Below are 55372 nucleotides of genomic sequence, written 5' to 3' on the forward strand. Positions count from 1 at the left end.
AAGATCTGCCTCGAGCTCGGCCGCGGCATCCGCGGCACCATCGGACACACCCAGCCGCGCAGGCTGGCCGCGCGCACCGTCGCCGAACGCATCGCCGAGGAACTCGGCACCGAACTCGGCGATGTCGTCGGCTACACGGTGCGGTTCACCGACCAGGCCTCCGAGCACACGCTGATCAAGCTGATGACCGACGGCATCCTGCTCGCCGAGATCCAGCGCGACCGGCTGCTGCGCCGCTACGACACGATCATCATCGACGAGGCGCACGAACGCAGCCTCAATATCGATTTCCTGCTCGGCTACCTCGAGCAGCTGCTCCCGCGTCGGCCCGACCTCAAGGTGATCATCACCTCGGCGACGATCGATCCGGAGCTGTTCGCCAGGCATTTCGCGGACGAGAAAGGCACTCCCGCCCCCATTGTCGAGGTTTCCGGCCGTTCGTACCCGGTGGAGATTCGCTACCGGCCGCTCGAGCTTCCGGCTGCCGTCGACGACGAAGACGACGAGGACACCGGGACCGTCGACCGGGACCCGGTGGACGCGATCGGCGACGCGGTCACCGAACTGTTCGCCGCGGGCGATGGCGACGTGCTGGTGTTCCTGTCCGGCGAACGCGAGATCCGCGACACCGCCGACGCGCTGCGCGATCTGAAACTGCCACGCACCGAGATCCTCCCGCTGTACGCCCGGCTGTCCACCGCCGAGCAGCATCGGGTGTTCACTCCGCACACCGGGCGGCGGGTGGTGCTGGCGACCAACGTCGCGGAGACCTCGCTGACGGTGCCCGGCATCCGGTACGTCGTCGACCCGGGGACCGCACGGATCTCGCGGTATTCGATGCGGACCAAGGTGCAGCGTTTGCCGATCGAACCGGTGTCGCAGGCATCGGCGCGGCAGCGGTCCGGGCGGTGCGGCCGGGTGGCCGACGGTATCTGCATCCGGCTGTACTCCGAGGACGATTTCGAGTCCCGGCCCGCCTTCACCGAACCCGAGATCCTGCGCACCAACCTGGCCGCCGTCATCCTGCAGATGACCGCGCTCGGACTCGGTGACATCGAGAACTTCCCGTTCGTAGAGGCTCCGGACCGTCGCGCGATACGCGACGGCATCGCCCTGCTCGAAGAGCTGGGGGCACTCGCGCGACGCGACGGCAAACCCGCATCGCGGGCGAATACCGCTGCGGCACAAGAGGCGAACGGTGACCGCCCGGACAAGGAAAGCCGCCGTGAGGACGATACGGCTTTGTCGCTGACGCCGATCGGGCGCGAGATGGCCCAGCTGCCGGTGGACCCCAGGATGGCGCGGATGCTGGTGGAGGCGCACCGCAACGGCTGCCTGGCCGACGTGCTGGTCATCGTCGCGGCGCTGTCGATCCAGGACGTGCGGGAGCGACCCGCCGAGCAGCAGCAGGCCGCCGACACCAAACACGCGCGGTTCACCGTCGAGGGTTCGGACTTCCTGGCCTACCTGCGGCTGTGGGAGTACCTCGGCGGGCAGCGCAAGACGTTGTCGTCCAACCAGTTCCGGCGCATGTGCCGGGAGGAGTTCCTGCACTACCTGCGGATCCGGGAGTGGCAGGACCTGCACGGGCAACTGCGCACGATCACCAAGGGACTCGGCTGGTCGGCCCACGCGGACCCGTCAGCCGACACCGCGCCGCGCGGTGAGCGCGAAGCGGCGGCGCCGGATCGCAAGTCCGGCAACCGAACCCGCCGCGGCGGGTCGGCACGCACGCGAACCGACGGACGACCCGGCGCCGACCGCGCCCGGTCCGCCATCGCGCAGGCAGGCGACGACGACGGTGTCCCTTGGGATTCCACCGCCATCCATCAGGCGCTGCTGGCGGGCATGCTCTCGCACATCGGTGTCAGGGAGGCGGAGTCCAGGGAGTTCCTCGGCGCGCGCAACGCCAAGTTCATGATCTTCCCCGGTTCGTCGCTGGCGAAGAAGCCGCCCCGCTGGGTGATGGCCGCCGAGCTGGTCGAAACGTCGCGTCTGTGGGGCCGGATGACCGCGAAGATCGAGCCCGAATGGGCCGAACGACTCGCGGGCGACCTGGTCAAACGAACCTACTCCGAGCCGCACTGGTCGGCCAAGCGGGGCGCTGCGCGCGCCTACGAGCGCGTCACCTTGTATGGCATCCCGCTGGTCACCGGCAGACCCGTCGACTACGGCCGGATCGATCCCGAGTTGTCGCGTGAGCTGTTCATCAGACACGCCTTGGTCCAAGGTGAGTGGCAGACCCGGCACGAGTTCTTCCACCGTAATCGTGCGCTGCTCGACGACGTCGCCGACTTGGAGCACCGCGTGCGCCGCCGCGACATCCTCGTCGACGACGAGGTCTTGTACGAGTTCTACGACAAACGCCTGCCCGCCGATATCGTCTCGGTGCGGCACTTCGACAGCTGGTGGCGGACCGCCCGGCGCACGGAGCCCACGCTGCTGGACTTCTCCACCACCACGGTGATCAACGAGGGCGCCGCCGCGCTCGACCCGGCGGACTTCCCCGACTCCTGGCGTCAAGGCGAGCTCAGCTTCCCACTCACCTACCAGTTCGAGCCGGGCAATGACGACGACGGCGTCACGGTGCGCATCCCGGTGGAACAGCTCGCCCACGTCCGCGCCGTCGGTTTCGACTGGCTGGTGCCCGGGATGCGCGAAGAGCTGGCCGCGGCGCTGATCAAGACGCTGCCGAAGACCTTGCGCCGCAGCGTCGTTCCGGCGCCGGACTTCGCCGCCGCCGCCCTGGCCGCGCTGACTCCACGCGCCGAACCACTGCGTACCGGCCTGGCGCGGGAGCTGTCCCGATTGGGTTCGGTCTCGATCGCTCCGTCCGACTTCGATCCCTCCGCGCTGCCCGACCACCTGCGGATGACCTTCGCGGCCATCGGTGGCGACGGTACGGCGGTCGCTCGTGGCAAGAGCCTCTCCGCACTGAAAACGCAGCTCGCCGAACAGGTTTCCGCCTCAGTGGCCCGCGCGACGGCGGGCGCGGAACGCCCGCCCGCCACGGTGTGGACCTCCGAGTCGCTCGGCACCGTCGAGCCGACGGTGCGCCGGGAGGTGGCCGGTCAGACCGTCACGGGGTATCCCGCGCTGGTCGCGGAAGGCGACGGCGTAGCGGTCCGGGTGCTGAGCTCCCCCGCCGAGCAAGCCGCCGCGATGCGCCTGGGTACCAGGGCGCTGCTGCTGCATGCGCTGCCCACCTCGGTCCGCACCGCTACCGCCGGTCTATCGCCTACCGACCGGCTCGCGCTGAGCCAGAACCCGTACGGCTCGCTGGAGGCGTTGATCGAGGACTGCCGCGCGGCCGCCGCCGACGAGCTGGTCGCGGCCGCAGGCGGTCCGGTCCGCGACCCGGCGGCGTTCGACGCTCTCGTGGCCCGGATTCGTCCGGACTTCGCCTCCGCCGTCGCGCGCTTCGTTCGCTCGGTGGTGCCGATTCTGGCTGAGGCCCATCAGGTTTCGGTGGCGCTCGCGCGGACGAGCGAGCGCGACATCGCCGAGGACGTGCGCGAGCAGCTCGACAACCTGGTATTCCGTGGCTTCGTCGCCGAGTCGGGCAGCGCCAGGCTGCGCGAACTCCCCCGCTATCTGCGGGCGGCGGTGCTGCGTCTGGAAGCGCTGCCCGGCTCTGCGGTTCGCGATCGCCAGGGCATGGCCGAACTCGATCGGGCGCTGGCCGCCTACGACCGCCTGGTCGGCTCGCTGCCCGAGCACCGCAGGAACACGCCCGCTGTCACGGACATCTGGTGGATGATCGAGGAATTCCGCGTCAGCCTCTTCGCACAGAAGCTCGGCACCCCATTCCCGGTCTCCGCCAAGCGAATCGAGAAGGCCATCGCCGCGATACGGCGCTGAGTCAGTCGGCGCCCGACAGTGCCTCGGCGCGCGCCTGGCGCATCTGGAGGATCTCGCGTTCGAAATCCTCGGCCGAGGTGAACGACCGGTAGACCGAGGCGAACCGGAGGTAGGCCACCTCGTCCAAGTCGCGCAGCGGCCCCAGAATGGCCAAGCCCACCTCGTGGCTGGGCACCTCCGGAGAACCCTTGGCGCGCACCGTGTCTTCCACCTGCTGCGCGAGCAGGTTCAGCGCGTCGTCGTCGACTTCGCGGCCCTGGCACGCGCGGCGCACACCGCGGATGACCTTCTCGCGACTGAACGGCTCGGTGACCCCACTGCGCTTGACGACGGACAGGATCGCGGTTTCCACCGTGGTGAACCGCCGCCCACACTGCGGACAGGCACGGCGACGGCGAATGGCCGCGCCTTCGTCGGCCTCGCGCGAGTCCACAACCCGGGAGTCTGGGTGTCGGCAGTACGGGCAATGCATCCGAGAAATCCTTCGTCGATGCGCGTGCTCGCGTCCGGACCGGCTACCGATCGCGGTGATCGTTCCGGCGAGCACGTGTACAGAGGTCTATACCCCGGCACCAAGTATTCCCCGTTCGACACGCGGAATACCTGCATAACACTTCGAGAATACCCGCCCGGGTGCCCGGATCGCCCGGCTCACCCCGGCCGACGGCGGATCGGCGCGCTCATCCGGTGAGCTGCCAGTGCCCGGTCAGGTCCGTCAGGAGGTCCGGCAATCGTGCCGCCAGGCGGCCGCGGGCGAGCTTGCTCCAGAAGGACTCGCCGAGGACGGCGCCGGCCAGTACGCGGTCGGTTTCCATATCGATGTGGCGCGGCACCAGGTCACCGGTGATGTAGTCCCAGCGGGTCTCCCGGTCGGCCCAGTTGAAGTCGGGCAGCGGAGCGCGCAGCGCCAGGATGCGGCCCGAAACATCGGCGCGGACCGTGGTCGGGGCGAATACACCGGGCGCGCGGACGCCAGGGACGCCGGGTTTGCCCGCGACGGTGCTGACATAGGTCAGGACACGACCCATGGGTGCACGGCCCGCCGCCGTCTCGTCCCACTGGTCGGCGACGATGCGGTTCTGCTCCCGGTCGGTCATCCGGATCAGCGCGTCGATGTAGCCGTTCTCGGTGCCAGCGGCGATCGACTGCCAGGCGGTGCGGATGTCGTCGTCGAGCACGCCCGCCGCGTACATCTCATCGATGCCGCGCATACCGAGTGCGACGTACGCTTCGTGCATCGGCACCAGATCCGTGAAGATGTGCTTCTGCATGATCATCAAGCGGGTCTGGTACCAGGCGACGTCCTCGGCGCTGAGCCGGGAGCCCTCAGTGGCCAGCAGCCGGATGTCCTCCGGGAGCGCCCGCACCAATTCCGGCGGGGTGGCGCGCAGCAGATCGGCCACCGCGTTGCCGAGCTGATGGATGCCGGGGACGTCCAGCACCACACCCACGTCGCTCATGTCGAAGAATCCGGAGGCGAAGGATCCACCCGCGATCCCGGCCAGGCCCGCCCAGTAGAACTCCGGCCGCTGGGTGGCCAGTCGCAGGTAGTTGACGTACACCTGGTTGAACGTGCGCTCGTTCGCCCGTGCGCCACGAGCGGGATCCCAAGCCGCCAAGTCGATCGCGGCGTTGCGGGTGGCGACCACCAACCAATACTGGTGCAGCAACGTCGCATACCGGCGTGGGGCCACGTCGTCGGCCCGCGCCTGCCGCACCGCCTCCGCCAAAATTGATTCTTCGAGCGGCAGAAGGGGGTTCAGACCACCCGCGCCCACACCGTCCCCGTTGACGGAGGGCAGATCGAGGTAGGCCGCGTACACGGGCTCCGCGTGCGCGGTCGGCTGCGTGCCGAGTCCGAAGAGAAGGCACAGGGACAATCCGGCGGCCCGGGCGAAGACGCGGACCGAGCGGCCTGCGGCGAGAAGTGTCATGTGCTGAAAGGTCCCGATATCGTTCGGGCAGTGTTGCCCAGATCACGTTTTCAGCACGGTAGCAACACGTTCTAGTTTTACGATCAACAATTCCGGCCGCCTCCGGTGGCCGATTTCCCCGTCAGTGCGGGTGCGCAGCACCGCGCCCCTCCGTGCCGTCCACCACCGCGGGGACCGATCCACCGGACCCGCCGCCCCATTCACCTGCCCGCGCGTGCGCCAGCGCGATCAGCCCCGCCACCACCAACGCGGTGAGCAGTGCCGCGACGGCGAGCGCGGCGAACCCGATCTGCGCCTGCTCGACGCGACGCATCGGATGCGCTCCAGTGGCTTGCCGCCGCCCGAAAGCCTGTGTGCCGTCGCCATATCCGACCACACCGCCGCCAGGGCGTGAATCGCGCGGGCGCCGATCGACCGCGGACCGATGCGCTGGCGCGAGTGCCCGCGATCGCGCGCCGCCACGCAGCACTCGCCGGGCGGTGTCATAGCCGAGCTCGTCGTCCGCCGTACCCAGGTCGGCGATGCGGCGCTCGAGCGCCGCGTCCGTCCTGCCGATCGATGGGGTGATCTCGCTGATCGCAGTGCTCATCGGACAAACCTCCGTAGTGGGTGCTCCGCCGCCGTTCGAGCCGATACTCGCGGTTCGAACACTTGTTCCCTCTGCATTCGATCAAGTGTTCGAAGAACTGATGTTCGATTTCTACCACGCCCGGTCGACAAAGTCACCAGAAACGCCCGACATGCGTCGAACAGATGTTTGATACATCGGCGTTACCGGACTAGATTCGAAGGACCGAAGACTTGACAAGCCAGGAACACACGCGCCGGGCGGACCGGCCGGGCACAGCAGGAAAGGGCGGTTGCGGTGAGGCACACAGACGACACGGGTGACGAGACCGAAAGCGGCACCGACTCGACGGGGACCGGGGCGGATCTCACCGTGCGTCAGCGCAAAGTGCTGGAGGTGATCCGGACCTCGGTGAGCGAGCGCGGCTACCCGCCGAGTATCCGGGAGATCGGCGACGCCGTGGGACTCACGTCCACCTCGTCGGTGGCCCATCAGCTGCGGGCCTTGGAACGCAAGGGCTACCTGCGCCGCGATCCGAACCGTCCACGCGCGGTGGACGTCCGAGGCTTCGACGAAGTGGTGCGGTCGGTGACCAGCCTGCCGGTCACCGCGGTGGACGACACCGAGGTCGTCGCGGAGGCCGATCGGCCGGTGCCCACGTTCGTCCCGGTGCTCGGCCGCATCGCCGCCGGTGGTCCGATCCTGGCCGAGCAGGCCGTCGAGGACGTCTTCCCGCTGCCGCGCGAACTGGTCGGCGACGGTTCGCTGTTCCTGTTGAAGGTGGTCGGTCAGTCCATGATCGACGCCGCGATCTGCGATGGCGACTGGGTGGTGGTGCGGCAGCAGAACGTCGCCGACAACGGCGATATCGTCGCGGCGATGATCGAGGGCGAGGCCACGGTGAAGACGTTCAAACGCACCGGCAAGGACGTCTGGCTGATGCCGCACAACCCCGTCTTCGAGCCGATCCCCGGCAACGACGCCCAGATCCTCGGCAAGGTCGTCACGGTCATCCGCAAGATCTGACCACAGGCCCGGCTAAAGACCAATGGCCGCGCGGTGTTCCGCGCGGCCATTGACCGGCCCCAGGACAACCACATTTCGCACTGAGCTACCGGCCGCGACGTCGAGCGTGCGAGCCGCCGATCGGTGACCTCGACCTGACGCAGTACCCACGCCTCCAGGTCACACACCGGAACTTGGTCGAGGCGTCCACATGGTTGCTCACCGCGGCCCACATACGGCCGGAAACCGGGCATGGCCGAGACCTCCTCAGTGGTCTCGGCCGCCCGGTAGCAACCCCTTCTGCATATCCAACCGCGCTGCGTCACATACGCTTCGGCAGGGATCGCGCGGGATCAGTCGTGGTTGACCTTCGCGAGCACCTTGCCGCTGTTCGCATCGATGGTCACCTCGTGCTCCACACCGTCGGGCGTGGTCAGCTCGACCTCCCACACCGGGGTACCGCGGTCGGTGTCGAGTTCGGCGGAATCGACGCGCCCGCCGGGCACGGCCTCGATCGCTTTGTCGATGGCCTGCTGCCTGTTGAGGCCGGGGTCCGCGACCAGCGACCAGTCCCGCCCGGACGGATGGAAGGCGACGGTGTGGTCGTGGCCGCCGGTCGCGACAGCGCCGAGGGCGAAGCTCACACCGGCGACGACCGCCGCGACGGCGGCGCCGACGATGATCCAGCGAAGCCCTGCGTAGGCGCGGCGGAAAGCGGTTGTCATGGGAACCTCCTGCGGGAGTGTCGATCTCGAATGCTGCGACCACTGTCGCAAGAGGAAGCTGAAGGCAAGCTGAAGCCACCTGAAGACCGTTTCAGCATCCATCTGCCACCCTTAGCGGGTGCGTTTGTTGATCGTCGAGGACGAAAAGCGGTTGGCTCTCACTCTGGCAAAAGGGTTGTCGGCCGAGGGATTTGCCGTGGACGTGGTGCACGACGGCGCCGAGGGCCTGCATCTGGCGACCACCACGGACTACGACCTGATCATCCTCGACATCATGCTGCCCGGCATGAACGGCTACCGGGTGTGCGCCGCGCTGCGCGCCGCGGGCAACGAGACGCCGGTGCTCATGCTCACCGCGAAGGACGGCGAATACGACGAGGCCGAAGGTCTGGACACCGGAGCCGACGACTACCTCAGCAAGCCCTTCTCCTATCTGGTGCTGCTGGCCCGCATCCGCGCCCTGCTGCGCCGCCGGACCCGCGGCGGCGCGCGAGTTCTGCGCGTCGGCGATCTGATCGTGGATCCCGGCACGCGCACCTGCCGCCGCGGCTCGCAGGACGTCACGCTCACCGCCAAGGAGTTCGCCGTCCTCGAACACCTGGCCGTGCGCGCCGGGGAGGTCGTGTCGAAAGCCGATATCCTGCACCATGTCTGGGACTTCGCCTATGACGGCGACCCGAATATCGTCGAGGTCTACATCAGCACGCTGCGCCGCAAGATCGACGCGCCGTTCGGGCGCCGGTCCATCACCACCGTCCGGGGCGCGGGCTACCGGCTGGCGGCCGAGGCGTGACCGGCCGGTTACCCAGGCGGGCGTGGTGGCGATCGGTGCGTGCGCGCACCACCGTCGCGGCGACAGCCGTGGTCGCGGTGGCGCTCACGGCGGCGGGGTTCGCGGTGCTGGCGGTGTTGCGGCACAACCTGGTGGAGAGTGCGAGTTTGCAGGCGGAGACCACCGCGCGCGATGTGGCGGTGGAGCTCGCGGCGGCAGGCGACCCCGCCCGATTGACGCTGCCCGATGCCGAAGACCATCCGGTGCAAGTGGTTTCGGTTGACCGCCGAGTCTTGGCGGCCGCCCCAGAACTTCAGGGCAAACCGCCGATGGCCGACTTCGGCCCCTACGCGAAGTCCCGCGACGACGAGGACGACGACGAAGAGGATGACGAGGAGGAGCAGGACCAGGACGAGGGTGACGAGGAGAGCGCCTCGACGCCTGCCGATCCCGCGGCGGCCGAGCCGGAATTCGGCGACGTGCGGCTGACGGTGGACGCCGAGGACGGACCGCATCCATACCGGGTCGCCGCGCTGGCGGTGACCCTGCCGGGCGGGCAGCCCGCCACCGTTTACGCGGGCGCTTCCCTGGAGACCGCCGACAGCGCGGTGGCGGACGCGCGCCAAGCCATGCTGATCGGCCTGTCGCCACTGCTCGTCGTAGTCGCCGCCGTGACCTGGCTGGTCACCCGGCGTGCGCTCCGCCCGGTGGAGGCGATACGCGCGCAGCTCGCGGAGATCATGGACGGCGACCTCTCCCGCCGTGTTCCCGAACCCGGCTCACGCGACGAAATCGCCAGACTGGCAACGACTACCAACGCCACTCTCGCCGCTTTGGAGAAATCAGCGGAACGTCAGCGCCAGTTCATCGCCGACGCGGCCCACGAATTGCGCAGCCCCATCGCCAGCCTGCGCACCCAACTCGAAGTGGCCCAAGCGCATCCGGACCTACTGGAACTGGACGGGCTGATCGACGACACCGTCCGACTGGAACACCTCGCCGCCGACCTGCTGCTGCTGGCCCGGCTCGACGCGGGCGAACAACCGCGCTCCGACCGCGTCGACCTGACCGCCCTCGTCCGCGACGAGCTGGCCCACCGCGTCGGCGACCGGATCGCCGTCGACACCGCAGTCCCGGACGAGCCCATCATGGTCACCGGGAGCCGGACCCAGCTCGCCCGCGTGCTCGGCAACCTCGTCGACAACGCCCAGCGGCACGCCACCTCAACGGTGCGAGTCGCCCTGGAACGCACCGCCGACGGACCTGTGCTCCTGACGGTCACCGACAACGGCCCCGGCGTGCCCAACGCCGACCGAGACCGCATCTTCCAGCGATTCGTCCGCCTGGACGACGCCCGCACCCGCGACGAAGGCGGCGCGGGTCTGGGCCTGGCCATCGTCCGCGATGTCGTCGAGCACCACGCGGGCACCATCCACGTCACCGACGGCGTAACCGGCGGCGCCCACTTCGTCGTCACCCTGCCCGCGGCTCGTGTCTGAGTACTGCTCACGATCAGCGGACGCTCGCAAAGTAGTTCAAAACTCGGGATCTGGCGCAGGTTGCGTGATCGGCCCGTTCGAAATGCGCTCCGGCGCGTCTACGCATCGGGCTCGGTGATCGTCTTGCTCGGCCTGGCGGCTCCCCAGCGGCTCGGCAAGGCTGCACTGCCGGGGAGCCGGTCCGTAATGAACACGAAGGTGTCGCTTGTCGTGTGCGTAGTCTCAGTGCAGTTCCAGCACTGCCTTGCCGTGCAGGCGGCGTGACAGCAATGCCTGGGCAGCGTCACCGACCTGGGTCCAATCCCCGCGCCAGGCGATGTTCGGGTCCAACGCACCGGTCGCGACTCGGTCGGCCAGCCAGCTCAGATCCGGGCCGAGGTTGGTGCAGGCCAGCAGGAAGAACGTCGAGATCGACCGGTCGTGGCGTCCCTGATCACCGAAGAACGCCCCGAACGGGAACGTCTCGTCCACGCCCGCGGCGTGACCGACGGCAACCACCGTGCCACCCTCCGACAAGCGTTGGTAGGCGTCGACGAGTTGAGGGCCGCCCACCAGATCGATCACACCGTCGACCGGGGCCCGCAGGTCGGCGGGGCCGCTGATGACCTCGGCCGCGCCGAGTTCGCGCAGACTTGGAGCATGCGTGGCCGGATCGCCGGTCGACGCGATGACGTGCGCACCACCGAGACGGGCGAGCTGGACCGCATAGCGGCCGGTGCCGCCGGTCGCTCCGGTGATCAGCACCCGCCGCCCCAGAATCGGCCCGAGCCGGTGCAAGGACCGCAGCGCGCTCGCTCCCGCGACCGGAACGGTGCTGATCGCCGCCAGGTCCGCACCGGCCGGGGCCGTGCCGATGAGGTCGGTATCGACCGCACGCAGTTCCGCCCAGGCGCCGGTCCAGCCGAGAGTGACCACCGGGGTGCCGACCGGCGGGCCGGAGCCGTCGGCGGCCGCCCGCTCCACGATCCCGGCCGCGTCCCAGCCCAGTACCGAACCCTCGGGTGCGTCGGCGAGCACGTACCGGACCTCCCCATCGTTGAGTGAGGTCGCGGTCACTCGGACCACCGCCTGATGCGGCGTCGGCTCCGGATCGGCCACCTCCCCGACACGCAACCCGGACGGGACGGAACGGTCGACAACCAATGCGCGCATGTCACGCCTTTCGAAAGCAGGGGATGCTGTGGCGCCGGTCATCCGGCGGCACGCACCCAACGTGCCACTGAGTGGCAAATGATGTCAAGGGGCGATAGCTATCCAGCGGCGTTCGTGCGCTATCCTGCTGGCATGGCTGACGCTGCGATCGACCGGCTGCCGCTGCGGGAACGAAAGAAGCACCGCACTCGGCAGGCGCTGATCGACGCTGCTCTGGAACTGTTCACCGACCGCGGCTTCGACAACGTCACGCTCGACGAGCTCTGCGACACCGTCGACGTCTCCAAGCGCACCTTTTTCCGCAACTTCACCAGCAAGGAAGACGTCGCGATGGCACCGCTGCGAACCCTGTGGGCCGCCTTCCTCGCGGATGTGGCCCACCGCGAACCGGACACCGGACCGCTGCATCGAACACTGCGAGACAGCATGCTGGCGGCCCTGGATCAGATGCCCCCGGACGGCTGGGCAGACCGTGCCGCACGCAGCCACCGCCTCGCACAGTCCACCCCCTCGATGGGCGCGAACAACCTCCAGTTCTGCGCCCGGACCGTCCGCGACGCCCTCGAGGTCCTGCGGGAGCGCTTCGACATCGATCCTCGCGCCGATCAGCGCCCCCGCCTCGCCCTCGACATCGTCGTCGCCGCATTCCACTGCGCCCTCGACGCCTGGAGCACCGACACCGACAACCTCGATACAGCCGCGCTCACAACGCATGTGCGCGACGCATTCGACGCCGTACCCGAAGCCCTCACCATGACTCCAGCGCCACGACCGGCGAGCTGAGCCAGAATTCGGCCGCCTCCCGGACTTTGCGTCTCGTGCGCACCCCTCCGGGTTTCAGTTCCACGTACGCGGTGGCGCCATCGTCATGCCCGCAATGATCCCGACGTGCCCCTTGTGGTACCAGCCGTAGGGGTGGCCGACGAGCAAGCCGCAGCGCTGCACGATCTCCGGGGCCCGGAAGTTGATGTGCGGCAGGCTGTAGGTGATCAGAACTTGGTAGCCCAGGCCCATGGCTTCCCTGAGCGTCCACGGGATCGGGTCGGTCTGGTCGGCGATGATCGTCTTTCGCACGTCGCAGCCGTGGGCCGCGGCGAGTCTGCCGCAGTGCAGTTCCTGTATGTCCCGAGTCTCGATCGGGCTGAACAATTCGGCTCGCAAAAAGATGATCGCTGTGGGCACACCGCGCTCCTGGCTAGTCTTGGTACGCGCCCGGTGCAGGGTCCGGTGGGATGGCCGTCCGAGATGCCGGACCATCGCCGCTCAGCTCTCCGGGCTTCGAGGCGATGTCCCCCTTTTCGAGGGGCTGGCCTGCACCGGGCGCTTCTTCAGTAGACGTGGGGCACAGCGGGATTCGCAGCGCTATCGTGGTGCATCTGCGGTGGAGTTGCCATCATTTCGCTACAGGGCGTTCCACCACGGGGGTATGCCATATTTCACGCATCCAGTTAGCAAGGGGAAGAAATGGCCGCTGGATCTACACTGCCGAGACGAGCCTTGGGCCGCCAGCTGCGAAAGCTGCGGGAGCGTAACGACATCTCGCAAGGCGCAGCCGCGCGGATCATCGAGACGTCGCCTCAGACGTATGGGCGCTTGGAGGAGGGAAAGGTCACCAAGACCACGGATCTGATCATCAATGCCCTGGCCAACGCCTTCCAGGCCGATGACGCGGAGCGCAGGCTACTGCTGGACTTGGCCCAGGAGATCCGGCAAGCCCCATCGTCAAAGGCTGGCTCGTGGCGAGCGCTGGCCGACGTGATCCCAAAAGGCTTCAACTACTATTTGGCGCTGGAAGAGGCTGCAAGCCACATCATCTCGTGGCAATCGGCCGTGGTCCCAGGCCTGCTGCAAACCCGCGACTATCGTCGCGCGCTGATCTGGGCCGGGCGTCCGGACATGCCGCCGGACGAAGTAGAACGCGTACTCGACTTGGTTATGAAGCGACAGAATCTTTTGGCCAATGGGGATTTTCGCTTCGATGCCCTCATATCAGAGGCCGTCTTACGTTGCCCGGTGGGCGGCCAGGGAGTCGCTTCGTGTCAGTTCGAGCACCTGGCCGAGCGCTCTGAAATGCCGAATATCTCAGTGCGGGTCGTACCGCTCGGGATAGAGAATCCAATAGCGCTGTTGATGCGTTCGTTCGTCATGCTCAAATTCCGGCCACTGCCAACGTCGAATCAGGTCGAACCGCCGTTTGTCTACGAGGAGGGACTCGTCGGAGACCTCTATGTGGAGCGCGATGTCGAAGTGGATCAGTATGCGGAGGGAGCCCGGAGGCTGGCGCAGATAGCGTTGCCCGAAGCAGCATCCAGAGACCTGATGCTGAAGGCGATGAAGGAGCTGGGGAAATGATCGACCTATCCAGGGCACGCTGGTTCAAGAGCAGCCGAAGCACCGGAGCCAAGGAATGCGTGGAGGTGGCGCACCTGGGCGGGGGCATGGTCGGCGTGCGGGACTCCAAGGACCCGACCGGTCCCGCCCTGGTGTTCACGCCCGGCGAGTGGGATGCCTTCACCGGTGCGGTGCAAGGCGGCGAGTTCAGCAGCATCTAGAGACTTGGTGCTGACGACGATGAAGGAGCTGATGAAATGATCGACCTATCCGGGGCCAAATGGTTCAAGAGCAGCCGGAGCGGCGGGCAGAAGGACTGCGTAGAGGTGGCGCACCTGGGCAGCGGCATCGTCGGCGTTCGCGATAGCAAGGACCCATCGGGTCCCGTGTTGATGATCACGCCGAGCGAGTGGGATGCCTTCACCGCTGGCGTGCAAGACGGCGAGTTCAACCGTCCATAAGGGCGTCGCGCCGACCATAGAAACGCGAGAACTGCCCCGGAATGAGTCTGGGGCAGTTCTACTCTGGCCAGCGGCAGAAGGACCGCTGGCCAGAGCCGGAATTGTCAGGACAGTTTCAAACTGCGCCCAATGATTTCCTTCATGATCTCGGTGGTGCCGCCGTAGATGGTCTGGACGCGGGCGTCCATGTACGCCTTGGCGATCGGGTATTCCTTCATGTAGCCGTAGCCGCCGTGCAGTTGCAGGCAGCGGTTGATCAGGTCGAGCTGTTCCTCCGTGCTCCACCACTTGGCCATGGCCGCGTCTTCGGCGGAGAGCTTGCCCGCGTTGAGCAGTTCGATGAACTTGTCCACCATCAGCCGCACGGCGGTGGTCTTGGTGGCCAGTTCGGCGAGCACGAAGCGGGTGTTCTGCTGGGCGCCGATGGGCTTGCCGAACGCCTTGCGGTCGCGGACGTACTGGATGGTCATGTCCAGGCAGGACTCCATTGCCGCGGCCGCCATGACGGCGATCGACAGGCGTTCCTGCGGCAGGTTGTGCATGAGGTGCAGGAAACCCATCCCCTCGGTGCCCAGCAGGTTCGCGCCGGGCACGCGCACGTCGGTGAAGCTCAGCTCGGCGGTGTCCTGGGCCTTGAGGCCGAGCTTGTCCAGATTGCGGCCGCGCTCGAAGCCGGGCATGCCGCGCTCGACGACGAACAGGCTGAAACCCATCGCGCCCTTGTCCGGGTCGGTCTGCGCGACCACGATCACGATGTCGGAGTTGATGCCGTTGGTGATGAAGGTCTTGGCGCCGTTGAGGATCCAGTCGTCGCCGTCGCGTACCGCGCGGGTCTTGATGCCCTGTAGGTCTGAACCGGTACCGGGCTCGGTCATCGCGATCGCGGTGATGATCTCGCCGGAACAGAAGCCCGGCAACCAGCGCTGTTTCTGCTCGTCGTTGGCCAGCTCCAGCAGATAAGGCGCGATCACATCGTTGTGCAGCGCGAAGCCCAGACCGGAGTACTGACCGCGCACCGACTCCTCGGCGACGATGGCGTTGTAGCGGAAATCCTTCACCCCGCCGCCGCCGTACTGCTCCGGCATGGCCATGCCGAGGAAGCCCTGCTTACCGGCCTCGAGCCAGACCGCCCGGTCGACGATGCCCTGCTCTTCCCACTGCGCGTGGTTCGGCGCGACGTGCTGATCCAGAAACTTGCGGAACGACTCCCGGAACAGCTCGTGTTCGGGTTCGAACAGTGTGCGTTCCACGCCAACCTCCTAGTGACCACACCGGCCGGTCCACACCGACCAGTCGTTGCCTCATACCGTACCCGGATTGAGAATCCGGGTTCACTTCCGGGCTGGAAGGCCGATCTCACACTGGACCGGCGACGCGGCCCCGGAGCGACTGACGAGATTCTCGGCAAACGGCGACGGCCTGACCGGCGGTGCGCGGCACGGCTGAAAGCAACCGTGAGCCAGATCACGGTTGAGGTTGACCTTGGGTCAGGGTGCACGCTCGTCGCATCGGCACGCCACGACATACGCCGACCCGGACATAAACAGAATCAAGGGAGCGAACCGCCATGTACATCACCCTCTCCGACCAGGACAAGAGCACCCTGCGTACCGCCGCGTACGGCGCGGTGTCGCTGATGGCCGCCACCGGCTCGCCCCACAAGGCCGCCACGAACGCCTCCATCGCCCTGACGTCGGCGACCGGCCTGGTCGGTCACGTGCTCGCCGCGAAGTCCAAGGACATCCAACTGAACGGCAAGACCGTCGCCGCACTCGCCGACCAGGTACTGCCGGCCCTGACCGCGGCCATGAATCTGCTCGAGAAGCAGGATCCGGCCGAAGCCGACAACTTCCGCCGCACGGTCCTCGTCGCCGTCGACGCAGCCGCCCAGCCCCACAAGGGCGAGCCCAGCCCCACCACAGCCGAGATGGCACGCAAGATCACCGCAGCCCTCGACGCCGCCAGGGTGGCCACCGCGGACAGCGGGGCCGGGCCGGCGACTACCGCCGGGCAGGATCGCCCGGAACTTCAGAAGGCCCTCGAAGAGATCGTCGAATCCGGTCTCACCGGAATCACGCTGCGTGTGCACGACGAGCGGGGCGAGTGGGTCGGCAGCGCCGGAGTGAGCGAGCTGGGCGAGACCGCGAAGCCGCCGACGAACGGGCACGTCCGGATCGGCAGCAACACCAAGACCTTCACCGCGACGCTGGTCCTCCAACTGGTGGCCGAGGGCAAGATCGGGCTGGACACCCCGGCGGCCGCCTACCTGTCCGAGTTCGGGCTGGACGAGCGGGTCACGGTGCGGATGCTGCTGCAGCACACCAGTGGGGTGTTCAACTTCACCGGCGAGTACTACGACGACGGGACGTTCGCGGCGGGAATTCCCGCTACCACCGCGGGCAAAGAGTGGTTGGACAACCGGTTCAAGACCTACCGGCCGGAGGAGCTGGTACGGCTGGCGTTGTCCAAGCCCGCACGGTTCGAGCCGGGGACGGACTGGAGCTACTCCAACACCAACTACGTGCTGGCCAGGCTGCTGATCGAGAAGGTCACCGGCCGCTCGGTTGCCGAGGAGATGCAGAGGCTGATCCTGGGGCCGCTCGGACTGTCGGGCACCGTGGCACCGACCACCCAGACGGAGATCGCCGAGCCGCACGCTCACGCCTACTACCGGTACGACGACGCCGGGCAGGAGAAGACGGTCGACGTCACCCGCCACAACCCGTCCTGGATCTCCAGCGGTGGTGACATGATCTCGACCACCCAGGACCTGCACACGTTCATCTCCGCGCTGATGGGCGGCAAGCTCCTGCCAGCTGAACTGCTGGCCGAGATGTGCACGCCGCACCCGACGCCCATCCCGAACATGGGCTACGGCCTCGGCGTGTTCGTGCAGGACACCGGCCGGGGCGGCACCGTCATCACCCACAACGGCGGTGCCGCGGGCCACGCGGCAATGATGTTCAGCACGCCCGAGGGCAGCAAGACCCTGACCGCCACGCTGAACTATGTGGACGACGCCGCGCTGTCCCTGGCCGTGCCGTTCCAGAAGGCGACGCAGAGGCTCGTCGACGAGGTGTTCTGCGGTGGGCAGGCCGATCCGGCTCAGCCGACGCACTGAACACCTGTGACCCATACACCTCGAGGGTCGACCGTTTCCGGTCGTGCCTCCAGAACGCGACCGCCACGCCGGGCTCGACGAACTCGGCGTGGCCCGTCCACATGATCACAAGGCAGGCTGAGCAGATGATGAACGGAGTCACGATCGGGCAGGCGGCGGCATTCGTCGGCGTCACGGTGAAGACGGTGCGGCACTACCACAAGCTCGGCTTGGTCGAAGAGCCCGAACGCGACAGCTCCGGTTACCGGCGATACGGATCGGCCGAGTTGTTGCGGCTGGTGCAGGTCCGGACTCTCGCTGGGGCGGGCGTGCCGCTGGCTGAGATCGGGTCCCTGCTCGACGCCGACGCCGCGTCGTTCGCCGCCGCACTCGCCGACGTCGAGCGGCAGCTCACCGCACAGATCGAGGAGTTGACCTCCCGGCGTGACACGCTGCACCGGCTCGCCGACGGCAACCGGGCGCTGCTGCCCGACCGCGCTGTGGCGCTGCTGGAGCGGATGCCCGGCCTCGGCTTCACCGCGGACGAGGTGGCGGCCGCCCGGGAGGGCTGGGTGCTGGCCAAGGCCCTGGTCCCAGAAGGCTTCGACGACTACCTCACCCATGTCGAGCACGCCATCGAAGACACCCGGTTCGTCGCCTTGAGCAAGCGCGCCGCCGAAGCCGCGGCATGGGAACCGGACGACCCCCGCATCGCCGAGCTCGCCACCGCCATGGCCGACCACTACCTCGCCAACCCCGCACAGCTGAAAATCGTGACCGGCCTGCAAGCCCGCACCGAGGCCGCGACCCGGTACAAGCTGATCGCCCACCACGGCGAAGAGCAGGCACCGGCCGCGGCCCGGCTGGCCGCGCTTGTCGAGACCGAGCTCCGTTCCGCCGGCGTCCACATCCCCAGACCAGACTCCCATTGACCGCAGTGTCCGGTCCTTCGGCCCGGCGACCGGCCCGGGAGCTGCCCACCGAGTCGGCCGGCCACGCCGCCGCGGGCGTCATGGTCCGATGTGAATACGTCCACACCACAGCGGAACTCACCGATCGGCACCAGCGAACGACACCGACGGACCCACACGTCTACAACGACTGGTGAGATTCTCGGCAAACGCGCGGGTCGATTCGCCGCTCCTGCCGCGTGTGCTGTGGATGGTTCCGCAGCGCACGCGGCGCTGCGTGCTAGCGGCCCCTGTGGGACTCGTGTGTTTGTCTGTCGGGTGTGATGTCGAAATTGGTTCGGGTCGGCGCCGACCTACTCGCCTGGGTCGCGACACTGGCAGGAGCCGCTGGAGTCGCGTTGCACTTCAGTCGGTCGTGGTCTCGAATGGTGGTCTTGGCGGCTTCGGGTGCGCCGTATCTGATGAGCGCCGCGTTCGTCGGTGCGGTGGCGTTTGTAGCCATGCGACGATGGAGCGGTGCGGGGGTGGCGGTCGTTGTCATTGCCGCCGCGATGTGGACTCAGGCTCCGCTGTACGTCAGCCGCGCGGGTACTGAGGATGGGCCCGCGGTGACGGTGATGCAGGCCAATCTTCTGTTCGACGGAGCTGATCCTCGGGCGCTGGTTGACGAGGTGCGCGCGCGGAACATCGACGTGCTCACCGTCAATGAGCTCACGCGGGCGGCGGTCGACGATCTCGGCCGGGCGGGGCTCGACCAGTTATTGCCGCACCGGTATCTGTCCCCGGGAAGGACCGCGAGCGGGACCGGAATATGGAGCAGTTACCCGTTGTCGGACACGGTCGAGTACGACGGATTCGTGCTGAACCAGCTCTCGGCCACGGCGGACATCCCGGATGCCGGACCGGTCACGGTGTACGCCTTCCATCCGGTTCCACCGGTGTTCGGCACGCAGGTCTGGGCCGACGAGTTGTCCCGCCTGCGCGCAATTCTCGAGCGGTCACCATCGAATCGGCCGGCGATCGTCGGTGGCGACTTCAACGCGACCTACGACCATTCGCAGTACCGCGCGATGTTGTCAGGGCGTTTCGGCGACGCCGCCGAACAGGCGGGCGCTGGACACCTGGTCACCTATCCGACCGACAAGCGGTGGCCGCCCCTGGTTGGTATCGACCATGTCCTCGTCGCTGGGGGTCGCGCGGTCGCGGTGGAGACGGTGGGCCTACTCGGCGCGGACCACCGCGCACTGGTCGCGCAAATCCGTTTGGACCGTGGCAGGTCGTGACCACACGCTCGGCGAGTGCTGCGCGGCCGAAAGCCCCGATGCGGTGCGGCGGTTGCCATGCGGCCACACGAGATCAATGCCAATCGGATTGCCGAACCATGATCTTCTGGACTTCCCATCCGACCACGATCAATCGGTGCGAATGCCGAAACTCGCAGGAGCCGTCAGCGTTTCAGCCAACTGCGCAAACGGCCCACCAGGGTGCGGCCTTGGTCTCGTTCCCGTTCGGCGAAGAGGAAGTTCATCTCCTCCTCCAGTGCCTTGCGCACCACGTCACGGAATTCCGTTGCGGCCGCATGCTTATCGCTGGCTCCGCGCCAGGGCGCCGGGTCGATCGGCGCGCCCGCGGAGAAGTAGAAACGCTCCGGCCGCGGGATGACGGTGGGGCCGACGCCACGGATCAGCGGAGGGGTGAGCTCACGGTTGAGCCCGAGTGCCTCCACGGTCCAGCGCAGCGGGCGCAGGAGCGGATGGTCGCCGTCGACCACGATGTCGTAGGCGTCGTCGACGCCGATCATCGCGACCGGGACGATCGGGGCGCCCGCCTCGATCGCCATGTGCGCGAAACCGCTGCGTCCCTCCCACTTCAGCACGTACTTCTCGTTCTTGCGGCGCACCGCCTCGCGACCGCCACCGGGGAACACCATGACGGCCTCGCCACGGGCGAGCAGGGTCAGGCAGTTGGACCTGGTCCCGCGCACCGTGCCGAAGTAGTGCAGCAGGTGACGCACGCCGGGCACGTTGATCAGCACGTTCTCCGCGAGTCCGCGGATGAGGCGGCCGCGGCGGCGCAGCACTTCGGGCAGCAGCATCGGGGCGTCGATGCCACCCAGCAGATTGTGGTTGCCGACCAGCAGCACCGGTCCCTCGGCGGGGATGTTCTCCAAGCCGTAGAAGCGCGGGCTGGTCCACGCGCGCAGTGGCGCGAGCAGGGTGTCGATCAACCGCAGATCGGTGTCGGTCAGCGAAACCGACAGCGGCGCACCGTCGCTGAGTACCGGATCAACGCTGTCCGCGGCGCCGGGATGGCGAGTACCCGAACCGGAGCGGGCGTCCGACATGAACCCTCCTGATGTCGATTCGATGACAATAGCGCAACGAAATCGACTGCGTCGCATCGAATGTGCGCGTCAGGCCGGGACACGCCCGGTGTGGTCGGTTCACCGGCTCACCAGTCGCACCGGGGAGCGCATGACGAATTAGCACGTCATCGGCGGTCGGACAGCCGCGGCGGATTGGTCCGATGTGAATACGCCCACACCACAGCGGAAGTCACCGACCGACGCTCGACGCCGACACCGCCAGAGTGCGCTGCGCGCCGACCCTGGCGCAGTTGATCATCGCGATCGGCGCGCCGGTGGTGTCGTCGTAGAGAACGGACGACACCGCCGGACCCGCATGTTTACGCGGAGACGTGCTCGCCGGTCTCCGGCGCACCGTCCGTGCCCGCATGCGCGTATTCGGACAACGCGGCGGCGAGGGCGTGCGGAACGCGCGCTCGAACCCGCGTGCCGCCCTCCTCATGCTCGGAACTCACGATGTGGCCGTCGGCGTGAATGCGCGCCAGCAGGTCGCCGCGCGTATACGGCAGCAATACACTGACGTCCACGTCCAGTCCGCCGAGCATCTCGGCGAGCCGCTCCCGCAGCGCGTCGATGCCCAGCCCGCGGTGCACGGAGACGAACGACGCGTCCGGCAACAGTGCGCGCAGGTGGGTGATGTCGGCCGGAGCGATCGCGTCGATCTTGTTGACCACCAGCAGTTCCGGCGGGGGCGGCGTGCCGGATTCCTTGATCACGTCCGTGATCACCTCGCGCACGGCCTTGATCTGCTCAGCGGGCAGCGCGTCGGAGCCGTCCACCACGTGCAGCAGCAGGTCGGCGCCGGTCACCTCCTCCAGCGTGGAGCGGAACGCCTCGACCAGCTGGGTCGGCAGGTGACGGACGAAGCCGACGGTGTCGGTGAAGACGACCTCGCGGCCGTCGTCGAGCTCGGCACGGCGTGTGGTCGGGTCGAGGGTGGCGAACAGCGCGTCCTGCACCAGCACTCCGGAGCCGGTGAGGGCGTTCATCAGGCTCGACTTGCCCGCGTTGGTGTAGCCGACGATCGCCACCGACGGGATGCCGCTGGACGTGCGCCGCGCCCGCATGGTGTCGCGCGCGGTCTTCATCTCCCGGATCTCGCGGCGCAGTTTCGCCATCCGCTCGCGGATCCGCCGGCGATCGGTTTCGATCTTGGTCTCACCGGGGCCACGCAGACCCACGCCGCCGTTGCTGCCCGCACGGCCACCGGCCTGCCGGGACATGGACTCACCCCAACCGCGCAGCCGCGGCAGCATGTACTCCATCTGGGCCAGCGAGACCTGCGCCTTGCCCTCGCGGGAGGTGGCGTGCTGGGCGAAGATGTCCAGGATCAGCGCGGTCCGGTCGACCACCTTCACCTTGACGACCTTCTCCAGCGCGGTCAGCTGCGCCGGGGTCAGCTCGCCGTCGCAGATCACGGTGTCGGCGCCGGTTTCCAGCACCACGGTGCGCAGCTCGTCGGCCTTGCCGGAGCCGATGTAGGTGGCCGGGTCGGGCCGGTCGCGACGCTGGATCAGCGCCTCCAGCACCTGTGAGCCCGCCGTCTCGGCCAGCGCCGCCAGCTCGGACATGCTCGCCTCCGCCTGCGCGGCGGTTCCCGCGGTCCAGACGCCGACCAGCACGACGCGCTCCAGGCGCAGCTGCCGGTACTCGACCTCGGTGATGTCGGTGAGCTCGGTGGACAGCCCCGCCACGCGCCGCAGCGAGCTGCGTTCGTCGAGCTGGAGCTCACCCACGGTCGGATCGGCCGACCAGCCCGAGCGCCGCATGCGGGCGGCGTGCTCGGCGACGACGTCACCGGTCACGGCGTCCGCGCCGGTCACAGCGTCGTCGGAGGTCTCGGCGGAGCGATCACGCGCGGCCGCCGGGGTGAATTCATACTTCTCGGATTTCGTCATACACCATCCATGCTGCCACGACATCACCGCAGCACGCACCCGGTTATCCGCGCGCCTCGCGCAGCGGGGCACCGCCACCCGCCAGAAACCACCGGCGCCGGTCGCGCCCGGGGTGCGGCGGGGTGGTCGGCGGCAGTCTGTTACCGCACCGCCAGCAGGAGTGCGAGCGGGCTGCGGCTCACAGACCGTTCCACCACGATCCGGCCAGACGGCCGCTGGCGACCAGGACCGACGGCCCGCGCAGCCACGCCGAGCCGCGCTCCAGTCCCACGATCACCTCCCCGCCGGTCACCCGGACGGTCACCCGGCCGGTGTCCTCGGCGATCCGGAAACCGTCGGCGGCCAGCGCCGCGGCGGCGGCGGCGACCGTGCCGGTTCCGCAGGAACGCGTTTCGCCGACGCCGCGCTCGTAGACCCGCATGTCGACCGAGCGTTCGGCGTCCAGCGCGGTGACGATCTCGACGTTCACCCCGTGCGGGAACAGGTCGGGGTCGAAGCCGGGCGGCACACTCAGGTCGAGCTTGGCCAGCGCCTCCATGGACATCGCGGGATCGACGCAGGCCAGGTGCGGGTTACCGACGTCGATGCCCAGCCCGGACAGCGCCCAGCCCCCGATGGTCGCGGTGGACTCGCCGAGTTCGCGCACCGGCCCCATGCCGACGGTGACGTCGCCGGTGACCGCGTCCCCGGCGTGCACGGTGACCGGACGCGCCCCGGCTCGGCTGCCGACGACGTAGCTGTCGCGGGTTTCCAGGCCCGAGGCCGCGAGGTAGTGGGCGAAGACGCGCACGCCGTTGCCGCACATCTCGGCGACCGACCCGTCGGCGTTGCGGTAGTCCATGAACCAGTCCTCGGGCCCGACGCCCTCCGGGAGCCGCGCGAGCACACCCGCGGCCTCCAGCGCACCGGCGCGCGCGACCCGCAGCACGCCGTCGGCGCCGAGCCCGCGCTGGCGATCACACAGCGCGCCGACCTGCGCCGGAGTCAGCGCCAGTTCGGCGTGCGGGTCCGGCAGCACCACGAAATCGTTCTGGGTGCCGTGGCCCTTGGTGAACTCGATATCCGGCACGTGCGCGGTCTCCCTCTCTCGTCGTCACTTGGCAAACGTGCGGCGCTGCCGGGAAATTTCGTAGAGTGCGACCGCCGCGGCCGAGGGCGCACCCAGCGAACTGGCCGTGCCACCCATCGGAATGTGCACCATATCGTCACAGGCCGCCTGCCAGGCCGCGCTCATCCCGCTGGTCTCGTTGCCGACGACCAGAATTGTCGCGTCGGTGAAGTCGTAATCGTAGGCGGCGCGATGGCCTTGCTCGTCGGTGCCGACGATCCGGGTCGGGATGCCGCGACGCACCTGCCGGTTGCGGAACTCGAGCACCTGCGCGGGCCCGGCGGCGCGGATCACCGGCACGGCGAACAGCGAACCCGTCGAGGCGCGAACGGCCTGCGGGTCGTAGTGATCGGCGCCGTGCCCGGTGACGATGACGCCGCTGGCGCCGAAGGCGTCGGCCGAGCGGATCAGCGTGCCCAGATTGCCCGGCGAGTTGGGGCGGTCGAACACCACGACCACCGGCGCGTCCTCCCCCGGCTCGCCCGGCTCGAAGGTCTCCAGCTCCGGCTGCCGCGACATCGCGACCGCCACCAGTTCCGGTATGCCGCCGGACTTTTCGCCGAGCTCGGCCATCAGCTCGGGCACCAGCCCGACCTGCGGGACCGCGCTGGTGTCCAGCAACTCGCGCGCCCAGCTCGACAGCTCCGTGCCGCCGAGGCGGTACAGCAGCGTCTCCAGCGGCCAACCGGCGGCCACGGCCTGGGTGATCGGACGGACTCCCTGCACCAGGAACCGGCCGTCCCGATGACGCTTGGTGCGGTTGTTCAGATAGGCCTGCCACACCTGGACGGAGGCGTTGCGCGTGGTCACACGTCGGGTCACTGCGGAGTCCGTTCTTTCTCTTTCTCGTCGAGCTGGGCCAGCGCGGCGGCCACCAGATCGGGGGCGGCGCCGTCCACCCACCGCACCCGGGGATCGCGCCGGAACCAGGAGCGCTGCCTGCGCACGTAGCGCCGGGTGCCGATCAGCGTGCGCTCCTGCGCGTGGCTCAGGTCGTATTCGTTGTCCAGGTAGGCCAGGACTTGTGCGTAGCCGATGGCGCGCCGGGCCGTGACGCCCTCGCGCAGACCGCGCTCGATCAGGCCACGCACCTCCTCGACCAACCCGCCCGCGAACATCGCCGCGGTGCGCCGCTCGATCCGCGCGTCCAGTGCCGCGGTCTCCCGGTCCACGCCGATGATGACCGTGTTCCAGCGCGGCTGCCCGATCGTCGGCGCCGAGGCGGCGAACGGCCGTCCGGTGAGTTCCACGACCTCGAGCGCGCGCACCATGCGCCGCCCGTCGGTGGGCAGGATGGTGGCCGCGGCCGCGGGATCCGCCTCGCGCAGCGCGGCGTGCACCGCCGCGACACCGCGCTCGGCGAGCACCGCTTCCCAGCGCGCCCGCACGGCCGGATCGGTGGCCGGGAAGTCCCACTGGTCCAGCAGCGCTTGGACGTACATCATCGAACCGCCCACGATGACCGGCACATGCTCGCGTCGCATGATCGCCTCGACGTCCGCGCTGGCCGCCGCCTGGTAGGCGGCCACCGACGCGGTGTCGGTCACCTCGAGCACGTCGAGCTGGTGGTGCGGGATGCCGCGCCGCTGCTCGACCGGCAGCTTCGCGGTGCCGACGTCCATGCCGCGGTAGAGCTGCATCGCGTCGATGTTCACGATCTCGCCGCCGAGCCGTTCGGCCAGGTCCAGGGCGAGGTCGGATTTGCCTGTGGCGGTGGGGCCGACGACCGCGATGGGAGTGATGCCGGAATCCGTCACGCGGCATCGCCTCCCGCGGGGCGCCACAGACTCGCGTGATAGCCGACGCCGAAGGGCGCGTCGCGGTAGCGGGTCTCGACCACCGGATCGGCGCGGAACAGCCCGGCCAGCACCTGGTAGGCGGGGCGCCCCGCGAGGGATAGTTCAGCGCACAACGCCGGATCGAGTGCCCGGAGCGCGGCGCGGTCACCCGCGGTCAGAGCACGATCGAGCCCGGCCTGCACGGTGCGGGCACGGTCGTCGAGGTAGCCGGGCGCCTTGGTGGACAGTGTCGCCGCGCCGTCGGCGACCACCAGCACGCCGCGCCGCGTGGCGGCGCCGTCGAGCTCGGCGCGCAGCTTCGCCCCGAGCTCGCCGCAATGCTCCGGCGGCGCCTCCGCCGCCACGATGCGCGCCTCGGCGACGGCGCCGGGCGCGACCTGCCCGCGCAGCCACCCCGCGATCAGCACTGCCAGCGGCAGTTCCGGATCCGCCGGCTCCGCGCCGGCGACCGCCGCGGCGGAGAAACCGACTCGCACGTCGGCGCCGAACCCGCGGAACGTGCCGACAGAAGCTGGACCGAAGCACGCTTCGGATGCGCCCGAACCGACCACCATCCACTGGTCGGTCACCGACGCGAAGGCGCGCACGGTGTCGAGTACCGCCGCCCGCAACACGGCGCGCGGGTCCGGTTCGCCCGTGCCCGCCACGTCCGCCACGCCGCCGCACAGCTCGGGCACCAGGACGGGCGGCGAGGGAACGAGAGCGGCGATGGAGAACACGTCGTAACCGTAGTCGTTGCCGAGACCACCGAGCCCGCCCGGCTTCGAGTGTCTCTGCCGGAAACAGGCCCGGGATTGATAGTGTTCGAGGAGCTACAACCCAGGTCATCAGGGGTTGGAATCCCCGGGATTTCCTCCGCGGGAAGGCAAGGATCGATGGTCACAAGGGCTCGGACCGGGTTGAATGGGATGAGCTAGGGCGTAACCAGGCAGCCGTGACGCGCGGCAGGGACGAGGAAAAATGACCGACAGCAACGGAACCGCGAAAGCCAGCCCCGGCAAGATGCCGCGCTCTTCCGGTGCCCCGAAACCCGGTAGCTCGGTTCAACCGCCCAAGCCGCACGCGGTCAAACCCGCCCCGGGCCCGGCCCAGCAACACCCGCACCCCGTCGTCGTGCCCACCGTCTCCGATCCCAGCCAGTGGGGCCGGGTCGACGAGGACGGCACCGCGTGGGTGAAGACCGCCGAGGGCGAACGCCAAGTCGGCTCCTGGCAGGCCGGCGACGCCGCCGAGGGCCTGGCCCACTTCGGCCGCCGATTCGACGACCTGGCCACCGAGGTCGCCCTGCTGGAGGCCAGGCTGGCGGCGGGCGCGGACGCCCGCAAGACCAAGGCCGCCGCCATGGCGCTGGCCGAATCGTTGCCGACCGCCGCCGTCATCGGAGACATCGAGGGCCTGGCCCGGCGCCTGCAGGCCATCGCCGAGCACTCCGAGGAAGCGGCCGCGCACGCGAAGGAAGAGAAAGAGCGCGCCCGCCACGAGCACACCGAGCGCAAGGAGGCGCTGGCCGCCGAAGCCGAGAAGATCGCCGCCGAGTCCACCCAGTGGAAGGCCGCGGGCGATCGGCTGCGCGAGATCCTCGAGGAGTGGAAGTCCATCCGGGGAGTGGACCGCAAGGTCGACGACGCGCTGTGGAAGCGCTACTCCAAGGCACGCGAGGCGTTCAACCGCCGTCGCGGCGCGCACTTCGCCGAACTGGATCGCGAGCGCGCCGCCGCGAAGACACGCAAGGAGGAACTGTGCGTGCGAGCCGAGGAGCTGTCCAGCTCCACCGACTGGGTGACCACCGCGGGCATCTTCCGTGACCTGCTCGCCGAGTGGAAGGCCGCCGGGCGGGCGCCGCGCGAGGCCGACGAGGCGCTGTGGCGGCGCTTCAAGAGCGCACAGGACGTGTTCTTCGCCGCGCGCAACGCCGCGGTCTCCGAGCGCGACGCCGAGTTCGAGCAGAACGCGGCGGCCAAGGAGGAACTGCTGAAGGCCTACGCGCACATCGACCCGTCCGCCGGCCTGGACGCCGCCCGCAGCGCGCTGCGCGAACTCCAGGAAAAATGGGACGCCATCGGCAAGGTGCCGCGCGAGCGCATGCAGGAACTGGAGGGCAAGCTGCGCGCCATCGAGAAGCGCGTCCGCGACGCCGCCGACGCGCAGTGGCGGCGCACCGACCCGGAGGCGGTGGCACGCGCCGCGCAGTTCCGCGAGCGGGTGGCGCAATTCGAGGAGCAGGCCGCCAAGGCGCAGGCCGCGGGTAATGCCCGCGACGCGGAGAAGGCACTGGAGCAGGCCAAGCAGTGGCGCGAGTGGGCCGAGGCCGCCGAAGGCGCGGTCAGCAACCGCTAGGCGGCTGCCCCACCTTCGCTCGGCCCGGCGCATGAGCGGCTACCTCTAGCCCGCTCACCCGGCGCACCAGCGGCTACCTCGAGCCCCGCTCAGCCCGGCGCACCAGCGACTGCCCCGAGCCCCGCTCAGCCCGGCGCACCAGCGACTGCCCCGAACCCCGCTCTGCACGGGCAGCCGATGACGGACTACGTCTGGCGGCGCGTATCAGGCTGGATACCGGCCCCGATCGAACGGACAGCGGCCCCTCCGATCGGAGGGGCCGCTGTCGTCGCGCGAAGTCTGGTCAGGATTCGCCGCTGAGGCGGCGGCGGTCGCGTTCCTCCGCGGCCGCTGCGGCGTTGCGCCGCTGCTCTTCGGCGGCCAAGTGCAGCGCGGTACGGCTCCACACCACGCGCACCCAATGGAAAGTGAGCACGATGGTCACGATCGCGCCGAGGATCAGGCCGATACCGGGGCCGGCGCCGACGTAGTTCCCCAGCCCGGGGGTCTGGCGGTGCCAGATCGAGAGGACGCCGAACACGCTGGCGACGGCGCTGCCTGCGACGGCGATCCAGGCCAGCACCCAGCGGCGGGTCATCAGCGCCAGCGTCGAGAATCCGATGCCGAAGACCGCGACGAACCATACGAAGACCCGCGAGGGCAGACCGATGTGCTCGATGCCCGCGACCTCGGTGTTCAACAGCACGTCGAAACCGCGTGCCGCGCCCGCGTGCGGCAGGACCAGCGACACCAGCAGCAGGAACACCGCTCCCGCCACGACCATGGCGCGGACGCCCGGGTCGATCTCCCCGGCGATCCTGCGCTCGACGGCGTCCAGATCGTCCCGGAATTGTTCGAAGTCGTTGGTGCTCTCGACCGAGCTCACTGAATCCTCGTTTCGTTCGTCGTCGCCGGTGGCGCTGGCGGACTGCCGCGGGGTCTCCGCGGACGCGCCGCGCTCATCGTCGCCGGACGCGGGCTCGATGCCGTCGGCGCCGCGCGCGTCGCCTTCGTCGTCCGGCCTGGTGGTCATGCTCCGCAGCCGGTCGAGCAGCCCGCGGCCGCCGGTTCGGGAGCGGGCGCGCCGATGCGCGGCAGGCCGAGACCCACGCCGATGGGCTCGGTCTTCGGCGTGACACCGCGCTCGTGCGCGTCACCGGCGCGGGTGCGGCGATGGGTCTTGACCGCGGCGTCGGCGAGCAGATGATGCGGCGCGGCGCCAGTGATGTCGACAGTGACCAGATCGCCGGGACGGATCCGCTCCGCGGTGTCGCCGGGACGGAAGTGCACCAGTCTGCCGTCGCGGGCGCGGCCGCTCATCCTGGCGGTCGCGGCGTTCTTCTTACCCGCCCCCTCGGCGACGAGCAGCTCCACCTCGGTGCCGATCAGCTCCTGGTTGGCGGCCAGGGAGATCTCCTCCTGCACTGCGATCAGCCGGTCGTAGCGCTCCTGCACGACGGCTTTGGGCAGCTGATCGGGCATGTCGGCGGCGGGCGTGCCGGGCCGCTTGGAGTACTGGAAGGTGTACGCGCTGGTGAAGCGCGCACGGCGGACCACGTCCAGGGTTTCCTGGAAGTCCTCTTCGGTTTCGCCGGGGAAGCCGACGATGATGTCGGTGGTGATCGCCGCATGCGGCATCGCGGCACGCACCTTGTCGATGATCCCCAGGTAGCGGGCCTTGCGGTAGGAGCGCCGCATGGCCTTGAGCACCCGGTCCGAACCGGACTGCAACGGCATGTGCAGCTGCGGGCAGATGTTCGGGGTGTCGGCCATCGCCTCGATCACGTCGTCGGTGAACTCGGCCGGGTGCGGCGAGGTGAAGCGAACCCGCTCCAAGCCGTCGATGGTTCCGCACGCGCGCAGCAGCTTGGCGAACGCGCCGCGGTCGCGCGGCTCGGCCGGGTCTGCGAACGAGGCGCCATAGGAGTTGACGTTCTGGCCGAGCAAGGTCACCTCGAGCACGCCTTGGTCGACCAGCGCCTGCACCTCGGCGAGCACGTCACCGGGGCGGCGGTCGACCTCCTTGCCACGCAAGGCGGGCACGATGCAGAAGGTGCAAGTGTTGTTGCAGCCGACCGAGATGGAAACCCAGCCCGCGTAGGCCGATTCCCGCTTGGCGGGCAGCGTGGACGGGAACGCCTCCAGCGACTCCAGGATCTCCACCTGGGCTTCCCGGTTGTGCCGCGCCCGCTCCAGCAGCACCGGCAGCGAGCCGATGTTGTGCGTGCCGAAGACCACATCCACCCACGGCGCTTTGCGCACCACGACGTCGCGGTCCTTCTGCGCCAGGCAGCCGCCGACGGCGATCTGCATGCCGGGTCGGCCCGCCTTGATCGGCGCCAGGTGGCCGAGCGTGCCGTAGAGCTTGTTGTCGGCGTTCTCGCGCACCGCGCAGGTGTTGAACACGACGAGATCGGCCGTCGCGCCGGGCGCGGCCTTCACGTATCCCGCGTCCTCCAGCAGGCCCGACAACCGTTCGGAATCGTGCACGTTCATCTGGCAACCGAAGGTGCGGACCTCGTAACTGCGTGCTGTGCCCTCGGCGGGCGCGGGAGTCAACACTGCCTGTCCGATCGAATCCACCCATCCAGGGTACGGGGCCGCGTCCGGCGGGTTTCGCTGGCATCGGCGCAGGCTCTCGGGCAAATCTTCGCCTCACCCCGGGCATGGGCCGCCGGGTTACGCCGAGGTGTCGAATCGGCGTGGCGAGACGGTGTGTCGCCGAAACCCGGGCAAATCCCTGTTTTTTGCTTAAGGTCTTGACCATGACCGATGACGCCGCCATCCCCGACACGACCGGGGACGCTCCTGCCGGGGCCGTCAGCGCCGCCACCAGCGCGCCGCCGATGATCTCGATGCGCAATGTGGACAAACACTTCGGCGACCTGCACGTGCTCCAGGACATCAACCTCGAGGTCCCCAAAGGACAGGTCGTCATCGTTCTGGGCCCCTCGGGTTCCGGTAAGTCGACGCTGTGCCGCACCATCAACCGCCTGGAACCCATCGACTCCGGCGACATCGCCATCGATGGCGTCCCGCTGCCCGCCGAGGGCCGCGCGCTGGCCGCGCTGCGCGCCGATGTCGGCATGGTGTTCCAGTCGTTCAACTTGTTCGCGCACAAGACGATCGTGGAGAACGTCATGCTCGCGCCGATCAAGGTCCGCAAGATCAAGAAGGACGCCGCCCGCACCCGCGCCATGGAATTGCTCGAACGGGTCGGCATCGCCAATCAGGCCGAGAAATACCCGGCCCAGCTCTCCGGCGGGCAGCAGCAGCGCGTCGCGATCGCCCGGGCGCTGGCCATGAACCCGAAGGTGATGCTGTTCGACGAGCCGACCTCGGCACTGGACCCGGAAATGGTCAACGAGGTGCTCGAGGTGATGGTGTCGCTGGCCAAGGACGGGATGACCATGCTGGTCGTCACCCATGAGATGGGGTTCGCCCGCCGCGCCGGAAACCGGGTGCTGTTCATGGCCGACGGCCAGGTGGTGGAGGACGCGCCGCCGGATGTCTTCTTCACCGCCCCGAAGTCCGAGCGCGCCAAGGACTTCCTGGGCAAGATTTTGAGCCACTGACCTGCCGGACACAGCGGACAGCAACATCCACGAGAGGGAGAAGGAAAACTCGATGAGGATCAACCGTGCCCTGCGAATCGGTGTCGGGGCGATCGCCCTGGCACTCGCCGCCGCGACCGCCACCGGCTGTGGCGGCGGCGACGACAAATCCGCCCTTGACCACGCCAAGGACGGCAAACTGACCGTCGGCATCAAGTTCGACCAGCCGGGTATGGGTCTGCGGAACAAGGATGGCTCCTACAGCGGTTTCGACGTCGAGGTGGCCAAGTACGTCGCGGGCAAGCTCGGCGTGCAGCCCGAGGGCATCACGTTCAAGGAATCCCCCTCCGGCCAGCGCGAGACGCTGATCGAGAACGGCCAGGTCGACTACATCGTCGCCACCTACTCGATCAACGACCAGCGCAAGGAGAAGGTCGACTTCGCCGGTCCGTACTACATCGCCGGTCAGTCGCTGCTGGTGCGCGCCGACAACAACACCATCAACGGCCCCGACGACCTGAAGGGCAAGAAGGTCTGCTCGGTGAAGGGCTCCACCCCGGCGCAGAACATCAGCAAGAACTTCCCCGACACCCAGTTGCAGGCCAACGACACCTATTCGCTGTGCCTGGAGGGCCTGCGCGCGGGTTCGTGGGACGCGGTGACCACCGACGACATCATCCTGGCCGGCTACGCCGCGCAGAGCACCGGCGCGTTCAAGGTGGTCGGCAAGCCGTTCACCACGGAGAACTACGGCATCGGGTTGAAGAAGGGCGACAAGGAACTGCGCGACAAGATCAACGACGCGATCGAGGCGATGATCGCCGACGGCTCCTGGAAGAAGGCGTTCGACTCGACCGTGGGCGTCTCGGGCTACCAGGCCCCGCAGCCGCCGACGGTGAACCGGTACTGAGTTCTTCCCGAGCACGGGTGGCCCGGCCCCGACCGGGCCGGGCCGCCCGCCGCACTTCCCCTGACCATCGAAACCCGATCGGAGGGACGCGTCCGTCGTGTTCGACCTGATCTCGAGGTACGACACCGAAATCCTCGAAGCCTTCTGGGTGACCATCCAGCTGACCGTGCTGTCGGCGATCGGCGCACTGATCCTGGGCACCGTCGTCGCCGCGCTGCGGGTGTCTCCCGTGCCGGTGGCGCGCTGGGTCGGCACCGCCTACGTCACCATCTTCCGCAACACCCCGCTCACGCTGATCATCGTGTTCATGTCGCTGGGCCTCTACACCACGATGGGCTGGCGGCTCGCGGGTGAGGGCCCGGATTCGCTGGCGCAGAACAACTTCCGCTTCGCGGTCATCGGCCTGAGCATCTACACCGCGGCCTTCGTCTGCGAATCGCTGCGCGCGGGCATCAACACCGTGCCGATGGGGCAGTCCGAGGCGGGCCGCTCGCTCGGCTTCGGCTTCCTGCAGAACCTGCGGCTGGTCGTGTTGCCGCAGGCCTTTCGCTCGGTCATCGCGCCGCTGGGCAGCGTGCTGATCGCGCTGACCAAGAACTCCACCATCGCCTCGGCCATCGGCGTCGCCGAGGCCGCGACCCTGATGGCGGAGATGACCGAGACCGAGGCCGCCGTGCTGGCGATCGGCGCGATCTTCGCGCTCGGCTTCGTGATCCTGACCCTGCCGACCGGCCTGTTCTTCGGCTGGCTGGCCAAGCGTTACGAGGTGGCCCGATGAGCTCAGGTGCTTCGGTACTGTTCGACGCGCCGGGCCCGAAAGCGAGGCTGCGCAACCATCTCTTCTCGGTCCTGGTCGCGGTCGCCGTGGCCGCGGCGGTGTGGGTGCTCTACCGCGGATTCGCCGACAAGGGACAGTTCACCGCCGAGAAGTGGAAGCCGTTCCTGGAAGCCGAGGTCTGGTCGACCTACCTGCTGCCCGGTCTGCGCGGAACGATCGTCGCCGCGCTGCTGTCGATCGTCCTCGCCTTGATCCTCGGCATGATCTTCGGCGTGCTGCGGATGTCGGACCATCGGGCGGTGCGCTGGGTGGCGGGTGCGGTCGTCGAGGTGGCACGCGCCATCCCGGTGCTGATCCTGATGATCTTCCTGTTCGCCGTGTACTCCGACTACGACCTGTTCAAGTCCGACGACCTCGCGCTCGCCGCGGTGGTCACCGCGCTGACCATCTACAACGGCTCGGTCATCGCGGAGATCGTCCGGGCGGGCATCCGCTCACTGCCGAAGGGGCAGACCGAGGCGGCCGTCGCGCTGGGCATGCGCAAAGGCCAGCTGATGCGCTTGGTGCTGTTGCCGCAGGCGATCACGGCGATGCTGCCCGCGCTGGTCTCGCAGATGGTGGTCGCGCTCAAGGACTCCGCACTGGGTTACCAGATCACCTACGTCGAAATCGTGCGCTCGGGCCAGCAGCTCGGCGCGGCCGAGCAGAACACCGTCCCGGCGCTGATGGTCATCGCGGTCATCATGATCGCGCTCAACAGCGCGCTGACCCAGGTGGCGACCAAGCTGGAACAGCGACTGCGGGCACGCAAGCGCGGGAAGGGCGCAGGCGCCGTCGTCGCCGCGGACTCCATCATCACCGACGCGGCGCCCGGCGTCGACATCGGCACGAAACCGTGAGTCTCGAGGAGCGGGAGTTCGAGCAGTACCTCGCCGCGGCGGGTGAGCGAGCCGCGGAGTTGCGTGCGCTGGACACGGTGATCCGGTCCAGCGCACCGACTTTCGAACCGGTACTCATCACGGGCATGGGTGCGCCCATGCTGGGGTACGGGATGATGCCGTACCGGACCAAGAGCATGAAGGAAACGGGCGAATGGCCGGTCGTCGCGCTGGCGGCACGCAAAAATTATGTGTCGCTGTATATCTCGGCGCTGGAAGCAGGGCAGTATGTGGCCGAGCGGTACGCCGACCAGCTGCGGCCGCCCGCGCCATCGAACGGCTTGCCGCACTGATGTGTTGCGCTCGAGCTGAGCGCAACACTCGCCCCGTCGGCGGCTGCCCGCCAATCTCGTAGGCAGACACCCGATCCCCGGTAGCCGACCGGTGAGACGGTCATCAGTGCTTCATGCCGACGGGGAGTTGATGATCGATGACCAGCCGTACCTCTGACCGCCTTTTCGACGAGACTTTCGCGTTCCCCGGCGAGTTGCGCCGCCCCGGGTACCCGGGCCCCGCGCGTGTCGCCGTGATCGGCGCGGGCGCCAGTGGCCTGGCCGCCGCCTACGAGCTGCAACGGCACGGCCTCGAGGTCACCGTGTACGAGCGCACCGCGCGGCCCGGCGGACGGGTGCGCACCTGGCGGTTCTGGGACGGCACCCACGGCGAGCTCGGGGCGATGCGTATCCCGGGCAATCACCGGTGCACATTGCACTATGTCGACGAGTTCGGCTTGGCCACACGGCCTTTCGTCAACGCGAATCCGGACGCGTACTACCTGCTGCGCGGACGGCGGGTCCGCAGGTCGCGGGTGGGCGAGGTGCTGACCGCCTATCAATTGCGCGAGGCCGAGCGAACCGACCCGCTGCTGGTGCTCGAACAGTTGCTGCGCGACGCCTGGCACGGGCTCGGCGACCATCGGCGCAAAGCGCTGCTGGCCGGTGACGTGGCCGATCCCGAACTGGACCGGCTCGCCGCCACCTCGCTGTGGCAGTTCGCCAGCCAGCGTCTCTCGCCGGACGCCTGGGACCTGATCGGGCACGCCAGCGGGCTGCTGCACTACGAACACGCCTCGCTGCTGGAAGTGCTGGTCGACTACTTCGGACTGTTCAATGTCGACCAACTGGAGCTGGTGGACGGAACCGACGCGCTCATCCGCGGTTTCACCGACGCGCTGCGCCCGGGCAGCCTCCGGCTGGCCACTCGCATCACCGGACTGCACGTCACCGCCGATGGCGTGCGGCTGCGGGGCGAGCGGCACGGCGCTCCGCTCGCCGACGAGGTCGACTTCGTGGTCTGCGCGATACCCGCGCCCGGCCTGGACCAGATCGACATCCACCCCGCGCTGCCGGCACACCAGCGGCAGGCGATCCGCGGAATCAGCTACGCCAGCAGCACCAAAACGCTCGTGCACGTGAGCGAGCGGCGCTGGGAGCATGTAGACGGCATCTTCGGCGGCGGCAGCTTCACGGATCTCCCCATCCAGCAGGTGTGGTATCCGTCGAACAACGCCGAGCCGGTGCCCGGCACATCCCGCTGGGCGGCGCTGGATCCCGACCGCTCGCATGCCCCGGCCGTGCTCACCGCCGCCTACCTGTGGGAGAACAACGCCAGGCGATTCGCGGCGCTGCCCGAAAACGACCGCACCAGGGTCGTGCTCGCCTCGCTGGAACAGCTGCACCCCGGTCTCGCCGCCGCGGTGGACGACGTCGTGCACTGGACCTGGGACGAGCAGGTAGGTATCGGCGGTGGCGCGTTCGCCTACCTGGCGCCCGGACAGCACGGACGCTATCTCGCGGGCATCGGTGCGCCGCATCCCCACCCGGCACCGCGGGTGTTCTTCGCCGGCGAACACCTCTCGGTCGCGCACGCCTGGATCCAAGGCGCGCTGCAATCGGCGCTGGAGTCCGTGCGCCAGGTGCTGGATCAGGTGAGCGTGTCGCGTGCGGCTTGACCGCGCCACCTGGCTGCTCGCCTCGGTCAGCGCCGTGTGGGGTGCCAGTTACACCGTCACCGGCTGGGGTCTGCGCGAGTTGGACGTGGTGACCTACAACGCGATCCGCTTCGCCGCGGCGGCGCCGCTGCTGCTGTTGCTCGTGCTGGCCCTGGAAGGCCGCCCCACCATCGCCCGCCGCTGGTGGCCGCGTCTCGCGCTGTCGGCCGCGATCGGCATCGTGGCCTATCAGCTGACCTTCAGCGCCGCCGTGACCCTCACCACGGTCACCGAGTCCGCCATCCTGATCGCGCTGTCTCCCTTCTGGACCGCGCTGTTCGCTCGGCTGGCCGGTGAGCGGGTCGGCGGCGCCGTGCTGATCGGCGCCACCGTGGCGATGCTCGGCGTCGTCCTGGTGCTCCTCGGCCGCGACACGAACCATTCCGCACCCCACCGCGCCCTCGGCGATCTGTCCGCACTGGCGGCGGCCGCGCTGTGGGGCGCCTACCCCGTCGTCACACGCCCATTGCTGACCGACCACAGCCCCCTCCGAGTGACAGCATGGGCGTCGGCGATCGGCGCCACCGTCCTGCTTCCGACGGCCATCACCCTCTCGCGAGCGGGGCACGTGGTGGCGCGCGAAGCGGCCCCGGAGACGACGTGGGCAGGACTGTCCGGGCTGACAGTGATTTCGCTGGCGTTCTCCGTGCTGGCCGTGACCGTGTACGGGCTGGTGGCGTGGTATTGGGGCGTCCACCGGGTGGGGTCGGCGCAGACGATGGTCTTCATGTTCGCGGTGCCGGTCGCGGCGGCGGTGTTCGCCGTCACGACCGGCACCGAGCGCATCACCGGGCTACAGGTCGCCGGTGCGGGGCTCGTGCTCGCGGCGCTGGCCTACAGCCAACGCAATCCGAAGGTTCTCGACACAGGAGTACGGAATGACGATCACCACGAGCACGATCACGCTGGAACGCGCGACGCTCATCATTACTGAGGCGCTGGCATTCGGCGCGGCACAAGGGTTCGACCCGCTCACCGTCGCGGTGCTCGACCCCGGCGGCCACCTCGTCGCGCTGCAACGTCAGGACGGCTCCGGCATCCTGCGCCCGCAGATCGCGATCGCGAAGGCGTGGGGCGTACTCGGCTTGGGCGTCTCCAATCGGGAGATCGCCCGCCGTGCCGCGGCCGCGCCGACCTTCTTCACCTCGGTCGCCGCGCTCGCCGAGGGGCGCATCCTCGACGTGCCCGGCGGCGTCTTCATCCGGGACTCCGCAGGCAGGCTGCTGGGTGCGGTGGGTTCCACCGGCGCCGCCACGTCCCTCGAGGACGAACGCGCGGCGGTGGCGGGCATCGAGGCCGCCGGTCTGGTCGCCGACACCGGCGAGGTGTAGACCGACGATGCCGCACCCGAATCCTGCTCGGCGTTGTACGTCCGCGGCGGCGGCACGACGGGTCAAGACCTCGACCGCCGCGGGCCGGGCCCCGATCGGCTGTCCGAGCACCGATAACCAGCAAACCAACCGAAAACGCCGCAGTCGCCCGAGATTCCGCTAGCAGCGGCAACCTGAACAGACGGCCCCGCCGCCACAGCGGTCGACACCGATCCTTTATCCGCATCCCGCACGCCGACCAGCGTGGAGCGCGGTTGTGAGCGGGACGCCCCTAGTCCATGGCCGCCGCACTGCGGCCGCACTCCAGCCTCACGCTCGAAGCGCTTCGACTGCGTTGCGTCGGCGTACTGGGTGCGGCCGAGGCCATTGCCGCCGAGCTGCACCGAGAGCGGATCACCGTTGCCGACGCGATCAACGCGCTGACCGACCTGATCGTGGGCGGCCTCGCCAGGGCCGACCGCTAGCCCGTGTTTTTAAGGACAAACTGGACCCACAGTCCGAAAGTGGTACGCGCACAACCCGATCCCGGCCATGCCGCCGCTTTCCGGGCGCGTGCGTGGCGCGCCGTTTGCCGTCTGCGACTGGGCCGCTCGTCGCACCATCAGTCGATGGGGTCGATGAGATCGCTGTCGACGCCCTCGTCGGCCAGTGCCGCCTTGACCACGCGGTAGGCCGTGGACTGGCCGTAGCCGCGGCGGGCGAGCATGCCGACGAGGCGGCGAATCGCCTTGTCCCGGTCCAGGTCTCGCGGCAAGGACCGCATCTTGCGGCGGACCAGCTCGGCGGCGCGGGATTCCTCGTCGTCGGCGGTGATCCCCGCGAGGGCGGGTACGGCATCCGACTGGGCGACGCCTTTGCGCCGGAGTTCCTGAGCCAGCGCCTGCTTGCCTTTGCCGGAGAAGGTGTGGCGGGAGTGCACCCATTGTTCGGCGAAAGCGGCGTCGTCGACGAGGCCGATCTCGGTCAGGCGATCGAGCGCCCGTTCGCTCACTTCGGGCGAGTACCCCTTGGCGGCCAGGCGCCGGGCCAGCTCGGCTCGGCTGCGAGCACGGACGGCGAGCAGGCGAAGACACACCTCTTTCGCCTGCTCGACCGTCCCGCCTTCGGATCCGGCCGCCACCGGATTCGACGCGGTGTCTTCAGATCGTCCGGAGTCGACCGACCGCGGGCCCGTGGATCCTCTCCCGGCCCGGCGACCGCGACGGGACCCGGTCGAACGCGCCCGCTGCGGATCGGACGCGTTCGACCGAGTTCCCATGGTGTCCGGGGCAACCGAACCATCTTCGGCTCTCCGGACCGGCTCGGGTTCCTGCTCGCCGGGCCCGACGTCGGCCGACCGGCCGGATGCGGCCAGGAGTTCTTCCAGCCGGCGCCGCATCTCCCGCACCGCGTCCGGCCGCGGCTGCCCGGGAGCATCCGGCTCCTGCCCAGGCGAGCGTCGGCCGTGCATCGGCTCAGAAATCGGCGGGCACCTCGGTGGCGTCGGCGGCCGTCACGTCGGCGCCGATGCCGAGCTTCTCCTTGATCTTCTTCTCGATCTCGTCGCGGACGTCGACATTCTCCAGCAGGAACTTGCGGGCGTTCTCCTTGCCCTGACCGAGCTGATCGCCCTCGTAGGTGTACCAGGAGCCGGACTTGCGGATGAAGCCCTGCTCGACGCCCATGTCGATGAGCGACCCCTCCTTGGAGATGCCGTGTCCGTAGAGGATGTCGAACTCGGCCTGCTTGAACGGCGGCGAGACCTTGTTCTTCACGACCTTCACGCGGGTACGGTTGCCCACCGCGTCACTGCCGTCCTTGAGCGTCTCGATGCGGCGCACGTCCAGGCGCACCGACGCGTAGAACTTCAACGCCTTACCGCCGGTGGTGGTCTCCGGCGAGCCGAACATCACGCCGATCTTCTCGCGCAGCTGGTTGATGAAGATCGCGGTGGTGCCGGAGTTGTTCAGCGCGCTGGTCATCTTCCGCAGCGCCTGGCTCATCAGGCGGGCCTGCAGACCGACGTGGCTGTCGCCCATCTCGCCCTCGATCTCCGCGCGCGGCACCAGCGCGGCCACCGAGTCGATGACGATGATGTCGATGGCGCCGGAACGCACCAGCATGTCGGCGATCTCCAGCGCCTGCTCACCGGTGTCGGGCTGGGAGACGAGCAGCGCGTCGGTATCGACGCCGAGCTTGCGGGCGTAGTCGGGGTCGAGCGCGTGCTCGGCGTCGATGAAGGCCGCCACACCGCCCGCGGCCTGCGCGTTGGCCACCGCGTGCAGCGCGACGGTGGTCTTACCCGAGGATTCCGGACCGTAGATCTCGACGACGCGGCCGCGCGGCAGGCCGCCGATGCCCAGCGCGACGTCGAGCGCGATCGAACCGGTGGGGATCACCGAGATGGGCTGGCGCGCCTCCTCGCCGAGGCGCATGACGGCACCCTTGCCGAAGCTCTTCTCCACCTGGGCCAGCGCGAGCTCGAGCGCCTTGTCCCGGTCGTACGCCTGTGGTGCCATGTCCTGATCCCCTTTTCGACGGGTGAGTCTCGTTCTGTGGTTGGCGCCTACAGTAGAGCCCGGCACCGACAAGTTCTGTCGACAAGACTAGACGAACAGGTGTTCGAGTCAAGCGACACGCCCGCCGCCACCCCGCACCGTCCGCGCCATTCTCGGCAAACGCCGCGCGATCACCGCACCAGCGCGATCCGATCGGTATCCAGCAGCGTCTGGGCCTGTTTGAACACCCGCAACGAGGGCGCCACCTCGAGGCCGGTGATCCCGTCCAGCGCGCCGAGCCGCTCGGTGACATACCGGTACAGGTGCGCGGTGTCGCGGCAGATGATCGACGCCATCAGAGTGAACGACCCCGTGGTGGCGGCCACGTAGACGATCTCGGGATGCGCCGCCATCGCCCGCCCCACTGCGTCCAGGTCGGCGGGACGCACGCGCAACCACAGCGCACCGCGCACGCCGTAGCCCACCGGCAGCGGGCCGACGTCGACCCGGCCGGGGCCGAGCGGCACGTCGTCGCCGCCTACCGCGATCCGCTCGGCGCGACAGCGACCGAAGGTGCCTCGCCACCGCCGCACCAGACGATGCGGCGGTGGCATCCGGCGTCCCTACCGCTGGGGCAGCACCGACTCGTCACCCGGCTCGCGCGGCCCGAGGATCCGCCGGTCGGACTCCTCGATCCGGACGTCGTTGATGCTGGCCTCGCGCCGGGACATCAGCCCGTCCGGCGCGAACTCCCACTGCTCGTTGCCGTAGCTGCGCCACCACTGGCCCGAGTCGTCGTGCCATTCGTACTGGAAACGCACCGCGATGCGGTTCCCTTCGAATGCCCACAGATCTTTGCGCAGTGTGTATCCGTTCTCGATGGACCACTTCCTGGTCAAGAACTCCACGATGGCGTCACGGCCGGTGAAGAACTCGTCGCGGTTGCGCCACACCGAGTCCTCGGTATACGCGGCGGCGACGCGCTCGGGATCGCGGGTATTCCAGGCGTCTTCGGCGGCCTGCACCTTGATCCTGGCCGATGCCGCGTCGAATGGCGGTAGTGGAGGTCGCATGGGGCGACTCCCTTCTCATAGACAGATTTCACGGATTGACGGGCGAGAGCTCGGCGGCTCCCCAGCGCAGCGCTCCCCCACGCCGCTCGACTACTTCCTCGATGGTGAAGTCGAGGGAGCACTGCGCGCCGGTGGCGAAAGTTTCCGGCGCCCAGACCAGTTCGGCGGTGCCGGTCAGCTGGAGGGTCGCCCCGGTGGCCCAATCCGGGATCAGAATTCCGCACCGGGGATTCACCTCGATGTTGCCGAGCGTCATGAACATCGAATTGCCCCGGTAGTCCGGCCAGCGCAGCCGCGTGGGCGAAAGCACCTGCAGGAAGCCGGGATTCCCGCCGCGATGGGAGGCGTCCGCGTTGCCGTCCGCGTCGGCCGTCGCGACGAAGAACGTGTCGGCCGCCGCCACCGCGGCCTGCTGGCCGGGGTCGAGTTCGCCGCTGCGCCGGGCCGTCGACGCCCCGGCTTCCGGCAGGTAGTTCTCGACATCCCGGCGCGAGATGTACTTCGGGCAGTTCGAGTACACCTGGTCGGTGACGATGCGCAGGCCCGCTTCCTCCGGCGTCGATCTGCCGTTGACCCGCATCCGCCTGCGCTGCTGCGGTTGCAGGGCGATCATGCCGATGCCGGCGTGGCGCGTCAGCGTCTCGTGCAGCGGATCGGCCGCGGCGGGCCGGGCGCCGACCACGATCGTCCGGTCGTCGACGGCGTGCACGAATCCCGGCGGGCCGACCAGCTCACTCGCCCACAGCCGGCCCGTCGCGTCGGCGGCGGCGAGCACCACCATCCGCTGTTCGGCCAGGAAGCCGGCGGCGACCGCGGGGATGTCGGGGCGGATCATGCGCCCGACCCGCTCGGCGATGTGCGCTTGACCCATCCGGCGCTGGACGGCGACCTCCCCGGCATGGAACGGCTCCATCACGCTTCTCCTGTCGCTTCGCGGCCGAGAGATCAGAAGAACCCGCAGGTCGGGGCGGCGCCACTGGGGGCAGGGGCGGATTCGGCGCCGCTGGGCGCGTAGACCTCGAGCCGAATGCCGTCCGGGTCGGTGAAGAAGATCCCACCGGACGCCACGCCCTCGCCGTGCGCCACCACCCCGTCGTGGGCGAAAGTGACCGACAACTCGCGCAGCACCCGCTCCACCGCGCGCACGTGGTCGATGGTGTCGACCTGGAACGAGAGATGGTGCAGCCCGGGCGTTTCGGCGGAGAACGTGCCGTCGCTCTGCTCCCACAGCGTGACGACGAGCTTGCCGTCCGCGCCGAGGAAGGCCCAGCGGCGCTCGGCGTCGGCACTCGCGGCGAGCTGTTCGAAACCGAGGGCGCGGCGATAGAAGTCCACCGAGCGATCGAGATCGGAGACGTTCAGTCCGATGTGCCCGGTGACGAGCGGCGGTGCGGCGACTGCGGTCATGGTATTCCTCCTCGGAATGTTCAACCGTCTTTATCGGTTTGATTGGTTAGAACATACTGATGGTGCGACAACCGTGTCAACCATTGAAATCAATTTTACTGGTTAGAGGGAGGTGGTGGCCGTGCCCACCGACGCGGACTCGATACCCTCGGGCATGCCCGATCCACGCCCCCACCTCGGTGAACCCCTGGCGCTCGACCTGCTGAACACGCGGTGGATCGAGCACGGACCGCAGGATCTGCTCACCGACGTAGCCGGACTGCGCATCTGGCTGGCGTCCGCGGGCCTCGCCGATCGAGCCGGCGCCGACGAGGCCACGCTGGCCGCGGTACTGGCCGCCCGCACGGCCGTTTACGACGTGGTCGTGCACGCCTCCCACGACGCGCTCAACGAGGTGCTCGCGCACGGCCGAATCCGGCGCGCACTCACCGAGTCCGGGCCCGCCGATCTGGTGGAGGTCCCCGAGAAATCCTGGCTGCCCGCCTGGCTGGCCGCGGACAACCTGCTGGAGTTGCTGCGCGCCGCGCCGGACCGAATCCGTCAGTGCGCGCACCCGGAGTGCGTCTTGTTCTTCTACGACACCTCGAAGAACGGAACCCGGCGCTGGCACTCGATGGCCACGTGCGGCAACCGCACCAAAGCGGCCCGGCACTACGCGCGGAAGGTTTGAGACGCGGAAGGCCGGCGGCTCAGAACAATTCGTCGAGCAGGCGGTAGTACTCCAGGCGGCTCTCGTCCGGCTCGGCCAGGCCGTAGGCCGCGAAGAAAACGGTCACCTCGGCGTCGCCGAAGTCCTCGCGCAGATCGCGCACGGCAATCGCCAGATCGCGGTAGCGATCGGCGACGCCGAGCGCGCCCAGATCGAGCAGGATCTCACCTTCCAGCACGTTCGAAGGGGTGAAATCACCGTGCGCGACCACTAGATCCTCCTGGTCCGGGCGCTGCGCCAGCAGCCGCGCGAGGATCTGCGCCGGAGTCGAGCCTCGATTGTCGTCGTCGAAGTCGTCCGGATCCACGAGGTCTTCGATCACGTGGCGGCGCGCCTGCGCCAAGACCACGTCGAGCCGTCCGTCGAACGGGCACTCGTCGACCGGAATGCTGTGCAGCCGCCGCAAGACCGAGCCGAGCACGGTGCCGATCGAGGCCGGATACGCGGCGTCGGAGCCCGCTCGAGCGGCCAGGCTCGGCGCGCTCGCGTCGGCCAGCAGCAACACGTCGTCCTCGAACGCCGCCACCTCCGGCAAGCGAATCCCGCGGCCGCGCAACCAATCCAGGCGTTCGTACTCGGCGACCGCCTTCGGTCCGCGTTTGAGCCAATAGGCGCCGTTGACCAACACCACATCGCCGCTCATGCCTTCGTGCTCGCCCGACCAGGTCGGCGCCTCGCCGAGCAGCGCGCCGATCGTGGGCGGCAACGGAATCGGCAGCTCAGCCAGAGTGTCCAGGGCGTCGCGGGTGGATTCGATCTCCTCGGGTTCGCCTTCGGCGAGGCGCAGCCGCATCGCCTCCATCAGCAGCGCGTGCGCCTCCGCCAGCTGATTCCGCTCGGCGAGCGCCTTGCCCAAATGCTGGAGCGCGAACGAGAGCACGTCCGGCGCGGCCACCCGCGCGTGCTCGACCGCGCGGCGGTAGAGCGTCTCGGCCGTACCCGCGTCGCCGCGGTAGCGGTAGACGTCACCGAGGTTGATCCACACGGTGATCCTGCGTCGCTCGGTGTCCACCAGTTCCAGCGCGCGATCGAGGTGATCCAGCGCCTCGTCGTAGCGACCGAGCAACATCAGCTCGATGCCGGTCTGCCGGAACTCCGCGAAATCGACGGGGCGAGCCTGCGCCACCCGGGCGGCGAGGCGCTCGGGGTCGTGCGGAATCATCCGCTGCCGCTCGTCGAAACGGTAGAGCGGCCCGTCGTCCTGCTCGACCCGGCCGGGCGCGTTCACCAGCGCGCCTTCGGCACGTCGAACTCCGCGCACAACGCGCGCCACACATCGCGGGGATCGATCCCGGCCTCGATGGCGTCGGCTCCGGTGCGTCCGCCCAAGGCGGGAATCACGTGGTCGGACAGCAGGGCGTCGCCCCGGGCCACACCGAACTCGGTGTGCAACAGTTCCTGGAACTCGGTCAACCGCACCGTACCGAACTTACTCGCCTCCCACGGGTCCCCAGGTCAGTGGCACGCACTTGCCGGTCAGGGATGGACAGGCTGGAAAATCCGGTGGCAGAGGGCGACGGGGTCCGGCAGCGGGGCGTGCGCGGCGGCCGCTTCGGCGGCCCTGGTGTAGCCGGGGTCGGCGAGGATTTCCTCGACCGCGGCGCGCAGAGCGCCTGGCGACAACGGGCGGACAACGATCGAACTACCTTGGCGGGCAGCGCGATTGGCCAGCTCCCACTGATCGCCGCCACCGGGAACGGTGACGATCGGAACGCCTGCCGACAGTGTTTTGGCGAGCAGGCCGTGACCGCCGCCGCCCACGACCACGGACGCGTGGGTCAGGAGTTCGTCTTGGCGGCCCAGCCCGGCCGTCGCCCACGAGGGAAGATCGGCCGGTGGCGGGTCCAGCATCGAGATCGCCACGCGGACGCCGGTGCCGTCCAGTGCTTCCAGGACGGTCTCGACCATGCCCACGACGCCGGTGTGCGCGGTGGAAGGAGCGACCATGACCAGCGGCCCGTCGCCAGGCGGAAGATCCAGGATCGCATCGGTCGGCTCCCACAGCAGCGGACCGATGACGTGAGCCGCTTCCGGCCAGTCGGGGCGCGGCACCTCGAGCGCGGGCAAGGTGGCGATCAGACGGGCGTCGGGACCGGGATCGACGGCCGGTAACCCGACGCTCTCGCGTGCCCGCTCCCGCTGACGGCGGCCGTGGCGAAGAGCGCGGGCGGTCATGCCGCGCAACAGGCCGTCCCGCATCCGCCCGTATACGCCCGCGCCGGGAGCGAGGCCACTTCCGATGGGTGGCAACGCCTTCGACGGCAGATACAGCGGATGCGGCGACAGCTCCACCCACGGCACACCGAGTCGTTCCGCGGCCATCCCGCCGCCCGCGGTCAGCACATCGGAGACGACCAGCTCGGGCAGCATGGCGCTCAATTCCGGCAGGATCTCGGTGGAGACATGCGCGGCCCGCTCGTGGATACGCTGCCCGGCGTCGGTGTCGTCGTCCACCGGCCGCGGCGCGAGACCCTTGAGCCGACGCACGCCGATCCCGGCCGCCAGCGCCGAGTCGAACCAGCGCGGACCGGTGAACAGCACCGGCTCGTCACCGGCGGCCAGAAACCGCAAGCACAACGCGATAGCGGGGAACGCATGCCCGGGGTCGGGTCCTGCGACAACGGCTACTCGCATCCGCCTAGCCTGCCACACGGCCACTTGGGCCGGATGGCACCCGGTCGTGGCGCGTCCGATGCCCCGGTGACCACTCCGGCCACCGTGGTGCCATCGTCCACGCGTGCGTCCGGCTCACGAAACGCTGATCAGCCGCCGAAGTAGAACAGCTCGAAACCGACCGCGTGCTCGGCGGGGAATCCGTCCTTGGGGCCGGTCGCCCGCTCCACGACGGCACGAACCTGATCGGTGACGGGCTCGGGGCTCAGCGCCTCGAGGTAGCGGCGATGTTCGGCGAGTGAGGCGGCGGCCTCGACGAGAGTCTCCGTGACGTCGACGGCGTGCGTGGCGACCGGTCCCACGACCGCCGCCCAGCGGGCCGACCACGGTTTCGATTCGGCGAGCTCCGGGAAGATCCACTCGTTGCCCGCGTCGGAGACGGCGTCCAGGGCGGCGCGGCCGACGGCGCGGTGATCGGCGCTGTTGGCGTAGCCCGGCGCCCAGGTGTCGCCGAAATTGAACAGCACCACCATCTCCGGCTGATGCCTGCGGATCGCGGCGGCCAAGTCGCGGCGCAGTTCCAGGCTCTCCTGCACTCGGCCGTCCGGGTAGCGGAGGAACTCCACCTCGTGTACGCCCACCACCTCGGCCGACGCGATCTCCTCCGCCTCGCGGAGGGGGCCTGCGACCGCAGGCTGCAAACCGGCGATGCCGGCCTCTCCGCTGGTCACCAGCACGTAGCGAATGTCCTTGCCCTGCCGGGTCCACCGTGCGACCGCGGCGGCAGCGCCGTACTCGATATCGTCGGGGTGCGCGACGATCACCAAGCCGCGCTGCCAATCTTCCGGAACGTGATCCACGAGGAATCATTCAAGCATTGCCGTCCCGGTAACCGGCCGGGCGACGCCCCGACCGACGCCGCCCGGCCCCAGCTGTCGTTACAGCTTGCTCACCGTCGACTTGTCCGAGCCCGACACCGCCTTGTACAGCAGGTACAGCCCGAACACGATGGCGCTGATCACGAGGATCGGGAACAGCCCCTTGATCAGCGCCCCGATGACGGCCAGCGCGATCCAGACGACCGCGACGACGCCGATGATCTTCCACAACATGTGATGCCTCCCAGAAGTCCGTTTCCGCTTCGAGCATGACATCTGACTGTTCGTGAATCAGCAGGTGAGACGGGATATCCGGGTTAAATCAGGGTTCACCCCGACATCGGACCGTGTTCGGTGCCGGGGCCGCTGCGCGGGCTCTCGCCTGGTCCGCAGACGCCCCCGGCTGGCGATCTCGTGCTCGCAGGACGAATCGAGAACCCGGTTTCGACATGGCGGACCGTGTTCTGCTGGAGAGCTGATTGTCACGATGGGTCGTTGGCGCGGGCGGTGCCACGCTCCTCGTACTCGACGGTGCGGACGTGCCGGCTGGTGGTGCCGTACCGGTGCCCGCGGGGGTGGCTGGACGCGGCACTGTCGGCGGGCACGCAGAAGGAGGCGACGAGATGACTCCGGTACACGCGGATCCGCATCTGGCCGCGGTTCGTCCGGTGCGACCACGAACGGCGCTGGGATGCGAGGAGTGCCTACGGCTCGGCACCCCGTGGGTCCACCTGCGGCTGTGCCTGACCTGCGGGCACGTCGGCTGCTGCGACTCCTCGCCGATGCGGCACGCCAGGGCACACGCCGGCGCCGCCGGTCACCCGATCGTGCGCTCGCTGCAACCCGGCGAGGATTGGCGCTGGTGCTACGTTCACCAGGACTTCGTCTGAGTGATCGGTGTACCGTCGGGAATTACTCCCAGCACCGCCTTGATGTGATCGCGGAGGGCAGCGGGATGACCTCGACGGCCCCGGACCGGAGCCCATGAACCAGCGAACGTCGAGTTCCGATGTCGGCGACACGCTGTCGTCCCTACCGGCTTCGGCGCTGCGCGCCTTGGGCGCGATGTCGGTCCAGCTCTTCGCCGAGCGCGGAGAGCAGGACATCCTGCGGATCGCCGCGGAGGCCGTGCCGACCGTCGGATGCTGCCGCACGCTGGCCTGCTATCGGCTGGTCGATGGTGACTACCTGCTCTGCCCGCAGCCGCAGCCTCCCCCACCCGACGTGGCCGCCCAGCTCCGCGCCCAGCACGGTGCGGGCCGGATCCGACTGCCCCATCGTCAGTGGGGCTGGGCGTTCCCGCTGCGCGACCGGTCCGAAACGGTCGGCGTGCTGGTCGTCGCCGCCGAGCACGAACCGCCGCAGGAGGAGATCGTCCTGCTCACCGTGCTCACCCAGCTCGCGAACGCCGCGCTGGCGAATGCCGCGCCGCGCGAACCGGCGTCCGCCGACGCTGTCGACCTGACCGCGATCAACGAGCACCTGTCCGCCACCGTCCTGTGGCTCGAGCACCGCACGCACGTGCACGAGGTGCTGTCCAGCGCCGCCGCCTACGGCACCGGCGAGCAGGGCATCGCGGACGCCTTGGCGCAGCTGACCGGCTTGCCGGTCGCCATCGAAGACCCGTTCGGCAATCTGCGAGCCTGGTCGGGGCCCGGACGACCGGACCCCTATCCGAAAGCGCCACCACAAGAGCGCGAACAATTGCTGCACCGGCTCGCCACCCACAACGCGCCGCTGCGCGTTCGCGACCGGATGATGGTGCTGGTGAAGCCGCGCGCCGAGATCCTGGGCACGCTCGCGCTGATCGACCCGGACAATCGGGTGGTCGACGATCAGGTCTTCGCCCTCAGTTACGCCAGCACGGTGCTCGCGTTGGAGCTGGCACACCAGCGCAATCTCGCCGAAATCGAGCTGCGGTTGCGCCGGGAGCTGGTCGACGACCTGCTGTCGGGCACCGACGACGACAGCGCCTTCGCCCGTGCCGAGGCGCTGGGCTACGACCTGCACGGCGAGCACTACGTCGTGCTGGTGCACGGCGGCGACGCCGCCCTCACCGACGCGGTCGGCCGAGCCGCGACCGCCTTGGATCTGCATGTCATCCAGGGACGCCATGCGGGCATGGTCGTCCTGATCACCGACCGCCGCCCCGATCCGGTCACGCTGCACCACGCCATCTGCGAGCAGCTCGACACGACGCCGGTGACCATCGGCATCAGCGGCGGCTGCGCGCAACCGAGCGACTTCGCCCGATCCTTCGACGACGCGCGCCGCGCAATCAACATCCGGCTGCGCTCACGGATACCCGATGGCGCGACCGCGTTCGACGAGCTGGGCTTCTATCGTCTCGTCGACGCCGCCCGGGCGGACGGGCAAGTCGAGCAGTTCATGCGCGAGTGGCTCGGCGTCCTGCTCGACTACGACCGGGATCATCATGCCGACCTGGTGTATACGCTGAGCCAATATCTGGAATGCGGTGGCAACTACGACGACTCGGCCGCGGCATTGCACATCCACCGCAGCACGCTGCGGTACCGCCTGGGGCGCATCCGCGAGCTCACCGGATTCGATCTGCGCGATGTCAACACCCGGTTCAACTTGCAAGCCGCTACGCGCGCATGGCAATTCCTGTCGCCGGTCTCGCCGCCGGCCTGGCGCGGCTCGGGGAATTGACCTTCGGCCACGACAGGCGTCGACCGACCCGGTCGCGCCCGGGTGGACCCTGGCGCGGCCGGTCCGGGCGCCCCGGTCAGCGCATGGGGCGCTCGGGGTCCTCCATCCCGTCGGTGCGGCGGTCTTCGTACGGAGTGACCTCTGGCTCTTGCATACCGAGATCGGCCGAGTCGACAGCGTACGGGTCGGCGATCGGTTCGGGCTTGATCCGCATCGGGTCGCCGGTAGCGGGCATGCGCAGCGTCTCCTCTTCGCTCTCCAGGTACGTGCGCATCCGCGCCATGCCGACATCCTCCTGCTCGGCGCCGATATCGCGACGCTCGTCCGAGCGGAGCATCCCGGTCTGGGCACGCGACCGCTGGTCCGGCAGCGGCTGCCGGCCGTAGACGTCCCAAGCGGCGCCGTCCGGGTCGATCTGGTAGTGGTCGAACAGTTCCTGCTCCGCCTGCGGACTGATCTGCCCGTCATGGTCCAGCTGGGGCGCGGTCTTCACCGCCTCCTTCTCGACCTGCACCTGCAGGACGGCCGAGTCGGCGCGATGCTCGGCTCCGGCCAGCGGGACCAGGGCGTCGGGGCTGAACAGCCCGGTGGAGACCGCGACCCAGGTGGGCGACCCGGAGTTGTTGTCCACGTAGACCCGTTTGACCTTGCCGATCTTGGCACCGCCGGGGTCGTACACAGAGCTGCCGATGAGCGTTTCCAGCATTTCGGTCATGGGTTCCTCCGCAGTTCGTTCGGTGCGATGCGCAGTCCGAGAGAACGCGGCTGTACACCGCGCGTACCGAGAAAGGGGTCAGTCGCTTGTGGATCGATCGGCGCCGGGTCCGGCGTCGACGCGCTGTGTCCTGCGCGCCTTCCGCACCGGGTCCTCGGCGGATTCACATGCCAGATAGCGGCTGATGTCCAGCCGCTGGGTATCCTCGTCGAGCAGCGATTGCCGGTGGGAAACATCGAGCATGACGTGCTCCTACCCAGTTGTGCATGGTCCCGGCCCTCCGCCGGGTCTGGTCGATCAGCTACAGGGTGGCAACTACCCCTCTTCCGACCGATCAAACCGATCCAGCGGGGAATTCGCCGGAGTCATCCGAGCGGAATTAGCCGGACAGCTATCTTTTCGCTACCCACGGTGGTCGCGATCCACCACAGGATGCGCACCACTCTTGATCAGGATCAGCCCCGCGAGCCTGCTGTGGAACCGGAATACCTTGCCCCGATGGTCGACTTCGCCGTCGGTCGCCAGCGAGACCGGCTCCTCGGCCACCCGGACCTCCAGCCGGGAGACCCGCCGGTGCACATAGGTGGCGGAGTAGCCGAGCGTGCCGGTGAACGTCGCCGAGATCAGGCGCAACCGCGAGAACGGGACATCCGCTCGGAGGTAGCGCACGTCGAGAGTGCCGCCGTGCAACCGCGGGCGCGACATCGGGATCTGGTCGGCCGGCTGGTAGGTGCCGTTTCCGACGAACAGCATCCACAGCGCGGTGCGGTTACCGTCCACGGTGACCCGCAGCGGCTGGGCGCGGAACAGCACGCGCACCATGGCGATTCCCGCGGCAGGCCACTTCCCGACGCGACGCTCCCAGCGCTCCCGGACCCGGACGAAATCGGGATACCCGCCGAGGCTGGCGGTGTTGACGAAGGTTCGTTCGCCGGCGTCGTCGAAACGCACCTCGGCCACGTCGACGCGGACCGCGTCGCCCGCCTCCAGCGCGGCGAAGGTCACCCCGGGCTCCTCCACCCCGGCGTCCCTGGCGAAATGGTTCAGTGTGCCGCCCGCGAAGACCGCGAGCGGCAACCCATGCCGCACCGCGTACTCCGCGACGGTGGACACCGTTCCGTCGCCGCCCACCACGCCGAGCGCGACGATGTCGTCGCGGCGCATCATGTCCTCGACCCGCGCTTCGACATCCTCCGCGACACCGATCTCCAGCACCGCGGCGGCGGGCAGCCGCTCACGCAGGACGGCGAGCGTGTCGTCGCCCGCTCCCGCCTGTGGGTTGCCGATCAGCAGGAGTCCGGCGCCGCCGCGCAGCGGCTCGATGTGTTCGACCGGGCCGAGTGTGGCGGGTTCGTCATCGCGCACCGCCCACCACCGTCTGGTGACCAGCGCGACCGCGCCACCGAACAGCGCACCGGCGACGACATCGGATGGCCAGTGCACGCCGATGTGCACCCGCGAGTAGGCGACCGCGCCGGCGACCGGAGCCACCATGGCACCGGCCGCGGGTGATTCCAGTGCCAGCCCCGCGGCGAACGCGGCGGCCGAGGCCGAATGCCCGGACGGGAACGACGACGACACCGGCGGAGCGACCAACCTGCGCACGAAAGGAACGGATTCGTCCGGCGGACGGCGACGCGGGAACAGCGGCTTGGCGATGCCGTTGGCCACGCCGCTGGCGACTGCCAGCGCGAGCAGACCACGTACCGCGCCGCGACGAGTCGAGCGGTCTCCGGCGACGAACAGACCCGCGCCGAGCGCGATCCACAGGCGGTTCTTGTCGGCCGCGGTGCTCAACCCTTTCAGCACCCGGTCCGCCGGCGTCTCCCGGACGCGCGCGCTGCGGTCGACCAACCAGCGATCCAAGCCGCGCGCCATACCGGCGACGCGCGCATTGTCGCGCCTGCGAGTCGAAAGGAACCGCATCGCCGAAGCCTACCGATTTGCTCGGACGGCGTGTCCGAGCTGGTCAATTCCCTTGCCGGGGAGCGCGATCGCGTCCGCTGACCGAACCCGCACCCGCACCACCCGGCCGGTACCCCAATTCAGTGCACGGATGTACTCTGATCTTCGAAACGCAATGACCTTGAACGACAAGAAGGAGGGATGGCCCATCCATGCCGATGCCCCATTCAGCACACAGTCATGCACTGAACATCACGTGACGGTCGGGACCTGATGGAACACACGAGCGAGCTGGCACAAGAACTCGCGGCGGCGGCACGACGGCACGGTTCGGCGATAGCGGGGATCGTCGGCTCCGCCGCGCGCAAAGCGTCCTGGGAGGTGCTCGACCTCATGGCCGAGAGCCGCGAACTGGTGGGTGCGGCTCTGCGTGCCAGGGCCGAAGAGTTGCGCGGGCGGGACCGGACGCGCTGAGGCGAAACGATCAGGTCGGTGGTCGCGGCGACGCGGGCACCGATCGGTCGGCGACCTCGGTGAGCGCCTGAGCCCATCCGTCCAGCCGGTCGGAGGCATGCCGGAGATCCGCGACGATGGTGTCGAAGTTGTGCCGCACCACGGTGTTCTCCGGAACCGCGAGAATCCGGCCGGCGGCGGCCACGACCTGTTCGTACTCCGTCACGCCGGTATCGAGCCTGCCGAGGATGAGTCGCAGGTTCTCGGTGAGAGCCACGGCAGCAGGCGAATTCGCGCGCCCCATCGCGGCGAGCCCCTGTTCCATCGCCGTGATGTCGGCGGCGAGCGCGTGCAGCGCCGCCGCTCCCGACGCCGCCGTCTCCAGCATGTCGGCCAACTCGTCGTGGGGCAGTCGCCGTGAGCGGGCGATCTGCGTGCCGAGCCCGTGCAATGCCTTCTCCGCCCGCACCAGTCGCGCGATCGGCGGACGGGCGTTCGACCACGGCGGCGGCTGTTTCCGCGGGATGAACGCCGCTTGCGGCAGCGGAGCGCCCCGCAGCCGCAGATACCGGCGGGTGCTCAGCGCCGCGCCGGTCACCAGCGCGACCGCGCCGCCGCCCACCACGACCACGGCCCAGACCGGCGCCGAAATGACCACGAGCCCAACGGTTCCCGCCGTGGTGAGGCCGGAGACGGTACCGAGCTGAAAGCTGCGGCGGCGGGCCCTGCGGCGGCGGCGCAACTCTCGCTCCCGCGGATCGGCCCAGCGCCGCACCGCGACCAGTGCGTTCTCGCCGACTTCGCGAATGCTGTCCGGCAGGCTGCCCGGCTGCGGCGCGAGCGCGGCCTGCGCCCGGATCAGCGCGGACCCACGCGGGCGCCGCGTTTCGATCCGCCGCTCGCGAAATCCACTGCCGCTCATGCCTTCTCTCCCACCGGTCGCGCGCATCGGACGGGCTCGGGTCCGACCTGGCCGACGGCCGGCCGGTCGCAGACCCATGCCATGTCCTTCAGTGAAGCAGCCCCCACCGACACATCCTCGCCGAATGTCCGTCCGCGGGCTACTGTTGCGCGGCCTGTCCCTTGTTCATCTGCGGCTGTGCCGCATTCGGCTGTGCCTGGTCGATGGCCGCCTGGCCGCCACCGGCGGGCAGCTGTTCGCCGCGCATGGACGCGCGAATCTGCTCGAGCTTGCTGTGCCCGGCCATCTGAATGCTGGCCTGCTGCACCTCGAGCATGCGGCCCTGCACGGAGTTCTGCGCGAGTTCGGCGGCACCGAGCGCGTTGGCGTAGCGGCGCTCGATCTTCTCGCGCACCGCGTCCAGGCTCGGCGTGGTGCCCGGCGCCGACAGCGTCGAATCCATCCGCTGCAGCGACGCGGAGACCTGCTCCTGCATCTTGGCCTGCTCCAGTTGGCTGAGCAGCTTGGTGCGCTCGGCGACCTTCTGCTGCAGCAGCATCGCGTTCTGCTCCACGGCCTTCTTGGCCTGGGCCGCAGCCTGCAGCGACTGGTCATGCAGGACCTTCAGGTCCTCGACGCTCTGCTCGGCGGTGACCAGTTGAGCGGCGAACGCCTCGGCGGCGTTCGTGTACTGGATCGCCTTCTCGGTGTCGCCCGCCGCGGTGGCCTGATCGGCCAGCAACACGGCCTGGCGTGCGTTGGCGTTGAGCTTCTCGACCTCGTCCAGCTGCCGGTTCAGCTTCATCTCCAGCTGACGTTGATTGCCGATGACCGACGCGGCCTGCTGCGACAGGGCCTGGTGCTGCCGCTGGGCTTCCTCGATAGCCTGCTGAATCTGGACCTTCGGATCCGCGTGCTCCTCGATCTTGGCGTCGAAGAGGGCCATCAGGTATTTCCAGGCCTTGACGAACGGATTAGCCATCGATTGATCCCGCCTCCATCTGACATGCCGCGCCCGGGCGCGACTCCAGTGCGCGACCGTCACGCACTCGATATGTGCCTATCCTCCACCATGTGGCACCCGGGCCGGGCGAGCCCGGCCCGAACGACGCCTTATGGAGAATCTATCCGCTTTTCGCGTCGGTCCGCAGCGTTGCCGCGACGGCTACGTCTCATGCCGCGTCAGATGCCCTTCACCAGGACCAGCATGTCCGCTCTCGGCGCGGGAATGACGATCCTGGTGTCGTCGGCCAGCGGCAGCGGCCGCGGGGAAACCCCGGCCGCCGACATGGCGGCGGAGGCCGGTGCGGGCTCGGCGGTCGCCGCGGGCTCGGTGGCGGTCTGCTCCGGCTCGGCCGCCGCGGGCGCGGCGGCGTCCTCCGCGGGCGCGCCGACCGGCAGTCCGTCGGCGCCCGCCATGATCGTGCTCACATCCCACAGCACCCGCGACAGCGGCACGTCCAGGGCCTCGCAGATCGCGGCGAGCAGTTCACTCGATGCCTCCTTGCGACCCCGCTCGACCTCGGAGAGATAGCCGAGGCTCACCCGTGCCGACGTGGAGACCTCGCGCAGGGTCCGGTTCTGGGCGAGACGAGCACGCCGCAGACTGTCCCCGATCGCCTCTCGCAGCAGCGTCATCTCGTTCTCCTTCGCTCCCGGTCGCCGGGCCGACGATTCGTGACCCCACGCATGCCGTTCTTTCTCGCACAACGTCGGAGCGGGGCCGGTTGGTTCCCGCCGGGCACCGTCAGTCGCTGCGCCCGGCCGAACCCGTCTCCCGCACGCAGCGCAGCAATTCGGATACCGCCGTGCGTGTTGCGCCGATTCTGATCGTCCACCGGTTGCCGGGGAGTTTCAACCGCACCACTTCGGAATGGACCGGACCCGCGACGCCGAGGAACACCGTGCCCACCGGGTGACCGTCCTGCGAATCCGGGCCGGCGACGCCGGTCAGCCCCACACCCCAGTCCGCGCCGCATGTCGTGCGCGCGCCGACGGCCATTTGCTCGGCGGTGCTGGCCGCCACCGGGCCTTCCGTCGCGAGTACGTCCGCGTCGACGCCCGCGAGACTGTGTTTGAGATCGGTGGCGTACACCACCAACCCGCCCCGCAGTACGGCGCTGGCGCCGGGAATCCCCGCGATCGTGGCGGCCAGCAGACCGGCGGTCAGCGATTCGGCGGTCGCGACGGTTTGCCGCACTGTCACCAGGGCCCGCACGAGGTCGGCGGCGGGCACCTGGGCGACGAGCGGATCGGTCATGC

The 55372-nt window shown here is 69.0% G+C and carries 60 protein-coding genes (2 of these 60 only partly in view); 25 read left to right on the forward strand and 35 right to left on the reverse strand.

From position 1 onward, the window contains the following. A protein-coding gene (hrpA, locus tag ACWPXK_RS16150; RefSeq protein ID WP_454196924.1) for an ATP-dependent RNA helicase HrpA crosses the window boundary here: on the forward strand, positions 1–3861 show its 3' portion. The gene continues 309 nt to the left of window position 1, outside the view; only the last 3861 of its 4170 coding nucleotides appear in the window; the start codon falls outside the window, past its left edge; it ends in the stop codon at positions 3859–3861. A gap of 1 nt (position 3862) precedes the next feature. On the opposite strand, the gene nrdR is transcribed toward hrpA, so the two are convergent. From nrdR to ACWPXK_RS16165, 3 genes are all read right to left on the reverse strand, one after another. After that, the gene (nrdR, locus tag ACWPXK_RS16155; RefSeq protein WP_364326097.1) at positions 3863–4333 is read right to left on the reverse strand and encodes a transcriptional regulator NrdR; all 471 of its coding nucleotides are present in this window, start codon (positions 4331–4333) and stop codon (positions 3863–3865) included. Positions 4334–4541: 208 nt separating this feature from the next. Then, a complete protein-coding gene (locus ACWPXK_RS16160; RefSeq protein ID WP_454196925.1) occupies positions 4542–5795 on the reverse strand; it encodes a hypothetical protein in 1254 nt (417 codons plus the stop codon). Positions 5796–5916: 121 nt separating this feature from the next. Next, the gene (locus tag ACWPXK_RS16165) at positions 5917–6384 is read right to left on the reverse strand and encodes a hypothetical protein (protein WP_454196926.1); all 468 of its coding nucleotides are present in this window, start codon (positions 6382–6384) and stop codon (positions 5917–5919) included. A gap of 276 nt (positions 6385–6660) precedes the next feature. Between ACWPXK_RS16165 and lexA the strand changes: the two genes are divergently transcribed. Next, positions 6661–7389, forward strand: coding sequence for a transcriptional repressor LexA (gene lexA / locus ACWPXK_RS16170; protein ID WP_454196927.1), 729 nt, complete (start codon positions 6661–6663; stop codon positions 7387–7389). Between the two features lie 332 nt (positions 7390–7721). Here the strand turns inward: lexA and ACWPXK_RS16175 are convergent, their stop codons facing one another. Further along, positions 7722–8093 (reverse strand): PepSY domain-containing protein, encoded by a 372-nt coding sequence (locus ACWPXK_RS16175; RefSeq protein ID WP_454196928.1) that lies wholly within the window; start codon positions 8091–8093, stop codon positions 7722–7724. 118 nt (positions 8094–8211) lie between these two features. Between ACWPXK_RS16175 and ACWPXK_RS16180 the strand changes: the two genes are divergently transcribed. Both ACWPXK_RS16180 and ACWPXK_RS16185 read left to right on the forward strand, forming a co-directional pair. After that, complete coding sequence (locus tag ACWPXK_RS16180) at positions 8212–8886, forward strand: response regulator (protein ID WP_454196929.1); 675 nt, start codon at positions 8212–8214, stop codon at positions 8884–8886. 35 nt (positions 8887–8921) lie between these two features. Continuing rightward, on the forward strand, positions 8922–10364 hold the full coding sequence (locus tag ACWPXK_RS16185; RefSeq protein ID WP_454196930.1) for a sensor histidine kinase: 1443 nt from the start codon (positions 8922–8924) through the stop codon (positions 10362–10364). Positions 10365–10586: 222 nt separating this feature from the next. On the opposite strand, the gene ACWPXK_RS16190 is transcribed toward ACWPXK_RS16185, so the two are convergent. Beyond that, on the reverse strand, positions 10587–11516 hold the full coding sequence (locus tag ACWPXK_RS16190; protein WP_454196931.1) for a zinc-binding dehydrogenase: 930 nt from the start codon (positions 11514–11516) through the stop codon (positions 10587–10589). Positions 11517–11648: 132 nt separating this feature from the next. On the opposite strand from ACWPXK_RS16190, the gene ACWPXK_RS16195 reads away from it, so the two are divergent. After that, positions 11649–12299: a TetR/AcrR family transcriptional regulator gene (locus ACWPXK_RS16195; RefSeq protein ID WP_454196932.1), complete on the forward strand. Its 651-nt coding sequence runs from the start codon at positions 11649–11651 to the stop codon at positions 12297–12299. A gap of 54 nt (positions 12300–12353) precedes the next feature. Here ACWPXK_RS16195 and ACWPXK_RS16200 read toward each other — a convergent pair whose 3' ends face one another. After that, positions 12354–12698 (reverse strand): hypothetical protein, encoded by a 345-nt coding sequence (locus tag ACWPXK_RS16200; protein ID WP_454196933.1) that lies wholly within the window; start codon positions 12696–12698, stop codon positions 12354–12356. A gap of 315 nt (positions 12699–13013) precedes the next feature. On the opposite strand from ACWPXK_RS16200, the gene ACWPXK_RS16205 reads away from it, so the two are divergent. From ACWPXK_RS16205 to ACWPXK_RS16215, 3 genes are read left to right on the forward strand one after another with little or no spacing between them, the layout of a single operon-like run. Continuing rightward, positions 13014–13868, forward strand: a complete 855-nt coding sequence (locus tag ACWPXK_RS16205; protein ID WP_454196934.1) for a helix-turn-helix domain-containing protein — start codon at positions 13014–13016, stop codon at positions 13866–13868. Continuing rightward, complete coding sequence (locus ACWPXK_RS16210; protein WP_454196935.1) at positions 13865–14068, forward strand: DUF397 domain-containing protein; 204 nt, start codon at positions 13865–13867, stop codon at positions 14066–14068. Before ACWPXK_RS16205 ends, ACWPXK_RS16210 begins: the two co-directional genes overlap by 4 nt. Before the next feature lie 36 nt (positions 14069–14104). Then, entirely contained in the window at positions 14105–14308 is a 204-nt protein-coding gene (locus ACWPXK_RS16215) for a DUF397 domain-containing protein (RefSeq protein WP_454196936.1), read from the forward strand. A 104-nt stretch (positions 14309–14412) separates the two neighbouring features. On the opposite strand, the gene ACWPXK_RS16220 is transcribed toward ACWPXK_RS16215, so the two are convergent. After that, positions 14413–15558: an acyl-CoA dehydrogenase family protein gene (locus tag ACWPXK_RS16220; protein WP_454196937.1), complete on the reverse strand. Its 1146-nt coding sequence runs from the start codon at positions 15556–15558 to the stop codon at positions 14413–14415. A gap of 317 nt (positions 15559–15875) precedes the next feature. On the opposite strand from ACWPXK_RS16220, the gene ACWPXK_RS16225 reads away from it, so the two are divergent. From ACWPXK_RS16225 to ACWPXK_RS16235, 3 genes are all read left to right on the forward strand, one after another. After that, a complete protein-coding gene (locus ACWPXK_RS16225) occupies positions 15876–17429 on the forward strand; it encodes a serine hydrolase domain-containing protein (protein WP_454196938.1) in 1554 nt (517 codons plus the stop codon). 125 nt (positions 17430–17554) lie between these two features. Then, a complete protein-coding gene (locus ACWPXK_RS16230) occupies positions 17555–18340 on the forward strand; it encodes a MerR family transcriptional regulator (protein WP_454196939.1) in 786 nt (261 codons plus the stop codon). A gap of 404 nt (positions 18341–18744) precedes the next feature. Beyond that, on the forward strand, positions 18745–19602 hold the full coding sequence (locus tag ACWPXK_RS16235) for an endonuclease/exonuclease/phosphatase family protein (protein WP_454197057.1): 858 nt from the start codon (positions 18745–18747) through the stop codon (positions 19600–19602). A gap of 164 nt (positions 19603–19766) precedes the next feature. Here ACWPXK_RS16235 and ACWPXK_RS16240 read toward each other — a convergent pair whose 3' ends face one another. The 6 genes from ACWPXK_RS16240 to ACWPXK_RS16265 all read right to left on the reverse strand — a co-directional run bounded on the left by ACWPXK_RS16240 (position 19767) and on the right by ACWPXK_RS16265 (position 26208). Then, complete coding sequence (locus ACWPXK_RS16240) at positions 19767–20663, reverse strand: lysophospholipid acyltransferase family protein (RefSeq protein ID WP_454196940.1); 897 nt, start codon at positions 20661–20663, stop codon at positions 19767–19769. A gap of 341 nt (positions 20664–21004) precedes the next feature. Continuing rightward, a complete protein-coding gene (hflX, locus tag ACWPXK_RS16245) occupies positions 21005–22453 on the reverse strand; it encodes a GTPase HflX (RefSeq protein ID WP_454197058.1) in 1449 nt (482 codons plus the stop codon). A gap of 307 nt (positions 22454–22760) precedes the next feature. Then, entirely contained in the window at positions 22761–23642 is an 882-nt protein-coding gene (gene dapF / locus ACWPXK_RS16250; protein ID WP_454197059.1) for a diaminopimelate epimerase, read from the reverse strand. A gap of 33 nt (positions 23643–23675) precedes the next feature. Then, complete coding sequence (locus ACWPXK_RS16255) at positions 23676–24512, reverse strand: TrmH family RNA methyltransferase (RefSeq protein ID WP_454196941.1); 837 nt, start codon at positions 24510–24512, stop codon at positions 23676–23678. Beyond that, positions 24509–25447: a tRNA (adenosine(37)-N6)-dimethylallyltransferase MiaA gene (gene miaA / locus ACWPXK_RS16260; RefSeq protein ID WP_454196942.1), complete on the reverse strand. Its 939-nt coding sequence runs from the start codon at positions 25445–25447 to the stop codon at positions 24509–24511. The genes ACWPXK_RS16255 and miaA overlap by 4 nt, the downstream gene beginning before the upstream one ends. Further along, the gene (locus tag ACWPXK_RS16265; protein ID WP_454196943.1) at positions 25444–26208 is read right to left on the reverse strand and encodes a hypothetical protein; all 765 of its coding nucleotides are present in this window, start codon (positions 26206–26208) and stop codon (positions 25444–25446) included. Before ACWPXK_RS16265 ends, miaA begins: the two co-directional genes overlap by 4 nt. Positions 26209–26449: 241 nt before the next feature. On the opposite strand from ACWPXK_RS16265, the gene ACWPXK_RS16270 reads away from it, so the two are divergent. Further along, positions 26450–27826 carry a DUF349 domain-containing protein gene (locus ACWPXK_RS16270; protein WP_454196944.1) on the forward strand — a complete coding sequence of 459 codons (1377 nt, stop codon included), beginning with the start codon at positions 26450–26452 and terminating at the stop codon, positions 27824–27826. Positions 27827–28109: 283 nt separating this feature from the next. Here ACWPXK_RS16270 and ACWPXK_RS16275 read toward each other — a convergent pair whose 3' ends face one another. Continuing rightward, a complete protein-coding gene (locus tag ACWPXK_RS16275; protein WP_454196945.1) occupies positions 28110–28838 on the reverse strand; it encodes an Rv2732c family membrane protein in 729 nt (242 codons plus the stop codon). After that, positions 28835–30388: a tRNA (N6-isopentenyl adenosine(37)-C2)-methylthiotransferase MiaB gene (miaB, locus tag ACWPXK_RS16280; RefSeq protein ID WP_454196946.1), complete on the reverse strand. Its 1554-nt coding sequence runs from the start codon at positions 30386–30388 to the stop codon at positions 28835–28837. Before miaB ends, ACWPXK_RS16275 begins: the two co-directional genes overlap by 4 nt. 263 nt (positions 30389–30651) lie before the next feature. On the opposite strand from miaB, the gene ACWPXK_RS16285 reads away from it, so the two are divergent. The 9 genes from ACWPXK_RS16285 to ACWPXK_RS16325 all read left to right on the forward strand — a co-directional run bounded on the left by ACWPXK_RS16285 (position 30652) and on the right by ACWPXK_RS16325 (position 37770). After that, the gene (locus tag ACWPXK_RS16285; protein WP_454197060.1) at positions 30652–31380 is read left to right on the forward strand and encodes an amino acid ABC transporter ATP-binding protein; all 729 of its coding nucleotides are present in this window, start codon (positions 30652–30654) and stop codon (positions 31378–31380) included. A 52-nt stretch (positions 31381–31432) separates the two neighbouring features. Then, positions 31433–32269 carry a glutamate ABC transporter substrate-binding protein gene (locus ACWPXK_RS16290; RefSeq protein WP_454196947.1) on the forward strand — a complete coding sequence of 279 codons (837 nt, stop codon included), beginning with the start codon at positions 31433–31435 and terminating at the stop codon, positions 32267–32269. Positions 32270–32366: 97 nt separating this feature from the next. Then, positions 32367–33047, forward strand: coding sequence for an amino acid ABC transporter permease (locus ACWPXK_RS16295; protein ID WP_364326035.1), 681 nt, complete (start codon positions 32367–32369; stop codon positions 33045–33047). Then, positions 33044–33946: an amino acid ABC transporter permease gene (locus ACWPXK_RS16300; RefSeq protein WP_454196948.1), complete on the forward strand. Its 903-nt coding sequence runs from the start codon at positions 33044–33046 to the stop codon at positions 33944–33946. The genes ACWPXK_RS16295 and ACWPXK_RS16300 overlap by 4 nt, the downstream gene beginning before the upstream one ends. After that, positions 33943–34278: a hypothetical protein gene (locus tag ACWPXK_RS16305; RefSeq protein ID WP_454196949.1), complete on the forward strand. Its 336-nt coding sequence runs from the start codon at positions 33943–33945 to the stop codon at positions 34276–34278. The genes ACWPXK_RS16300 and ACWPXK_RS16305 overlap by 4 nt, the downstream gene beginning before the upstream one ends. 137 nt (positions 34279–34415) lie before the next feature. Continuing rightward, positions 34416–35936: a flavin monoamine oxidase family protein gene (locus tag ACWPXK_RS16310; protein ID WP_454196950.1), complete on the forward strand. Its 1521-nt coding sequence runs from the start codon at positions 34416–34418 to the stop codon at positions 35934–35936. After that, a complete protein-coding gene (locus ACWPXK_RS16315; protein WP_454196951.1) occupies positions 35926–36909 on the forward strand; it encodes a DMT family transporter in 984 nt (327 codons plus the stop codon). Before ACWPXK_RS16310 ends, ACWPXK_RS16315 begins: the two co-directional genes overlap by 11 nt. Continuing rightward, positions 36854–37306, forward strand: coding sequence for a GlcG/HbpS family heme-binding protein (locus ACWPXK_RS16320; protein WP_454196952.1), 453 nt, complete (start codon positions 36854–36856; stop codon positions 37304–37306). Before ACWPXK_RS16315 ends, ACWPXK_RS16320 begins: the two co-directional genes overlap by 56 nt. A 278-nt stretch (positions 37307–37584) precedes the next feature. Further along, positions 37585–37770: a hypothetical protein gene (locus ACWPXK_RS16325; RefSeq protein WP_454196953.1), complete on the forward strand. Its 186-nt coding sequence runs from the start codon at positions 37585–37587 to the stop codon at positions 37768–37770. A gap of 137 nt (positions 37771–37907) precedes the next feature. On the opposite strand, the gene recX is transcribed toward ACWPXK_RS16325, so the two are convergent. The 6 genes from recX to ACWPXK_RS16355 all read right to left on the reverse strand — a co-directional run bounded on the left by recX (position 37908) and on the right by ACWPXK_RS16355 (position 42263). After that, entirely contained in the window at positions 37908–38564 is a 657-nt protein-coding gene (recX, locus tag ACWPXK_RS16330; protein WP_454197061.1) for a recombination regulator RecX, read from the reverse strand. A 196-nt stretch (positions 38565–38760) separates the two neighbouring features. Next, the gene (recA, locus tag ACWPXK_RS16335) at positions 38761–39804 is read right to left on the reverse strand and encodes a recombinase RecA (RefSeq protein WP_454196954.1); all 1044 of its coding nucleotides are present in this window, start codon (positions 39802–39804) and stop codon (positions 38761–38763) included. Between the two features lie 170 nt (positions 39805–39974). After that, positions 39975–40397 carry an Lrp/AsnC family transcriptional regulator gene (locus ACWPXK_RS16340; protein WP_454196955.1) on the reverse strand — a complete coding sequence of 141 codons (423 nt, stop codon included), beginning with the start codon at positions 40395–40397 and terminating at the stop codon, positions 39975–39977. 9 nt (positions 40398–40406) lie between these two features. Beyond that, entirely contained in the window at positions 40407–40856 is a 450-nt protein-coding gene (locus ACWPXK_RS16345) for a nuclear transport factor 2 family protein (RefSeq protein WP_454196956.1), read from the reverse strand. A gap of 28 nt (positions 40857–40884) precedes the next feature. Then, on the reverse strand, positions 40885–41769 hold the full coding sequence (locus tag ACWPXK_RS16350; RefSeq protein WP_454196957.1) for a pyridoxamine 5'-phosphate oxidase family protein: 885 nt from the start codon (positions 41767–41769) through the stop codon (positions 40885–40887). Between the two features lie 32 nt (positions 41770–41801). Beyond that, positions 41802–42263 carry a VOC family protein gene (locus ACWPXK_RS16355; protein WP_454196958.1) on the reverse strand — a complete coding sequence of 154 codons (462 nt, stop codon included), beginning with the start codon at positions 42261–42263 and terminating at the stop codon, positions 41802–41804. A 154-nt stretch (positions 42264–42417) separates the two neighbouring features. Here ACWPXK_RS16355 and ACWPXK_RS16360 point away from each other — a divergent pair, with 154 nt between their 5' ends. Further along, positions 42418–42933: a CGNR zinc finger domain-containing protein gene (locus ACWPXK_RS16360; RefSeq protein WP_454197062.1), complete on the forward strand. Its 516-nt coding sequence runs from the start codon at positions 42418–42420 to the stop codon at positions 42931–42933. Between the two features lie 19 nt (positions 42934–42952). Here the strand turns inward: ACWPXK_RS16360 and ACWPXK_RS16365 are convergent, their stop codons facing one another. The 6 genes from ACWPXK_RS16365 to ACWPXK_RS16390 form a co-directional block, all read right to left on the reverse strand. Further along, positions 42953–44200 (reverse strand): phosphotransferase, encoded by a 1248-nt coding sequence (locus ACWPXK_RS16365; RefSeq protein WP_454196959.1) that lies wholly within the window; start codon positions 44198–44200, stop codon positions 42953–42955. Further along, positions 44197–44391, reverse strand: a complete 195-nt coding sequence (locus ACWPXK_RS16370) for a DUF3046 domain-containing protein (protein WP_454196960.1) — start codon at positions 44389–44391, stop codon at positions 44197–44199. The genes ACWPXK_RS16365 and ACWPXK_RS16370 overlap by 4 nt, the downstream gene beginning before the upstream one ends. Before the next feature lie 57 nt (positions 44392–44448). Beyond that, positions 44449–45606 carry a glycosyltransferase gene (locus ACWPXK_RS16375; protein ID WP_454196961.1) on the reverse strand — a complete coding sequence of 386 codons (1158 nt, stop codon included), beginning with the start codon at positions 45604–45606 and terminating at the stop codon, positions 44449–44451. 128 nt (positions 45607–45734) lie between these two features. Further along, on the reverse strand, positions 45735–46445 hold the full coding sequence (locus tag ACWPXK_RS16380; RefSeq protein ID WP_454196962.1) for a PIG-L deacetylase family protein: 711 nt from the start codon (positions 46443–46445) through the stop codon (positions 45735–45737). A gap of 78 nt (positions 46446–46523) precedes the next feature. Beyond that, positions 46524–46697: a hypothetical protein gene (locus tag ACWPXK_RS16385; RefSeq protein WP_169811181.1), complete on the reverse strand. Its 174-nt coding sequence runs from the start codon at positions 46695–46697 to the stop codon at positions 46524–46526. Between the two features lie 248 nt (positions 46698–46945). Continuing rightward, positions 46946–47068: a hypothetical protein gene (locus ACWPXK_RS16390; RefSeq protein WP_454196963.1), complete on the reverse strand. Its 123-nt coding sequence runs from the start codon at positions 47066–47068 to the stop codon at positions 46946–46948. An 18-nt stretch (positions 47069–47086) separates the two neighbouring features. Between ACWPXK_RS16390 and ACWPXK_RS16395 the strand changes: the two genes are divergently transcribed. Continuing rightward, the gene (locus ACWPXK_RS16395) at positions 47087–47353 is read left to right on the forward strand and encodes a UBP-type zinc finger domain-containing protein (RefSeq protein WP_454196964.1); all 267 of its coding nucleotides are present in this window, start codon (positions 47087–47089) and stop codon (positions 47351–47353) included. A 94-nt stretch (positions 47354–47447) separates the two neighbouring features. After that, entirely contained in the window at positions 47448–49136 is a 1689-nt protein-coding gene (locus ACWPXK_RS16400; protein WP_454196965.1) for a PucR family transcriptional regulator, read from the forward strand. Between the two features lie 76 nt (positions 49137–49212). Here the strand turns inward: ACWPXK_RS16400 and ACWPXK_RS16405 are convergent, their stop codons facing one another. The 3 genes from ACWPXK_RS16405 to ACWPXK_RS16415 all read right to left on the reverse strand — a co-directional run bounded on the left by ACWPXK_RS16405 (position 49213) and on the right by ACWPXK_RS16415 (position 51777). After that, positions 49213–49851, reverse strand: coding sequence for a PRC-barrel domain-containing protein (locus ACWPXK_RS16405; RefSeq protein WP_454196966.1), 639 nt, complete (start codon positions 49849–49851; stop codon positions 49213–49215). A gap of 78 nt (positions 49852–49929) precedes the next feature. Then, entirely contained in the window at positions 49930–50094 is a 165-nt protein-coding gene (locus ACWPXK_RS16410) for a hypothetical protein (RefSeq protein WP_364325981.1), read from the reverse strand. A 159-nt stretch (positions 50095–50253) separates the two neighbouring features. After that, positions 50254–51777 carry a phosphatase PAP2 family protein gene (locus ACWPXK_RS16415; RefSeq protein WP_454196967.1) on the reverse strand — a complete coding sequence of 508 codons (1524 nt, stop codon included), beginning with the start codon at positions 51775–51777 and terminating at the stop codon, positions 50254–50256. 252 nt (positions 51778–52029) lie between these two features. Between ACWPXK_RS16415 and ACWPXK_RS16420 the strand changes: the two genes are divergently transcribed. After that, positions 52030–52230, forward strand: coding sequence for a hypothetical protein (locus ACWPXK_RS16420; RefSeq protein ID WP_454196968.1), 201 nt, complete (start codon positions 52030–52032; stop codon positions 52228–52230). 10 nt (positions 52231–52240) lie between these two features. On the opposite strand, the gene pspM is transcribed toward ACWPXK_RS16420, so the two are convergent. The 5 genes from pspM to pgsA form a co-directional block, all read right to left on the reverse strand. Beyond that, positions 52241–53131 carry a phage shock envelope stress response protein PspM gene (gene pspM, locus ACWPXK_RS16425; protein ID WP_454196969.1) on the reverse strand — a complete coding sequence of 297 codons (891 nt, stop codon included), beginning with the start codon at positions 53129–53131 and terminating at the stop codon, positions 52241–52243. A 139-nt stretch (positions 53132–53270) separates the two neighbouring features. Next, positions 53271–54092 (reverse strand): phage shock protein PspA, encoded by an 822-nt coding sequence (gene pspA / locus ACWPXK_RS16430; protein ID WP_454197063.1) that lies wholly within the window; start codon positions 54090–54092, stop codon positions 53271–53273. Positions 54093–54292: 200 nt separating this feature from the next. Further along, positions 54293–54748 (reverse strand): helix-turn-helix domain-containing protein, encoded by a 456-nt coding sequence (locus tag ACWPXK_RS16435; RefSeq protein WP_454196970.1) that lies wholly within the window; start codon positions 54746–54748, stop codon positions 54293–54295. A 109-nt stretch (positions 54749–54857) separates the two neighbouring features. Further along, the gene (locus tag ACWPXK_RS16440) at positions 54858–55370 is read right to left on the reverse strand and encodes a CinA family protein (protein WP_454196971.1); all 513 of its coding nucleotides are present in this window, start codon (positions 55368–55370) and stop codon (positions 54858–54860) included. Beyond that, positions 55367–55372 carry the end of a CDP-diacylglycerol--glycerol-3-phosphate 3-phosphatidyltransferase gene (gene pgsA, locus ACWPXK_RS16445; protein WP_454196972.1) on the reverse strand. The gene runs 654 nt beyond the window's last position, so 6 of the gene's 660 nt are visible here — the last part of the coding sequence; its start codon lies off the right edge, out of view — the gene reads right to left on this strand; the stop codon is at positions 55367–55369. The genes ACWPXK_RS16440 and pgsA overlap by 4 nt, the downstream gene beginning before the upstream one ends.

Source organism: Nocardia sp. Marseille-Q1738 (genome assembly GCF_965283145.1).

Coding starts and splice junctions, on each gene's coding strand:
- nrdR (WP_364326097.1), bottom strand. CDS start 4,333: ATGCATTGCCCGTACTGCCGACACCCAGACTCCCGGGTTGTGGACTCG.
- ACWPXK_RS16160 (WP_454196925.1), bottom strand. CDS start 5,795: ATGACACTTCTCGCCGCAGGCCGCTCGGTCCGCGTCTTCGCCCGGGCC.
- ACWPXK_RS16165 (WP_454196926.1), bottom strand. CDS start 6,384: ATGAGCACTGCGATCAGCGAGATCACCCCATCGATCGGCAGGACGGAC.
- ACWPXK_RS16175 (WP_454196928.1), bottom strand. CDS start 8,093: ATGACAACCGCTTTCCGCCGCGCCTACGCAGGGCTTCGCTGGATCATC.
- ACWPXK_RS16190 (WP_454196931.1), bottom strand. CDS start 11,516: ATGCGCGCATTGGTTGTCGACCGTTCCGTCCCGTCCGGGTTGCGTGTC.
- ACWPXK_RS16195 (WP_454196932.1), top strand. CDS start 11,649: ATGGCTGACGCTGCGATCGACCGGCTGCCGCTGCGGGAACGAAAGAAG.
- ACWPXK_RS16210 (WP_454196935.1), top strand. CDS start 13,865: ATGATCGACCTATCCAGGGCACGCTGGTTCAAGAGCAGCCGAAGCACC.
- ACWPXK_RS16215 (WP_454196936.1), top strand. CDS start 14,105: ATGATCGACCTATCCGGGGCCAAATGGTTCAAGAGCAGCCGGAGCGGC.
- ACWPXK_RS16225 (WP_454196938.1), top strand. CDS start 15,876: ATGTACATCACCCTCTCCGACCAGGACAAGAGCACCCTGCGTACCGCC.
- ACWPXK_RS16230 (WP_454196939.1), top strand. CDS start 17,555: ATGATGAACGGAGTCACGATCGGGCAGGCGGCGGCATTCGTCGGCGTC.
- ACWPXK_RS16235 (WP_454197057.1), top strand. CDS start 18,745: ATGGTGGTCTTGGCGGCTTCGGGTGCGCCGTATCTGATGAGCGCCGCG.
- ACWPXK_RS16240 (WP_454196940.1), bottom strand. CDS start 20,663: ATGTCGGACGCCCGCTCCGGTTCGGGTACTCGCCATCCCGGCGCCGCG.
- hflX (WP_454197058.1), bottom strand. CDS start 22,453: ATGCGGCGCTCGGGCTGGTCGGCCGATCCGACCGTGGGTGAGCTCCAG.
- ACWPXK_RS16270 (WP_454196944.1), top strand. CDS start 26,450: ATGACCGACAGCAACGGAACCGCGAAAGCCAGCCCCGGCAAGATGCCG.
- ACWPXK_RS16275 (WP_454196945.1), bottom strand. CDS start 28,838: ATGACCACCAGGCCGGACGACGAAGGCGACGCGCGCGGCGCCGACGGC.
- ACWPXK_RS16285 (WP_454197060.1), top strand. CDS start 30,652: ATGATCTCGATGCGCAATGTGGACAAACACTTCGGCGACCTGCACGTG.
- ACWPXK_RS16290 (WP_454196947.1), top strand. CDS start 31,433: ATGAGGATCAACCGTGCCCTGCGAATCGGTGTCGGGGCGATCGCCCTG.
- ACWPXK_RS16300 (WP_454196948.1), top strand. CDS start 33,044: ATGAGCTCAGGTGCTTCGGTACTGTTCGACGCGCCGGGCCCGAAAGCG.
- ACWPXK_RS16310 (WP_454196950.1), top strand. CDS start 34,416: ATGACCAGCCGTACCTCTGACCGCCTTTTCGACGAGACTTTCGCGTTC.
- ACWPXK_RS16320 (WP_454196952.1), top strand. CDS start 36,854: ATGACGATCACCACGAGCACGATCACGCTGGAACGCGCGACGCTCATC.
- ACWPXK_RS16325 (WP_454196953.1), top strand. CDS start 37,585: ATGGCCGCCGCACTGCGGCCGCACTCCAGCCTCACGCTCGAAGCGCTT.
- recX (WP_454197061.1), bottom strand. CDS start 38,564: ATGGGAACTCGGTCGAACGCGTCCGATCCGCAGCGGGCGCGTTCGACC.
- recA (WP_454196954.1), bottom strand. CDS start 39,804: ATGGCACCACAGGCGTACGACCGGGACAAGGCGCTCGAGCTCGCGCTG.
- ACWPXK_RS16340 (WP_454196955.1), bottom strand. CDS start 40,397: ATGCCACCGCCGCATCGTCTGGTGCGGCGGTGGCGAGGCACCTTCGGT.
- ACWPXK_RS16345 (WP_454196956.1), bottom strand. CDS start 40,856: ATGCGACCTCCACTACCGCCATTCGACGCGGCATCGGCCAGGATCAAG.
- ACWPXK_RS16350 (WP_454196957.1), bottom strand. CDS start 41,769: ATGGAGCCGTTCCATGCCGGGGAGGTCGCCGTCCAGCGCCGGATGGGT.
- ACWPXK_RS16355 (WP_454196958.1), bottom strand. CDS start 42,263: ATGACCGCAGTCGCCGCACCGCCGCTCGTCACCGGGCACATCGGACTG.
- ACWPXK_RS16360 (WP_454197062.1), top strand. CDS start 42,418: ATGCCCGATCCACGCCCCCACCTCGGTGAACCCCTGGCGCTCGACCTG.
- ACWPXK_RS16375 (WP_454196961.1), bottom strand. CDS start 45,606: ATGCGAGTAGCCGTTGTCGCAGGACCCGACCCCGGGCATGCGTTCCCC.
- ACWPXK_RS16385 (WP_169811181.1), bottom strand. CDS start 46,697: ATGTTGTGGAAGATCATCGGCGTCGTCGCGGTCGTCTGGATCGCGCTG.
- ACWPXK_RS16395 (WP_454196964.1), top strand. CDS start 47,087: ATGACTCCGGTACACGCGGATCCGCATCTGGCCGCGGTTCGTCCGGTG.
- ACWPXK_RS16400 (WP_454196965.1), top strand. CDS start 47,448: ATGAACCAGCGAACGTCGAGTTCCGATGTCGGCGACACGCTGTCGTCC.
- ACWPXK_RS16405 (WP_454196966.1), bottom strand. CDS start 49,851: ATGACCGAAATGCTGGAAACGCTCATCGGCAGCTCTGTGTACGACCCC.
- ACWPXK_RS16410 (WP_364325981.1), bottom strand. CDS start 50,094: ATGCTCGATGTTTCCCACCGGCAATCGCTGCTCGACGAGGATACCCAG.
- ACWPXK_RS16415 (WP_454196967.1), bottom strand. CDS start 51,777: ATGCGGTTCCTTTCGACTCGCAGGCGCGACAATGCGCGCGTCGCCGGT.
- ACWPXK_RS16420 (WP_454196968.1), top strand. CDS start 52,030: ATGGAACACACGAGCGAGCTGGCACAAGAACTCGCGGCGGCGGCACGA.
- pspM (WP_454196969.1), bottom strand. CDS start 53,131: ATGAGCGGCAGTGGATTTCGCGAGCGGCGGATCGAAACGCGGCGCCCG.
- pspA (WP_454197063.1), bottom strand. CDS start 54,092: ATGGCTAATCCGTTCGTCAAGGCCTGGAAATACCTGATGGCCCTCTTC.
- ACWPXK_RS16435 (WP_454196970.1), bottom strand. CDS start 54,748: ATGACGCTGCTGCGAGAGGCGATCGGGGACAGTCTGCGGCGTGCTCGT.
- ACWPXK_RS16440 (WP_454196971.1), bottom strand. CDS start 55,370: ATGACCGATCCGCTCGTCGCCCAGGTGCCCGCCGCCGACCTCGTGCGG.